The organism is Mesorhizobium sp. M0816, from assembly GCF_040320005.1.
Lineage (GTDB): Bacteria > Pseudomonadota > Alphaproteobacteria > Rhizobiales > Rhizobiaceae > Mesorhizobium.
Genome location: NZ_JAMYOT010000008.1, coordinates 108,978 through 166,016, shown reverse-complemented (window position 1 = coordinate 166,016; position 57,039 = coordinate 108,978). Strand labels below are relative to the sequence as shown.

The 57,039-nt window shown below is 63.3% G+C and carries 53 protein-coding genes and 1 riboswitch (2 of these 54 running past the window's edge); of the genes, 38 read left to right on the top strand and 15 right to left on the bottom strand.

The window, feature by feature from the left end; translation table 11 throughout:
- Positions 1-480: the 3' portion of a protease adaptor protein RcdA gene (rcdA, locus tag NKI17_RS14780; RefSeq protein ID WP_352796523.1), read on the top strand. 48 nt of this gene lie to the left of the window's left edge; 480 of the gene's 528 nt are visible here — the last part of the coding sequence; the start codon falls outside the window, past its left edge; its stop codon occupies positions 478-480.
- A gap of 38 nt (positions 481-518) precedes the next feature.
- Here rcdA and NKI17_RS14775 read toward each other — a convergent pair whose 3' ends face one another.
- A complete protein-coding gene (locus NKI17_RS14775) occupies positions 519-836 on the bottom strand; it encodes a winged helix-turn-helix transcriptional regulator (RefSeq protein WP_245274745.1) in 318 nt (105 codons plus the stop codon).
- A gap of 192 nt (positions 837-1,028) precedes the next feature.
- On the opposite strand from NKI17_RS14775, the gene NKI17_RS14770 reads away from it, so the two are divergent.
- The 17 genes from NKI17_RS14770 (at position 1,029) to ftsH (ending at position 16,081) form a co-directional block, all read left to right on the top strand.
- The gene (locus NKI17_RS14770) at positions 1,029-1,883 is read left to right on the top strand and encodes an SDR family oxidoreductase (RefSeq protein WP_352906229.1); all 855 of its coding nucleotides are present in this window, start codon (positions 1,029-1,031) and stop codon (positions 1,881-1,883) included.
- A gap of 327 nt (positions 1,884-2,210) precedes the next feature.
- Positions 2,211-2,723 (top strand): crossover junction endodeoxyribonuclease RuvC, encoded by a 513-nt coding sequence (gene ruvC, locus NKI17_RS14765; RefSeq protein WP_352796529.1) that lies wholly within the window; start codon positions 2,211-2,213, stop codon positions 2,721-2,723.
- A 56-nt stretch (positions 2,724-2,779) separates the two neighbouring features.
- Positions 2,780-3,049, top strand: a complete 270-nt coding sequence (locus tag NKI17_RS14760; protein ID WP_352589970.1) for an AbrB/MazE/SpoVT family DNA-binding domain-containing protein — start codon at positions 2,780-2,782, stop codon at positions 3,047-3,049.
- The gene (locus NKI17_RS14755; protein WP_352906227.1) at positions 3,027-3,449 is read left to right on the top strand and encodes a type II toxin-antitoxin system VapC family toxin; all 423 of its coding nucleotides are present in this window, start codon (positions 3,027-3,029) and stop codon (positions 3,447-3,449) included. The genes NKI17_RS14760 and NKI17_RS14755 overlap by 23 nt, the downstream gene beginning before the upstream one ends.
- Positions 3,450-3,462: 13 nt before the next feature.
- The gene (gene ruvA / locus NKI17_RS14750; protein WP_023678001.1) at positions 3,463-4,083 is read left to right on the top strand and encodes a Holliday junction branch migration protein RuvA; all 621 of its coding nucleotides are present in this window, start codon (positions 3,463-3,465) and stop codon (positions 4,081-4,083) included.
- A 40-nt stretch (positions 4,084-4,123) separates the two neighbouring features.
- A complete protein-coding gene (locus NKI17_RS14745) occupies positions 4,124-4,408 on the top strand; it encodes an AbrB/MazE/SpoVT family DNA-binding domain-containing protein (RefSeq protein WP_023678000.1) in 285 nt (94 codons plus the stop codon).
- 46 nt (positions 4,409-4,454) lie between these two features.
- Positions 4,455-5,495, top strand: a complete 1,041-nt coding sequence (ruvB, locus tag NKI17_RS14740; protein WP_352906225.1) for a Holliday junction branch migration DNA helicase RuvB — start codon at positions 4,455-4,457, stop codon at positions 5,493-5,495.
- Positions 5,496-5,623: 128 nt separating this feature from the next.
- Entirely contained in the window at positions 5,624-6,094 is a 471-nt protein-coding gene (ybgC, locus tag NKI17_RS14735) for a tol-pal system-associated acyl-CoA thioesterase (RefSeq protein WP_023677998.1), read from the top strand.
- 296 nt (positions 6,095-6,390) lie between these two features.
- Positions 6,391-7,101, top strand: a complete 711-nt coding sequence (gene tolQ, locus NKI17_RS14730; RefSeq protein WP_023677997.1) for a protein TolQ — start codon at positions 6,391-6,393, stop codon at positions 7,099-7,101.
- A 9-nt stretch (positions 7,102-7,110) separates the two neighbouring features.
- On the top strand, positions 7,111-7,569 hold the full coding sequence (tolR, locus tag NKI17_RS14725; protein WP_352454894.1) for a protein TolR: 459 nt from the start codon (positions 7,111-7,113) through the stop codon (positions 7,567-7,569).
- A gap of 7 nt (positions 7,570-7,576) precedes the next feature.
- Positions 7,577-8,734 carry a cell envelope integrity protein TolA gene (gene tolA / locus NKI17_RS14720; RefSeq protein ID WP_352454893.1) on the top strand — a complete coding sequence of 386 codons (1,158 nt, stop codon included), beginning with the start codon at positions 7,577-7,579 and terminating at the stop codon, positions 8,732-8,734.
- A gap of 77 nt (positions 8,735-8,811) precedes the next feature.
- Complete coding sequence (gene tolB, locus NKI17_RS14715; RefSeq protein ID WP_245274748.1) at positions 8,812-10,083, top strand: Tol-Pal system beta propeller repeat protein TolB; 1,272 nt, start codon at positions 8,812-8,814, stop codon at positions 10,081-10,083.
- Between the two features lie 74 nt (positions 10,084-10,157).
- On the top strand, positions 10,158-10,535 hold the full coding sequence (locus NKI17_RS14710; protein ID WP_023677993.1) for a four helix bundle protein: 378 nt from the start codon (positions 10,158-10,160) through the stop codon (positions 10,533-10,535).
- Positions 10,536-10,756: 221 nt separating this feature from the next.
- Positions 10,757-11,263: a peptidoglycan-associated lipoprotein Pal gene (pal, locus tag NKI17_RS14705; RefSeq protein WP_023677992.1), complete on the top strand. Its 507-nt coding sequence runs from the start codon at positions 10,757-10,759 to the stop codon at positions 11,261-11,263.
- Between the two features lie 188 nt (positions 11,264-11,451).
- Positions 11,452-12,561, top strand: coding sequence for a tol-pal system protein YbgF (gene ybgF, locus NKI17_RS14700; RefSeq protein ID WP_352906223.1), 1,110 nt, complete (start codon positions 11,452-11,454; stop codon positions 12,559-12,561).
- A 54-nt stretch (positions 12,562-12,615) separates the two neighbouring features.
- Positions 12,616-14,049 carry a tRNA lysidine(34) synthetase TilS gene (gene tilS / locus NKI17_RS14695; protein WP_352906221.1) on the top strand — a complete coding sequence of 478 codons (1,434 nt, stop codon included), beginning with the start codon at positions 12,616-12,618 and terminating at the stop codon, positions 14,047-14,049.
- Positions 14,050-14,155: 106 nt separating this feature from the next.
- Positions 14,156-16,081, top strand: a complete 1,926-nt coding sequence (ftsH, locus tag NKI17_RS14690; RefSeq protein ID WP_023677989.1) for an ATP-dependent zinc metalloprotease FtsH — start codon at positions 14,156-14,158, stop codon at positions 16,079-16,081.
- A 585-nt stretch (positions 16,082-16,666) separates the two neighbouring features.
- On the opposite strand, the gene NKI17_RS14685 is transcribed toward ftsH, so the two are convergent.
- Complete coding sequence (locus NKI17_RS14685; RefSeq protein WP_502894515.1) at positions 16,667-17,329, bottom strand: hypothetical protein; 663 nt, start codon at positions 17,327-17,329, stop codon at positions 16,667-16,669.
- 874 nt (positions 17,330-18,203) lie between these two features.
- Between NKI17_RS14685 and glmM the strand changes: the two genes are divergently transcribed.
- The 5 genes from glmM (at position 18,204) to serA (ending at position 24,733) form a co-directional block, all read left to right on the top strand.
- Positions 18,204-19,556, top strand: a complete 1,353-nt coding sequence (glmM, locus tag NKI17_RS14680) for a phosphoglucosamine mutase (protein ID WP_031213285.1) — start codon at positions 18,204-18,206, stop codon at positions 19,554-19,556.
- A gap of 225 nt (positions 19,557-19,781) precedes the next feature.
- Entirely contained in the window at positions 19,782-20,609 is an 828-nt protein-coding gene (locus tag NKI17_RS14675; RefSeq protein ID WP_352589941.1) for an outer membrane protein, read from the top strand.
- Positions 20,610-20,841: 232 nt separating this feature from the next.
- A complete protein-coding gene (locus tag NKI17_RS14670) occupies positions 20,842-21,591 on the top strand; it encodes an outer membrane protein (RefSeq protein ID WP_352450819.1) in 750 nt (249 codons plus the stop codon).
- Between the two features lie 182 nt (positions 21,592-21,773).
- On the top strand, positions 21,774-22,949 hold the full coding sequence (locus tag NKI17_RS14665) for a phosphoserine transaminase (protein WP_352589938.1): 1,176 nt from the start codon (positions 21,774-21,776) through the stop codon (positions 22,947-22,949).
- 185 nt (positions 22,950-23,134) lie between these two features.
- On the top strand, positions 23,135-24,733 hold the full coding sequence (serA, locus tag NKI17_RS14660; RefSeq protein ID WP_352589935.1) for a phosphoglycerate dehydrogenase: 1,599 nt from the start codon (positions 23,135-23,137) through the stop codon (positions 24,731-24,733).
- A gap of 59 nt (positions 24,734-24,792) precedes the next feature.
- Here the strand turns inward: serA and NKI17_RS14655 are convergent, their stop codons facing one another.
- Positions 24,793-25,695 (bottom strand): DMT family transporter, encoded by a 903-nt coding sequence (locus NKI17_RS14655; protein ID WP_352589932.1) that lies wholly within the window; start codon positions 25,693-25,695, stop codon positions 24,793-24,795.
- Positions 25,696-26,016: 321 nt separating this feature from the next.
- Between NKI17_RS14655 and NKI17_RS14650 the strand changes: the two genes are divergently transcribed.
- Both NKI17_RS14650 and NKI17_RS14645 read left to right on the top strand, forming a co-directional pair.
- Complete coding sequence (locus tag NKI17_RS14650; protein ID WP_023680654.1) at positions 26,017-27,315, top strand: adenylosuccinate synthase; 1,299 nt, start codon at positions 26,017-26,019, stop codon at positions 27,313-27,315.
- Between the two features lie 72 nt (positions 27,316-27,387).
- Positions 27,388-29,058, top strand: a complete 1,671-nt coding sequence (locus tag NKI17_RS14645; RefSeq protein ID WP_352906218.1) for a hypothetical protein — start codon at positions 27,388-27,390, stop codon at positions 29,056-29,058.
- A gap of 31 nt (positions 29,059-29,089) precedes the next feature.
- On the opposite strand, the gene NKI17_RS14640 is transcribed toward NKI17_RS14645, so the two are convergent.
- From NKI17_RS14640 to NKI17_RS14625, 4 genes are all read right to left on the bottom strand, one after another.
- Positions 29,090-29,389: a CcdB family protein gene (locus tag NKI17_RS14640; protein WP_352783161.1), complete on the bottom strand. Its 300-nt coding sequence runs from the start codon at positions 29,387-29,389 to the stop codon at positions 29,090-29,092.
- The gene (locus NKI17_RS14635; RefSeq protein WP_502894507.1) at positions 29,389-29,550 is read right to left on the bottom strand and encodes a type II toxin-antitoxin system CcdA family antitoxin; all 162 of its coding nucleotides are present in this window, start codon (positions 29,548-29,550) and stop codon (positions 29,389-29,391) included. Before NKI17_RS14635 ends, NKI17_RS14640 begins: the two co-directional genes overlap by 1 nt.
- Before the next feature lie 138 nt (positions 29,551-29,688).
- Positions 29,689-31,509: an ABC-F family ATP-binding cassette domain-containing protein gene (locus tag NKI17_RS14630; RefSeq protein ID WP_352906217.1), complete on the bottom strand. Its 1,821-nt coding sequence runs from the start codon at positions 31,507-31,509 to the stop codon at positions 29,689-29,691.
- A 15-nt stretch (positions 31,510-31,524) separates the two neighbouring features.
- Entirely contained in the window at positions 31,525-32,169 is a 645-nt protein-coding gene (locus NKI17_RS14625; protein WP_352634191.1) for a thiamine diphosphokinase, read from the bottom strand.
- A 127-nt stretch (positions 32,170-32,296) separates the two neighbouring features.
- Positions 32,297-32,411, top strand: a riboswitch (TPP riboswitch).
- A gap of 43 nt (positions 32,412-32,454) precedes the next feature.
- Between NKI17_RS14625 and thiB the strand changes: the two genes are divergently transcribed.
- The 4 genes from thiB to NKI17_RS14605 all read left to right on the top strand — a co-directional run bounded on the left by thiB (position 32,455) and on the right by NKI17_RS14605 (position 37,844).
- Entirely contained in the window at positions 32,455-33,468 is a 1,014-nt protein-coding gene (thiB, locus tag NKI17_RS14620; RefSeq protein ID WP_352454878.1) for a thiamine ABC transporter substrate binding subunit, read from the top strand.
- A gap of 245 nt (positions 33,469-33,713) precedes the next feature.
- Complete coding sequence (thiP, locus tag NKI17_RS14615) at positions 33,714-35,333, top strand: thiamine/thiamine pyrophosphate ABC transporter permease (protein WP_352783168.1); 1,620 nt, start codon at positions 33,714-33,716, stop codon at positions 35,331-35,333.
- Positions 35,330-36,121 (top strand): thiamine ABC transporter ATP-binding protein, encoded by a 792-nt coding sequence (gene thiQ / locus NKI17_RS14610; RefSeq protein ID WP_352574749.1) that lies wholly within the window; start codon positions 35,330-35,332, stop codon positions 36,119-36,121. The genes thiP and thiQ overlap by 4 nt, the downstream gene beginning before the upstream one ends.
- A 253-nt stretch (positions 36,122-36,374) precedes the next feature.
- Positions 36,375-37,844 (top strand): M48 family metalloprotease, encoded by a 1,470-nt coding sequence (locus NKI17_RS14605; RefSeq protein WP_352574751.1) that lies wholly within the window; start codon positions 36,375-36,377, stop codon positions 37,842-37,844.
- Positions 37,845-37,857: 13 nt separating this feature from the next.
- On the opposite strand, the gene NKI17_RS14600 is transcribed toward NKI17_RS14605, so the two are convergent.
- The gene (locus NKI17_RS14600) at positions 37,858-38,715 is read right to left on the bottom strand and encodes an RNA polymerase factor sigma-32 (protein ID WP_352906214.1); all 858 of its coding nucleotides are present in this window, start codon (positions 38,713-38,715) and stop codon (positions 37,858-37,860) included.
- A 325-nt stretch (positions 38,716-39,040) separates the two neighbouring features.
- Here NKI17_RS14600 and NKI17_RS14595 point away from each other — a divergent pair, with 325 nt between their 5' ends.
- The 3 genes from NKI17_RS14595 to NKI17_RS14585 all read left to right on the top strand — a co-directional run bounded on the left by NKI17_RS14595 (position 39,041) and on the right by NKI17_RS14585 (position 41,384).
- Positions 39,041-39,814, top strand: a complete 774-nt coding sequence (locus NKI17_RS14595; RefSeq protein ID WP_352906212.1) for an amino acid ABC transporter substrate-binding protein — start codon at positions 39,041-39,043, stop codon at positions 39,812-39,814.
- 122 nt (positions 39,815-39,936) lie between these two features.
- Positions 39,937-40,617 carry an ABC transporter permease subunit gene (locus NKI17_RS14590; protein ID WP_352796538.1) on the top strand — a complete coding sequence of 227 codons (681 nt, stop codon included), beginning with the start codon at positions 39,937-39,939 and terminating at the stop codon, positions 40,615-40,617.
- Positions 40,614-41,384 (top strand): amino acid ABC transporter ATP-binding protein, encoded by a 771-nt coding sequence (locus NKI17_RS14585; protein ID WP_352452513.1) that lies wholly within the window; start codon positions 40,614-40,616, stop codon positions 41,382-41,384. The genes NKI17_RS14590 and NKI17_RS14585 overlap by 4 nt, the downstream gene beginning before the upstream one ends.
- Before the next feature lie 78 nt (positions 41,385-41,462).
- Here NKI17_RS14585 and NKI17_RS14580 read toward each other — a convergent pair whose 3' ends face one another.
- From NKI17_RS14580 to NKI17_RS14555, 6 genes are all read right to left on the bottom strand, one after another.
- A complete protein-coding gene (locus NKI17_RS14580) occupies positions 41,463-42,044 on the bottom strand; it encodes a CarD family transcriptional regulator (protein ID WP_006327799.1) in 582 nt (193 codons plus the stop codon).
- Positions 42,045-42,412: 368 nt separating this feature from the next.
- On the bottom strand, positions 42,413-42,751 hold the full coding sequence (gene fdxA / locus NKI17_RS14575; protein WP_023680554.1) for a ferredoxin FdxA: 339 nt from the start codon (positions 42,749-42,751) through the stop codon (positions 42,413-42,415).
- A gap of 148 nt (positions 42,752-42,899) precedes the next feature.
- The gene (locus NKI17_RS14570; protein ID WP_023680553.1) at positions 42,900-43,286 is read right to left on the bottom strand and encodes an RNA-binding S4 domain-containing protein; all 387 of its coding nucleotides are present in this window, start codon (positions 43,284-43,286) and stop codon (positions 42,900-42,902) included.
- Positions 43,287-43,298: 12 nt separating this feature from the next.
- Positions 43,299-46,706: a helicase-related protein gene (locus NKI17_RS14565; RefSeq protein WP_352906209.1), complete on the bottom strand. Its 3,408-nt coding sequence runs from the start codon at positions 46,704-46,706 to the stop codon at positions 43,299-43,301.
- A gap of 731 nt (positions 46,707-47,437) precedes the next feature.
- The gene (phbB, locus tag NKI17_RS14560) at positions 47,438-48,163 is read right to left on the bottom strand and encodes an acetoacetyl-CoA reductase (RefSeq protein WP_023678447.1); all 726 of its coding nucleotides are present in this window, start codon (positions 48,161-48,163) and stop codon (positions 47,438-47,440) included.
- 94 nt (positions 48,164-48,257) lie between these two features.
- Positions 48,258-49,445 carry an acetyl-CoA C-acetyltransferase gene (locus NKI17_RS14555; RefSeq protein WP_352696845.1) on the bottom strand — a complete coding sequence of 396 codons (1,188 nt, stop codon included), beginning with the start codon at positions 49,443-49,445 and terminating at the stop codon, positions 48,258-48,260.
- Between the two features lie 278 nt (positions 49,446-49,723).
- Here NKI17_RS14555 and phaR point away from each other — a divergent pair, with 278 nt between their 5' ends.
- Entirely contained in the window at positions 49,724-50,332 is a 609-nt protein-coding gene (phaR, locus tag NKI17_RS14550) for a polyhydroxyalkanoate synthesis repressor PhaR (protein WP_352454871.1), read from the top strand.
- Between the two features lie 66 nt (positions 50,333-50,398).
- Here the strand turns inward: phaR and NKI17_RS14545 are convergent, their stop codons facing one another.
- Positions 50,399-51,547 (bottom strand): citrate/2-methylcitrate synthase, encoded by a 1,149-nt coding sequence (locus NKI17_RS14545; protein WP_352634179.1) that lies wholly within the window; start codon positions 51,545-51,547, stop codon positions 50,399-50,401.
- Positions 51,548-51,639: 92 nt separating this feature from the next.
- Here NKI17_RS14545 and NKI17_RS14540 point away from each other — a divergent pair, with 92 nt between their 5' ends.
- From NKI17_RS14540 to NKI17_RS14520, 5 genes are all read left to right on the top strand, one after another.
- Positions 51,640-52,728, top strand: a complete 1,089-nt coding sequence (locus NKI17_RS14540) for a citrate synthase/methylcitrate synthase (RefSeq protein WP_352634177.1) — start codon at positions 51,640-51,642, stop codon at positions 52,726-52,728.
- A 184-nt stretch (positions 52,729-52,912) separates the two neighbouring features.
- Positions 52,913-53,695, top strand: coding sequence for a 3-hydroxybutyrate dehydrogenase (locus tag NKI17_RS14535; RefSeq protein ID WP_352696842.1), 783 nt, complete (start codon positions 52,913-52,915; stop codon positions 53,693-53,695).
- 26 nt (positions 53,696-53,721) lie between these two features.
- Complete coding sequence (locus NKI17_RS14530) at positions 53,722-54,852, top strand: patatin-like phospholipase family protein (protein WP_352572011.1); 1,131 nt, start codon at positions 53,722-53,724, stop codon at positions 54,850-54,852.
- A 280-nt stretch (positions 54,853-55,132) separates the two neighbouring features.
- Complete coding sequence (locus NKI17_RS14525; protein ID WP_352724341.1) at positions 55,133-56,344, top strand: efflux RND transporter periplasmic adaptor subunit; 1,212 nt, start codon at positions 55,133-55,135, stop codon at positions 56,342-56,344.
- A 2-nt stretch (positions 56,345-56,346) separates the two neighbouring features.
- Positions 56,347-57,039 carry the 5' portion of an efflux RND transporter permease subunit gene (locus tag NKI17_RS14520; RefSeq protein ID WP_023678455.1) on the top strand. It continues 2,484 nt past the right edge of the window, so 693 of the gene's 3,177 nt are visible here — the first part of the coding sequence; the start codon lies at positions 56,347-56,349; the stop codon falls past the right edge of the window.

The window sequence follows — 57,039 nt, the reverse complement described above, 5'->3', positions numbered from 1 at the left end:
CGCCGGGTTTTCTCCCAATCCTTCAAGCCGCTCTATCAGGAAGGCATGGGCCTGGTCGAGCAGGCGGCCGAATATCTCGACGGCAAGGGCCGCGCCGAGGCCAAGAAGCTGTCGAGGCTGGCGGCGACGCTTTATGCGGCCGAATCGATGCGGCTGACTACCAGGCTGATGCAGGTCGCCTCGTGGCTGCTTTTGCAGCGGGCGGCGAATTCCGGCGAGATGACCCGCGATCAGGTGGCCTCAGAAAAATCCAAGGTGCGTCTCGACACCGCCTCCGCGCATGAGGAGGCGCCCGGCTGGGCCGAGCTGCCGAAGGATTTCATAGACCTCGTCAACCGTTCGCTGCGGCTGCAGGCGTTGGTGCGCCGGATGGACGAGGAGATCTATGGCGGCCTTGCCGAGGTGCCGCCGTCGAGCCGTCGCCTCAATCCTGTCTCCGACCAGATCACGCTGCTCAACACGGCTTTCGCCCGCGGCTGAGAGAACGTTTCATAATTCTACTCCGGCGGCCATCTAGACTAACCGCGAAGGGATGGGCTCGCGATCATCAGGCGGGGAGAATCACGCAGCAGCAGGCGCGATCCGACCTCCACGATAGACCTGATCGCTGGGAGCAGCTCCTGCCCCAATGACGTCAGCTCATACTCCACGGTCGGCGGCGATGTCGGCATCACGTGGCGTGCGAGGACGCCACGCTCCTCGAGATCGCGCAACCTGCCGGTCAGCACCTTCGCCGAAATGGCTGGGATATCGCGGCGCAATTCGGAGAACCGGCGCGGGCCGTCGCTCAAGGACCAGAGCACCTCGGGTGTCCAGCACCCGCCAAGCAGCGCCATGCACCTCGACATGGGGCAGCCGGGAAGCGCCTTCACCTTCGTTCGCATCCTGAGGACCATCGCGCATCTTCCATGAGAGTTTCCAGTTGGTTACCGGAAAATGATGGTAACTACAAGATACGTGGTTTCCGACGGTAACGAGAGCCGCTATCTGAGGCTCTCAATCCATCCAACCACGAAATGGACAGAACGATGTACGCAATAACTGGAGCAACAGGACAGCTTGGCCGTCTCGTGATCGACGCACTGCTGAAGACAGTTCCGGCCAGCCGGATCGTTGCGGCGGTTCGTGATCCGGCAAAGGCCAGCGATCTTGTCCAACGCGGCGTAGTCGTGCGGGAGGCGGACTATAATCGTCCCGACACGCTCCCGATGGCGCTGGCCGGCGTCGATAGACTGCTGCTGATTTCCTCGACCGAAGTCAGCGGCCGCTTGCCGCAGCATCGGTCAGTTGTCAAGGCCGCCCAACGGGTGGGGGTTTCGCTGATCGCTTACACAAGCATGCTGCATTCGGACACGTCTCCCGCGAGGCTCGCGGTCGAACATCGGCAGACGGAGGAGGTCATCGCGGCCTCCGGCCTACCCGCCGTCATCCTGCGCAACGGCTGGTATACCGAGAACCATCTGATGGCGCTCCCGGCGGCTCTGGAGCACGGCGCCTTCATCGGCGCCGCAAATGAGGGGCGCTTCTCGTCCGCGGCGCGGCAGGATTATGCCGAGGCCGCGGCCGTGGTGCTGACGAGCGAGGATCAAGCAGGGAGGACTTACGAGCTCGCCGCGGACCAAGCCTTCACGCTCGCCGAGCTTGCGGCGAAGGTCTCGCGGCAATCGGGCAAGGCGATCGCCTACAACGATCTTGCCGGGGCGGCCTATGAGGGTGTGTTGACAGGCGCCGGGCTGCCCGCCGATCTCGCCGCTATCCTGGCCGATGCCGACATTGCAGCCTCACGCGGAGCGTTGTTCGATGACGGCGGCGCCATGAGCCGGCTGATCGGTCGACCGACAACGCCACTGGAGAGCGTCGTTGCGGCAGCATTGCGCGGTTGAAACCGAGATGGCTGTCACATCCGCCAAAGGATCAGAGGACCGTCTGTCGCTCGCGCCAACAGTTATTCAAACGACTAGACTAGCGCAGCCTTCTGCGCTTCCGGCCTTCGCCGGCCGGAGCATTCAGAGCGGTCGTGGCAGTTAAGGCTATGGCCGGCGTAGGCCGGTGCTCGCGTACTTATGTACGCTCCGCTCCGGTTCTCGAAAACCACGCTATCTGTCTCGCCAGAGCGAATTCTCAAACATTCTCTAAACCAGACTCGGTTGCTGTTTCTGGTTTGTTCACATTTCGCTGGCATCGCTGCTCGCCGGGGTTAAAGTTGACGGATGGGGGAAGCGATTCGCATCATCGGCATCGATCCAGGGCTGAGGCGCACCGGCTGGGGCATAGTCGACAGCCTCGGCAATTCGCTGCGCTTCGTCGCTTCCGGCACGGTGCGGTCCGACGACAAGGCCGCGCTGGCGGTGCGTCTTTGCCAGTTGCATGACGGGCTCGCCGAGATCCTGCATGCCGCGATGCCGCACGAGGCGGCGGTCGAGCAAACTTTCGTCAACAAGGACGCGGCGGCGACGCTGAAACTCGGCCAGGCACGCGGCATCGCCATGCTGGTGCCGGCGCGTGCCGGCCTTGTCGTTGCCGAATATGCGCCAAACGCCGTCAAAAAGGCGGTGATCGGCGTCGGCCATGGCGACAAGAAACAGATCCACATGATGGTCAAGGTGCTGATGCCGAAGGCGACTTTCGACACCGACGACGCCGCCGATGCGCTGGCCATCGCCATCTGTCACGCGCATCACCGGCAGAGCATCGCCTACAGGATGGCGGCGCTGGCCGGATAAGTATGTTCTTGACTTGTTCTCCAGTGGGCAATAAGTAATACCAACGAGGTATTACCATGCGCGTTACCACCAAGGGCCAAGTGACCATCCCGAAGGAAATACGGGATCATCTCGGTATCGGCCCGGGCTCGGAGGTGGAGTTCGTCCCCACCGAGGACGGCGCTCGTGTCATAGCCGTCGACGAAAACATGTCGGAGGAGGAAGCCTCGCGCAGATTCAGCCAGATGCTCGATCGTATGGCCGGTACGCTGGATCTGGGAGGCTTGACGGCGGATGAATATGTGGAATGGCTGAGGGGCCCACGTGAAGATCTCGACATTGATTGACACAAATGTCTTGATCGACGTTTGGGGTCCTTCCGGACGGGAGACGAAATGGTCGGCATCCGCGATTACCGCATGCCGGCGCGACGGCGCACTCGTAATCAATGCAATCGTCTGGTCCGAGCTCGCGCCGTTGATTGCGACCGAACAGGCTCTTCGTCAAGCAGCCGACATGCTCAAGATGGATCGCGAATTTCTGCCGTGGGAAGCAGCCTTCCTCGCTGGTGTCACGCACTCGCGCTATCGCCGCGCCGGCGGCATTCGCGAACGAACCTTGCCGGATTTCTTTATTGGAGCCCATGCGGTTGTCGCTGGGCATCGCCTGCTGACGCGCAATGCTGCGCGCTATCGCGGCTATTTCCCGGACCTCGATATCATCTCTCCGGAAACCCACCCGGCATGATCGGCACGCTCAAATGATCGGCAAGCTAAAAGGCACGCTGGATGAGATCGACGAGGATTTCTGCATCGTCGACGTGCATGGCGTCGGCTATGTCGCCTACTGCTCGGCGCGCACGCTGGCGGCATTGCCGCGGCCGGGCGAGGCGGTCGTGCTGTTCATCGAGACCTATGTGCGCGAGGACATGCTGCGGCTCTATGGGTTCCAGTCGGTGCTGGAGCGCGAATGGTTCCGGCTGTTGATGAACAATGTGCAAGGCGTCGGCGCCAAGGTGGCGCTGGCCATCCTGTCGACGCTGGCGCCGGCCGATCTCGCCAATGCGATTGCGTTGCGCGATATCGCCATGGTCAGCCGTGCGCCGGGCGTCGGCAAGAAGGTGGCGGAGCGCATCGTCACCGAATTGAAGAACAAGGCGCCTGCCTATGCGGGCACTGCCTCCGGCACCATCGGCCTGAAGCAGGAGCTCGGCGAGGGCGTCGCCTCGGCGCCGATCACCGACGCCGTCTCGGCGCTGGTCAATCTCGGCTATTCGCGCGACACCGCCGCCAATGCGGTGGCGGCGGCGCTGAAGACGGCAGGCGAGGAGGCGGACGCCTCGAAGCTGATCCGCTTCGGCCTGAAGGAGCTGGCACGGTGAGACGTTGCCCGACAAATAAATTCCGACTAGGAACAAGAGCATGGTCGGATATGCAAGCTTGACCTCCAGGGGGCAGCTTACGATTCCAAAGAAAGTCCGGAACGAGTTGTCGCTCAAGTCAGGCGATACTGTTGCGTGGACGGTCGTGGATGGTCTCCTGATAGGAACGCCGCGCAATCTCGAATTTGCCGACCTCGCTGGATTTCTAGGCGATCCACCTGACGGGCCTGCTGCGCTGGAACAGATCGACGCGGTGGTAAGAGATGCAGTGGGCCGCCATGTTGTTGGCGAGGAGCACGGCGACGAACGAGAGGGTGCCGGGTGACGTTGATCGGTATCGATACAAACTTTTTCTTTCGGGCGGTATGCGTATGAGCCTTTCGCCACGCCTCATTGCTCCCGACAGACGCGGCGAGGACGCCGAGCAGACCTTGCGGCCGCAGACGCTTGGCGACTTCGTCGGCCAGGCGGGGGTGCGGGCCAATCTCAAAGTGTTCATCGAGGCCGCCAAGGGGCGCAGCGAAGCGCTCGACCATGTGCTGTTCGTCGGCCCGCCCGGCCTCGGCAAGACGACGCTGGCGCAAATCATGGCGCGCGAGCTCGGCGTGAATTTCCGCTCGACCTCGGGTCCGGTCATCGCCAAGGCCGGCGATCTCGCGGCGCTGCTCACCAACCTCGAAGACCGTGACGTGCTGTTCATCGATGAGATCCACCGGCTCAACCCGGCGGTCGAGGAAATCCTCTATCCGGCGATGGAGGATTTCCAGCTCGACCTGATCATCGGCGAGGGGCCGGCGGCGCGCTCGGTCAAGATCGACCTGGCCCGCTTCACGCTTGTCGCCGCCACCACCCGGCTCGGCCTTTTGACCAACCCGCTGCGCGACCGGTTCGGCATTCCGGTGCGGCTCAATTTTTACTCGGTCGAGGAACTCGAGCAGATCGTGCGGCGTGGCGCCCGCATCCTTGCCATGCCGCTCGGCGACGACGGTGCCTTGGAGATCGCCCGGCGGGCGCGCGGCACGCCGCGCATCGCCGGCCGGCTGTTGCGCCGGGTGCGCGACTTCGCCAGCGTTGCCGGCGACGGTCATGTCGACCGCAAGGTCGCCGACGAGGCGCTGACGCGGCTGGAGGTCGACGGGCTCGGCCTCGACGCGCTCGACCGCCGTTATCTGTCGATGATCGCCCGGAATTTCGGCGGCGGGCCGGTCGGCATCGAGACCATCGCTGCCGGGCTTTCCGAGCCACGCGATGCCATCGAGGACATCATCGAACCCTTTCTGATCCAGCAAGGCTTCATCATGCGTACCCCGCGCGGCCGCGTGCTGGCGGCCAATGCCTGGCGGCATCTCGGCCTCGACGCGCCAAAGGACCTGGCGCAGCAGCAGATCAGCCTGTTCCAGGAAGAACCCTAAGTTCCGCTGCTTATGGCTTCGGTGCTGGCAGTTCCCCGGCCCAGCCCTCCAGGTCTTGATCATCGCCGGTCTATGCGCAAAACAGGTGTTGCTTGAAACAGGGCCTGTCGGGCCAAAAGGACAGCGCAATGGACGATCACGGTGAATCGGCATTGTCCGCCGGACTTTCCGGCGCGCTGACGGAATTCGGCCATCGATTGATGGCGCGGGTCTATTATGCCGATACCGATTTTTCCGGCGTCGTCTACCACGCACGCTATCTCGAATTCTTCGAGCGCGGCCGTTCCGACTATCTGCGGCTGGCCGGCGTCCACCACACCGAGCTTGCCGACGGCAAGCATGGCGAGAAAATAGTCTGGGTGGTGCGGCGCATGGAGATCGATTTCCGCGGTTCGGCCCGCATGGACGACATCCTGACCATCGACACGCGCACCGACGAGATTTCCGGTGCGCGCATCGTCATGGCGCAGCAATTGAAGCGCGGCAGCGAAGTGCTGGTCGAGGCGCGTGTCGAAGCGGCGATCGTCGGCGAGAACGGGCGGCCGCGGCGCTTTCCCAAGGACTGGATCGCAGCCTTCATGCCCAGAACGCGCAAATAAAGGTTCAGAGGCGGACGATCCCGGAGCTCCCGGTCCAGGCCAGAATCGCCAGGCGGCCTATCAGGGCGCGGCAATGCGCCGCGCTGTACGTCCTAACCCATCCTTAACCATAACGGTCCATGAAGGGATTGGTTAAGATTGGGAGAATCCAAGCGCCTTCCTTTCACCAATATTTGCCCCGAAAAGGCCGCCAACGGTGCATTTGGGGTTATTCCGCAAGCCTAACGCGAACGGACCACAAGGGATGCCCATGGGCCAGCCGCCAGCCACGCCCGGAAAATCTTTAAGGACGTAACATGGAAAACATCGCTCTCGCCGAACCGGGCGCGCATTTATCGATTTGGGCCTTGTTCATGCAGGCCGGTTGGGTGGTCAAGCTGGTCATGATCGGGCTGCTTGGTGCCTCGATCTGGACCTGGGCGATCATCGTCGACAAGCTCGTCGCCTATGCCCGCATGCGGCTGGCGCTCAATCGCTTCGAACAGGTGTTCTGGTCGGGACAGTCGCTGGAAGAACTTTACCGCACGCTCGCCGACCGCAAGACGACCGGCATGAGCGCGATCTTCGTCGCTGCCATGCGCGAATGGAAGAAAAGCTTCGAGAAGGGCGCGAAATCGCCGCTCGGCCTGCAGACCCGCATCGACAAAGCGATGGATCTGGCGCTGACCCGCGAGATGGAAAAGCTTGAAGGGCGGCTCGGCTTTCTCGCCACCACCGGCTCGGCGGCGCCCTTCATCGGCCTGTTTGGCACGGTTATCGGCATCATGACCTCGTTCCAGGCGATCGCCGCCTCGAAGAATACCAGCCTGTCGGTGGTCGCGCCCGGCATCGCCGAAGCGCTGCTGGCGACGGCCATCGGCCTGCTCGCCGCCATCCCGGCCGTCATCGCCTACAACAAGCTGTCGTCGGACGCGAGCAAGATCGCGGTGCGCATGGAAGGGTTCGCGGATGAGTTCTCCGCCATACTCTCGCGCCAAATCGATGAAAAAGTCGCGCAGAAGGCCTGAGGAACGATCATGGGAATGTCCGTAAGCGCAGGTGGCGGAGGACGCGGCGGGCGCGGCCACAGGCGGCGCGGCCGCCATCACGCCTTGATATCGGAGATCAACGTCACGCCGATGGTCGACGTGATGCTGGTGCTGCTGATCATCTTCATGGTCGCGGCGCCGCTTCTGACGGTCGGCGTGCCGATCGACCTGCCGGATACCCAGGCCAAAGCGATGAACGCCGATACGCAGCCTATAAGCGTGTCCATCAACTCGGCCGGTCAGATCTACCTCCAGGAAACCGAGATCCCGATCGAGGAGCTGGTGGCAAAGCTGCAGGCGATCTCGAAGACCGGCTATGAAGAGCGCATTTTCATCAGGGGTGACAAGTCCACCGACTATGGCACTGCCATGAAGGTGATGGCCCGCATCTCGGCTGCTGGCTACAAGAATATCGGCCTGGTTTCACTGCAGGAACAGGATCAGTAGACGCAAGATGAGGACCGGCCTCACCACATCGGTGATCTTGCATACGGTGGCGATCGCCTTCGGGCTGTTCACGTTGTCCTCGCCGCCCGCGATGCCTGCGTCCGATGCGGAATCGGTGTCGGTCGAGATCGTGCCGATGGAAGCGACGGCACAGGTCCTGCAAGGCGACAAGAAGGCTGTAATGCACGACAAGCCGGCGCCGGTACCGACGCAGCGTCCCGACATCGTTCCCGATGCCCAGAAAGTCGGCGATAACAGCGTCGACACCGACAAGCCGCCGACACCTGAGGCCAAGCCCCAGCCAGTCGACATGACGGCGGCTCCGCCACCCGCGCCGACGCCGGTCGAAAAGCCCAAGCCCGAGGACGTGCCGAAGCCGAAGGAAGAGCCGAAGCCTATTCCCGCTACGGAGGTGGCGCCGGTGCCGCAGCCGAAGGAAGAGGTCAAGCCCGAACCTGTCAAGCAGACCGAGCCCAAGCCGACGCCGGCCAAGGAGCCGACGCCCACGCCGCCGCAGGACAAGACTGCCGCGATCGATCCGCAGCCCGAGGTCAAGCCGGATGCCGTCGCCGAGGCGATTGCCAAGCAACCGCCAACCGAGGAGGCGCAGCTTCCGGACTCGGCGCCAGCACCCGAGGCTCGGCCAAAGCCGCAGCCGGCCCAGGCCGAGAGCGCCAAGGCACCGGAGCGCAAGGACGCCGACAAGCCGGTCAAGGAAGCCTCATCCAAGCCGAAATCGGACGACAAGCAATTCAACGCCGACGAGATTTCGGCTTTGCTCGACAAGCGGAAGCCGTCCGGCGGCGGCGCCAAGCGCTCGACCCAGCAGGCATCGCTCGGCGGCGAGAAGGATCAGGGCCAGAAGCTTTCGAAATCGGAGCAGGGGGCATTGGAGGCCCAGCTTGGTGGTTGCTGGACGCTTCCGGCAGGGCTCGAGGGTTCGGAGAATTTCGTCGTCGTGGTCCGGTTTAATCTGGACGCCTCCGGCAAGCTGGATGGCCGGCCGAGCGTTGAAAAGTCGAGCGGAAACCGCCCGTTTGACGAAAGCGCAGTGCGCGCGGTTCAGAAATGCGATGTGGCCGGCCTGCAGGTTCCGGCGGGCAAGCAAGACATCTGGTCCGACGTTCGGGTCACTTTTGACCCCAGGGAGATGCTCGGTCTTTAGGCCCGGCGCTACAGAATCAGCGAAAGAAGCGAGAAGACATGAAATCCATCCTCAAGCCGCTCCTGACGATCGCAGCGATGGCGCTGGGTATGACTGTTGCTGTCACCCTGCCGGCGCGGGCGCTCGTTGAGCTCAACGTCAACAAGGGCAATGTCGAGCCGTTGCCGATCGCCATCACGGACTTCCAGGGCGGCGATGCGCTCGGCGCCGAGATTTCCGGCATCGTCAGTGCCGACCTGAAACGCTCCGGCCTGTTCGCGCCGATCGACAAAAGCGCTTTCATTGAAAAGATCTCGAACCCGGATGCCACGCCGCGCTTCGAAGACTGGAAGGTGATCAATGCGCAGGCGCTGGTCACCGGCAGTGTCGGCAAGGAGGCTGACGGCCGCATTCGCGCCCAGTACCGGTTGTGGGACACGTTTGCCGGCCAGCAGATGTCGGGCGAGCAGTTCTTCGCCAACGACGCCAATACCAGGCGCGTCGCCCATATCATCGCCGATGCGATCTACGAGCGGCTGACCGGCGAGAAGGGCTATTTCGACACGCGCGTCGTCTTCATCGACGAGTCCGGTGCCAAGAATGCGCGCAAGAAGCGGCTTGCCATCATGGACCAGGACGGCGCCAACGTCCGCTATCTCTCGAACGGCAAATCGATCGTGCTGACGCCGCGCTTCTCGCCGAACCGGCAGGAAATCACCTACATGTCCTATGAAAGCGGCCAACCACGGGTGTATCTTTTGCAGATCGAGACGGGGCAGCGCGAGCTGGTCGGCAATTTCCCCGGCATGACGTTTGCGCCGCGCTTTTCGCCGGACGGCCAGAAGGTAATCATGAGCCTGCTGCGCGATGACGGCAATTCCAACATCTTCGCCATGGATCTGAGAAGCCGCTCGACAACCAGGCTCACCAACTCGACCGCCATCGACACCTCACCGTCCTACTCGCCTGACGGCAGCAAGGTGGTGTTCACCTCGGATCGCGGCGGCCGCGCGCAGATCTATGTGATGGGCGCCGACGGCTCGGGCCAGACCCGCATCTCGTTCGGCGACGGCGTCTATTCGACGCCGGTGTGGTCGCCGCGCGGCGATCTCATCGCCTTCACCAAGCAGACCGGCGGCGAATTCCAGATCGGCGTCATGCGCACCGACGGTTCGGGTGAGCGCATCCTGTCCACCGGCTTTCAGCAGGAAGGGCCGACCTGGGCGCCCAACGGCCGGGTGCTGATGTTCTTCCGCGATTCCAATGGCGGACCAAAACTTGTTTCGGTCGATCTCACCGGCCGCAACGAACAGTCGATCCCGACGGCGAACTTCGCCTCGGATCCGGCCTGGTCGCCGCTGCTGGAGTGATGGAAGAAGAACTGAGGAATTGAAGAACTGACGAACTGACGAGTTGAAGAACTGAAGAGTTGAAGAACTGAAGAATGGAGAAGGCAGGGGTCTACATCGAGCACGCGAGGGATTTAGAAGTCTATAAGCGTGCCTATGCGGTTTCCCTTGGGGTGCACAGAGCCACGCTTGCTTTTCCGAAAATGGAGCAATACGCGCTCGCCGATCAACTACGTCGTTCCAGCAAGGCGATCTGCGCCAATTTGGCCGAAGGCTTTGCCAAACAGACTCACTCCAAGCCCGAATTCGCACGCTTCATTTCGATGGCCATAGGATCATGCAGTGAGGTGGAGACCTGGATTTCGTATGCGTTCGACCTCGAGTACATCACACAGGCGCAACGCGACGATTGGTTGCAATCCTATGCCCGCATCTACGGAATGCTGGTCAATCTCAGAGAGAAGCTGAGGTGATCTCTTTCCTCAATTCCTCAGTTCTTCAGTTCCTCAATTCCCTCTTTTTCATGTTTTGGCCGCATTTCCGCCTACGGTCCGCGCTCATTGTCGCCCCTCGGCAGAACGGTTGCGGACGGCAGCCGAAACCAAATTTTAACCGTGTTTCTTGAGCGCCGGTTAACCCAAACGTGGTTACTGGACGATCAATGAAATCACTCGAATTGCGAAGGAGAGGCGGCATGGGCCGTATCGCAGCACTTACCACAAACCCGGTCATGATCGCGCTGGTCGCTATGCTCGCGATCACCGGTTGCGCCTCGAAGAAGACGCCGAACAGCGCCGCCGATCTCGGCCTCAACGGCGCCGGCGCGGCAACGCCCGGGTCGGCCCAGGACTTTACCGTCAACATCGGCGACCGCATCTTCTTCGATACCGATTCGTCCTCGATCCGCGCCGATGCGCAGACGACGCTGTCGCGCCAGGCGCAGTGGCTGAACCAGTACAAGCAGTATGCCATCGTCATCGAAGGCCATGCCGACGAGCGCGGCACGCGCGAATACAATCTGGCGCTCGGCGCCCGCCGTGCTGCCGCCACACGCGACTTCCTGGTCGCCAAGGGTGTTTCGGCGCAGCGCCTGAAGACCATTTCCTACGGCAAGGAGCGTCCGGTCGCGGTTTGCGACGACATCTCCTGCTGGTCGCAGAACCGCCGCGCCGTAACCACGCTGGGCGGCGCCGGTTCTTGATCGGCATAAATGCAACACTTGGTGCGAAAGGCGGCCAAAAGGCCGCCTTTTTCATATCTGCTCGCTCCAAACAAAATTTGGCCGAAGTCTCACGTCCTGTTAAGAGCCGAGAGCGTCTGGCTAGTCCCCGGTTGACTGGTCTACTTCGAATGAGAGGCGCGCAACAATGGTTTCACGGCGAGAGGCACATGCATTTCAGATCGGTCTTGAGCGGCACGCTTGCGCTGCTGCTCGTATCAAGTATCGCGGCACTTGCTGACGGGGCAAACGGCACCAGGCAGTCATCGGAAAGCGGTTTTTCCTTCCACCTGCCGACGATCAAACTGCCCGGCATTTTCGGCGAAAAGAAAAAGCCGGATCAGGTTCAATTCGCGCAACAGGATGGCACCGGCACTCCGGCGCTGGAGGAACAGCTCCGGCAGATGAACGGCAAGATCGAGGAACTCAATTTCCAGGTCCTGCAGATGCAGGAGCAGATCCGCAAGCAGCAGGAAGACAACGAATTCCGCTTCCAGCAGTTGGAAGGCGGTCCGCAAGGCGCGCAGCAGCCGGCCGAGCAGAAGAAGTCCGAGGCGGCGCCTAGCAGCGACAGCCCCAACGGCGACAGTAACGTGGCGGAGGCGCCGGGGACGCCGGCTCCGGCCGATGCGGGCAAGGCGGCAGACGGCGACAAGAGCATCGAGGACGTCATCGTCGAATCGCCCAACGGCGATCCCGGCAAGCTGATCCCCGGCGCGCCGCCCAAGACGTTCGGCACCATCACCGTCGACAAAAACGGCAATGTCGTCGAAGCCGACGGCAATGCGCAAGCGAATGCGCCGCAGCAGAATACGGCCCCAGCCAACGGCGCCAGCGCAGCCGGCAACAAGGCCGGTAAATCCGATGATACGGTGGTCGCGGCACTCCCGTCGACCAACGATCCGGAAGAGCTTTACCGCAATTCTTACCAGTTCATCCTGTCGGGCGACTACAGCACCGCCGAACAGGGGTTCCGCGACCATATCGCCCGTTTTCCCAAGGACGCCAAAGCGGCGGACGCGCATTACTGGCTTGGTGAATCGCTGCTCGGCCAGCAGAAATACCGCGATGCGGCCGAGACTTTCCTCGCTGCCAGCAAGGACTATCCCAAGGCCAAGAAAGCGCCAGACATGCTGCTGAAGCTTGGCGTTTCACTTGTCGGGCTGAAGCAGCGCGACGTGGCCTGTGCCACCTTCAGCGAGATCGGCAAGCGCTACCCCGATATTTCCAGCGCGCTCAAGGAGCGGGTCAAGCAGGAAAGGGCGCTCGCGGCGTGCTAGTTTTTCTGTTGCATGTCGTAGCCCCAAAACCGGGTCCACTTTTGGACGACATGCATGACGCTCGACACCGAGCCTGACCTTTCGGATTTTTCGCAGATCGACTTTTCCAACGGCGCTGTTGCGGCCGTGTCCGGCGGCAGCGACTCGACCGCCCTCCTCCTCCTCCTCAAAGCCCATCTCGACCGTACCGCGCCGGCAACGAAATTGCTGGCGGTGACGATCGATCACCAATTGCGGCCGCAAGCGGCAGCGGAAGCGCAAGCCGTGGCCAGGCTGTGCGCGGCGCGCGGCATTGCCCATCGCGTCCTCTCCTGGTCGGGGCACAAACCATCGACCGGCCTGCCTGCCGCCGCGCGCGAAGCCCGATACCGGCTGCTCGCCGAGGCCGCCGAAGCGGCAGGCATCGGCCTGATCCTGACCGGCCACACCGCCGACGACCAGGCCGAGACCGTGCTGATGCGGCAAGCACGTGACGACGGGCCAGGTGAGGAGAGGCCGCGCGACGAAGGGCGGGGCCTTGCCGGCATGGCGCCGGCAACCCTCTACGATTGGCGGCACTGGATCGTGCGGCCGCTGCTCGGCGTGCGGCGTGCTGAGCTGCGCGAATTGCTGCAACGCGAACAGGTCGCCTGGATCGAAGATCCGACCAATGCCGACACTGCTTTCGAGCGGCCGCGCGTCCGCGCAGCACTTGTTGAAGGCGACGATGCGCCTCGCATGGCTGAAGCTATGGCGCTGGCCAGAAAGGCGGCGGCCGAGCGTGAGCAGCTGGGCAATCGCGCGGCCATGCTGATCCGCAGCTTGGCCTCCAGGCCGGCCGCCGGCCTCGTCCGCCTCGATCGGGATTTTGCGACGGCCGCCGACAGCCGGACGGCCATTTATGCGCTGCGCATCCTGCTGGCGGCGACCGGCGGCACCGCCTTCCTTCCCGACCAGGCCCGCAGCGAAGCCCTTTTCGGCCGGTTCCGCACCGGGCCGCTTTGTGCCACATTGTCGCGGACCGTGATCGATGCCCGGCGTACCGGCATCTTTCTGCACCGCGAATTGCGGGATCTGCCGCCCGCTGTTGCGGTTTCCGACAATGCCCTGTGGGACGGCCGCAGACGGATCACATTGGGCGACAGTTCAGGTGCATTGTTGATCGCGCCGCCGTTGGTGGCACCGCTCGGGGCGGCTCTTGCCGCAAAGCGGGCAATTGAAGGGCATGGCACGCCGGCAAGCCTTGTACGTGCCGCCCTGGCCGCCGAGCCGGCGCTCTGGCGGGACGGCGAATGCCTTGGTTTGCTCGGGGAAGGCCCGGGTTTGCCCGGGGAAGGCCCGATGCCGGCGGCTGTCGCCGCATATCCGGCAGTCGCGCCCTTCGCCCGTTTCCTGCCGTCCTTCGATCTGGCGCCGGCCGATGCCGTCGCCGCGTTGCTTGGCGCGGCGCCCGTTCCAGCCGTGCCATTCGGCGGCCACAGTGCCGGCCTACCACGGGCGAAAGCTTAACCGAGACCTGCTGTTATGCTTGGCAAGGGGGAACGCTCTCCCTATGTTAGGGCCAAGTTTCCTCTCACGACGCGTGTCCGCCCAGCGGGCGCCAACGGGACAATTGATGAATCCGAATTATCGCAACCTCGCGCTCTGGGCGATCATAGCGGTCCTGCTCATCGCGCTCTTCAATCTTTTCCAGACGCCGCAGACGCGTGGAGCCTCGAGCGATGTTCCCTATTCGCAGTTCCTGCAGGAAGTCGCGGCGGGACGGATCAAGTCGGTGACCATCGCCGGCGCCCGTATCTCCGGCAATTACACGGACAGTTCCAACGGCTTCCAGACCTATTCGCCTGGGGACCCGTCGCTGGTTTCGCGCCTGCAGGACAAGAACGTCACCATCAATGCGCGTCCTGAATCCGACGGCTCCAATTCGCTGTTCGGCACCCTGATCTCCTGGCTGCCGATGATCCTCATCCTCGGCGTCTGGATATTCTTCATGCGCCAGATGCAGTCCGGTTCCGGCCGCGCCATGGGCTTCGGCAAGTCGAAGGCCAAGCTTTTGACCGAAGCACATGGCCGCGTCACCTTCCAGGACGTCGCCGGCGTCGACGAAGCCAAGGAAGATCTGGAAGAGATCGTCGAGTTCCTGCGCGACCCGCAGAAATTCCAGCGGCTCGGCGGCAAGATCCCGCGCGGCGTGCTGCTCGTCGGTCCTCCCGGAACCGGCAAGACGCTGCTCGCCCGCTCGGTCGCGGGTGAAGCCAACGTGCCGTTCTTCACCATTTCGGGCTCGGACTTCGTCGAGATGTTCGTCGGCGTAGGCGCAAGCCGCGTCCGCGACATGTTCGACCAAGCCAAGAAGAATGCGCCTTGCATCATCTTCATCGACGAAATCGACGCGGTCGGCCGCCATCGCGGCGCCGGCCTCGGCGGCGGCAATGATGAACGCGAGCAGACGCTGAACCAGCTGCTGGTCGAGATGGATGGCTTCGAATCCAACGAAAGCATCATCCTGATCGCCGCCACCAACCGGCCAGACGTGCTCGATCCGGCGCTGCTGAGGCCGGGCCGCTTCGACCGCCAGGTGGTGGTGCCGAACCCCGACATCGTCGGCCGCGAGAAGATCCTGAAAGTGCATGTGCGCAACGTGCCGCTGGCGCCCAATGTCGACCTCAAGGTGATCGCGCGCGGCACGCCGGGCTTTTCCGGCGCCGACCTGATGAACCTGGTCAACGAATCCGCCCTGATGGCGGCGCGGCGCAACAAGCGCCTCGTCACCATGGCCGAATTCGAGGACGCCAAGGACAAGATCATGATGGGCGCCGAGCGCCGCTCGTCGGCGATGACACAGGCCGAGAAGGAGCTGACCGCCTATCACGAGGCCGGTCATGCCATCCTGGCACTCAACGTGCCGTCGGCCGATCCGCTGCACAAGGCGACCATCATCCCGCGCGGCCGGGCACTCGGCATGGTCATGCAGCTGCCGGAAGGCGACCGCTATTCGATGAGCTACAAATACATGATCTCGCGCCTCGCCATCATGATGGGCGGCCGTGTCGCCGAGGAGTTCAAGTTCGGCAAGGAGAACATCACCTCCGGCGCCTCCTCCGATATCGAGCAGGCGACCAAGCTGGCGCGTGCCATGGTGACGCGCTGGGGCTTCTCCGACAAGCTCGGCCATGTCGCCTATGGCGACAACCAGGAGGAGGTGTTCCTCGGCCATTCGGTGGCGCGCACGCAGAACATCTCGGAAGAGACGGCGCAGATCATCGACGCCGAAGTGCGCCGGCTGATCGACGAGGCCTATTCGACGGCAAGGTCCATCCTGACCAAGAAAAAGAAGGAATGGATCGCGCTGGCGCAGGGCCTGCTCGAATACGAGACGCTGTCCGGCGAGGAGATCAAGCAGCTGATCGCCGGCAATAAGCCCGCGCGCGACCTTGGCGACGACACGCCGCCGAGCCGCGGCTCGGCCGTGCCGAAGTCCGGCCGCCGCAAGAAGGGCCCCGAGCCCGAAGGCGGCATGGAACCCCAGCCATCAAGCTAGGCTCCGGCCCAGGAGAGATCGACTTCGAAACGCCGCGGCTCTAACCGCGGCGTTTTCTCTTGGGGAATGCGACCCTTCCTGCATCGCTGGAAATTGGCGAAAGTGACGCTGACGGCCAATCTCCCGCCTCGTGGGGGAGATGTCCGGCAGGACAGAGAGGGGCGCGAAGGAATGAGGCCTTCTATCGTCCTCGTTGACGACTTCGGGAAGATCGACAAGGCGCGCCGGAGAATGAAGTTCGCATTTTTTGCCGACGGCGCCACATTTTGTTCTTGCTTTGTGCCGGCAGGTGTGCTACTAATTTAAATATGGTGCCAATTGGCGCCGCCGACCCGCCCACGGAGGCGGGTTTTTTTATTTCAGGCTCCTTCGACCCGACGTGGCGCGTGCTGCCGACCATCGATGTCGGCGGGACAGTGCCCAGGACAGTGCCCCTCTGTCCTGCCGGACATCTCCCCCACGAGGGGCAGATTGGCAGCGGCGCCGCTTGCGCGCGGATGGCGCTCCTCGCACGTGTTCGGCAGCAACAAAAAAGCCCGCGAACCTTGCGGCTCGCGGGCTCATGTCGTCGGATGGTGGCGCCGGTCAGCTCTTCAGCTTGGCGTTGCAGAGGCTGTAGAAGCCGCCGCCTTTCTGGATCCACCTGAGGCCGCCCAGCGTGTTGGCGTCCTTGTTGGCGTAGTAGAGGTCGAGGCAGGTGTGCATGCGGCCCTTGGCCGGGGTCTCGGTTGCATACTTCTTGGAGATCGCAGTCGGGAATTTCACGCCCTGGGGGGCGGTGATGGTCGGCGGTTGCGGATCGCCGGTGTACTTGGCGTCGGGAGCCGGCAGGGTGTCGTCGTCGGCTGCGCCGGCGCCGCATTGGCTCTTGCGGAAGTCGTTCCACTTCATGCCATTCAGCGTGTTGCCGGCCTTGGCAGCCTGATATTTGGCGCTGCAATCCGCCATGCTGAGGCCTTTGCCGGTATCGGTCGCGGCGGCTGTCGTCGCCTTGGCAGGTGCCGCGGCAGGCTGTGCGGCTGCAGTTGCGCCGGCGGCGCATTCACTCTTGCGGAAGTCGTTCCATTTCATGCCGTTGAGCGTGCCGGCAGCCTTGGCGGCCTGGTATTTGGTGCTGCATTCCTTGGCCGTCAGCCCAGGCGCCGCGTCATCGCTGCTGGCCGCCGGTGCTTTGGTCGTGGCGGCGGGTTGTGCGGCTGCCGTCGCGCCGGCGGCGCACTGGGTCTTGCGGAAGTCGTTCCACTTCATGCCGTTGAGCGTGCCGGCAGCCTTGGCGGCCTGGTATTTGGTGCTGCACTCCTTCGCCGTCAGGCCCGGCGCCGCATCGTCGGCGGCGGCTGCCTTGGTCGTGTCGGCGGCCTTGGCAGTGGCTTTGGCTGGCGCGGGTTCGGTTGTAGCGGCGGTGGCATCGGTGCCGCATTGGGCCTTGCGGAACTGGTTCCAGTTCTGCCCGCCAAGCGTTCCCGCATCCTTGGCCGCGTTATACTTGGTGCTGCACTCGGCCATGGTCAGCGCATTGGCAGGCGCCGCCAGGAATAAGGTCGCGACGGCAAGACCCGTCAAAGTGGCAAGTCGGTGGATGAGCATGCTTGTTCTCCCTACGGCGGTTCATGATATGTCCCAGTGCAGCAATAGCGCTCAACGGCTGGTTGCGCCAGATGCTAAGTAGCGTAGAGACAAATTTAGAAGTGCATTCTTTTCTTTAAGGTGATGAATTCGTTGCCGGGACTGTCTCCCGGCCAAGTTCGTCCGGGTGCATTGCACGGAGAGCGCGCATATGGCTGGTTCCCAGCGAGGACACTGCGTCGCATGACAGCCAGTCAAATCGGCGCGTGCGGCGGACCTGAGCCTACCGCTGTCTGGAGCAGCACGATGCGGATTCGGGTTCAAGGCCACACTGCCACAGACCAAAGGATACAGATGAGGTTTGAGTTGACGTTTCTGATGCTGCTGCCGCAACAAGGGCTCGGAACTTGAAAATCAACACACTAGCGTGACGCAAAACACACAAAACAATAATTTTCTAAGGATTGGTCGTCCATAATCATACAATGTGATGACGGGGCTTGGGCCATTTTATGGCATGAGATGCTCGGAAAGAACCATCGGGAAGCTGGCGAACATGGCAGGACATTATTTCGGTACGGACGGCATTCGTGGGCGCGCCAACAAGTTTCCAATGACGGCGGAGGTCGCCATGCGGGTCGGCATGGCCGCCGGCCTCTCCTTCCAGCGCGGCAGCCACCGCCACCGCGTCGTGCTCGGCAAGGATACCAGGCTTTCCGGCTACATGATCGAGAACGCGATGGTATCCGGCCTGTGCGCCGCCGGCATGGATGTCTTCCTGCTCGGCCCGATTCCGACGCCGGCTGTTGCCATGCTGGTGCGCTCGCTGCGCGCCGATATCGGCGTGATGATCTCTGCCTCGCACAACCCCTATTACGACAACGGCATCAAGCTGTTCGGCCCCGATGGCTATAAGCTGTCCGATGAGATCGAGGAGCGTATCGAGGGGATGCTCGACAAGGATATCGAACTGGCGCTCGCCGATTCCGATGGGCTCGGCCGCGCCAAACGCGTCGACGGCGTGCATGACCGCTATATCGAATTCGCCAAGCGCACGCTGCCGCGCTCGATGTCGCTGTCGGGCCTGCGCATCGTCGTCGATTGCGCCAATGGCGCCGCCTACAAGGTGGCGCCCGACGCGCTGTGGGAACTCGGCGCCGAGGTCGTTGCCATCAATGTCGAGCCCAACGGCTTCAACATCAACAAGGAATGCGGCTCGACTCATCCGGCCGGCCTGCAAAAGAAGGTGCACGAGGTGCGCGCCGATATCGGCATTGCGCTCGACGGCGATGCCGACCGCGTCGTCATCGTCGATGAAAACGGCGCGATCGTCGATGGCGACCAGATCATGGCACTGATCGCCGAGTCCTGGCACCAGAGCGGACGGCTGGCCGGCGGCGGCGTCGTCTCGACGGTGATGTCCAATCTCGGCCTCGAACGCTTCCTCGGCGACATGAACCTGCAGTTGCATCGCACCAAGGTCGGTGACCGCTATGTCGTCGAGCACATGCGTGCCCATGGGCTCAATGTCGGCGGCGAACAGTCGGGCCACATCGTGCTGTCCGATTTCTCGACTACCGGCGACGGGCTCGTCTCGGCGCTCCAGGTGCTCGCCTGCATCAAGCGGCATAACCGGCCGGTCAGCGAACTGTCGAAGAAATTCGAGCCGGTGCCGCAGCTTTTGAAGAATGTGCATATTTCCGGCGGCAAGCCGCTGGAGGAGGCGCCGGTCAAGGCGGCGATCGAAGATGCGCGCAATCGCCTCGGCAAGGCCGGGCGCCTGGTCATCCGGCCATCCGGCACGGAGCCGCTCATCCGCGTCATGGCGGAGGGCGACGACCCGCAGCTTGTCGAGTCCGTGGTCAACGACATCGTCGAGGTCATTTCGGAAACGCGCAGCGCCGCCTGATCTCCCTCCAACATGGGTCAAAAGCCCGCCTTGCCGGCGGGCTTTTTATTGGGTCGCGGCCAGCTCCGCCTGCAGCAACGGCCGCCAGATTGCTCGACTTTTAGAGATTCGTGGTTAATCAATACGGTTAAACGCCTTTTAACCTTTCCGATTCATTATCCACAACTGAGGTCAATCACATTTCGGGCGCGTTCGCCGTTCGAGGGTTTCTCAGGGGTGATAAGCATGTTCAACACAGCAAGAATGGCTCTCCTGGCCGCGGTGTTTGCCGGCGCCGGGCCGGCATTCGCCGCCGATTTCGTCGAGCCGCCCGTCGTCGAGGAGGCGCCGCCACCGATCGCCTACGAGCAGCCGGCCGACTTTGGCGGCTGGTATATCCGTGGCGACATCGACTATCACTGGTCGAAGTTTCGCGGCGCCGACTATATCACCTACGGACCGCCTCCCGGAACCGGCACTTTTGACAGCGGCAAGCTGAAGAGTGCTTTCTCGGCCGGTGCCGGCGTTGGCTATCAAATCGACCGGCACTTCCGCACCGACTTGACCGCGGACTGGATGAGCAAATCCACCTTCCGCGGCTCGACCAGCGGCATCTGCCTTGATGGAGATCCTTGTACTTCGGTCGACACCTCGTCCTATACCGCGCTGCTGCTGCTCGCCAACGCCTATGTCGATATCGGCACATGGCACGGTATCACGCCCTATGTCGGCGCCGGCATCGGCGGCGCCTGGGTTAAGTGGGATACACTCCACAACAGCGATGAAGACGGTGAATTCTTCCACCGCGGCGGCAAGGGCTGGCGTTTTGCCTATGCTGCCATGGTTGGCGCATCCTACTGTTTGACCGATCGCGTCAAACTCGACGTCGGCTACCGCTACAGCCATATAAACGGTGGGAAGATGTTCGACTTCGGCAGCGGCGTCGGCCCCGGCTATGACAATGGCATCAATGTTCATGAGGTGCGCGGCGGCCTGCGCTACCAGTTCGGCAGATCGGACTGCGTTGAACCGGAACCTTATGTTCCGGAACCCGAGCCCGTCTACACCAAGTAGTCGCTTCGAAATCGAGGAATTCGTTGACCGCCCGGCTGATGCCGGGCGGTTTCGTTTGGCTGCCTAAACATGCTGCGGCGCTCTGTAACACCGTCCGGCTCGAGGAGCGAAGGCGGATCAAATCAATTGCTAACGCCTTGTTATCCTTAACCCGCACTTAACCACTATGGTTAACAATGCTGTCTGAAACGGCGCGCGATCGCGAATGCGCCAAGTTCGGGAGCCGAGGACCATGACATTCAAATCGCCTGTAGCACTGGCGCTTGCAGCAGTCGTCCTGGTGCCGCTGACGCCGGCGCTTGGCGCCGATTACGAACCGCCGGTCTATGTCGACCAGGCGCCCGACTATGTACCGGTCGAGGTTGGCTCGGGATGGTATCTGCGTGGCGATGTCTCCTATCTGGTGCAGAAGAGCTTCAAGGATGAGCATTTCGCCTTTACACCCGCGAGCTTCGACGAAAAGGAAGATCCCATCTTCGCCAGCATCGGCTTCGGCTACCATTTCAACGACTATCTGCGCGCCGATCTCAATGTGGGCTATCTTCCCGGCAACAAGATCGACGTCGGCTATAACGACGGAACGACCGTGGCATCGGCGACCCTGAAGAACTATGCCTTCTCAGGCATACTCAATGGCTATGTCGATCTTGGGACCTATGTCGGAATCACACCTTATCTCGGCGCTGGTGTCGGTATCCTGCAGAGCAAGCGTCGCCTGTCGGCGAGCTACTTCACCGACAACGCCGACCCCACCGACGATTTCGTCCTGCGTGACAACAAGACCCAATACTCCTTCGCCTACACGCTGAATGCCGGCCTTGCCTACCAAGTGTCCAAGAACGTCTCAGTCGATCTGGGCTATCAGTATTTTTCCGCGCCAGACGCCGAATATGTGACTGCCGAGAGCCTGACTTCCTTTCCGATCCGCAAAGGAATCAACAATCATCAAGTCAAAGTCGGACTACGCTACGATCTCTGGTAGGCTCGATCGAAGCCGAGGCGTTGACAATGGCGGGTCGTAGGCCCGCCGTTTACGTTTCGTCGCCGGCAATATCCCGGCAGCGACAAAAACTTTCCCCTTGACGCCGAAAGCCTGAACGCATATCGCCGTCCGTGGGCCACCCCTCCCCAACGAGGGGCCACTATCTGGAAGGATAGACCACGATGACGACGCATACGAAGCCCGGATTCCGTCCGGCAAATCCCAATTTTTCCTCAGGTCCCTGTGCAAAACGCCCCGGCTGGTCGGTCGAGGCGCTCAAAAATGCCGCGCTCGGGCGCTCGCACCGTGCCAAGATCGGCAAGACCAAGCTCGAACAAGCGATCGAGCTGACGCGGGAAATCCTCCAGGTTCCGGCGGATTACCGCATCGGCATCGTGCCGGCCTCGGATACCGGCGCGGTCGAAATGGCGCTGTGGTCGCTGCTCGGCGAGCGCGGCGTCGACATGGTGGCCTGGGAGAGCTTCGGCTCCGGCTGGGTCACCGATGTGGTCAAGCAGCTGAGGCTCGCCGATGTGCGCAGGTTAGAGGCTGACTACGGCGCACTGCCCGACCTGACCAAAATCGACTTCGACCGCGACGTGGTCTTCACCTGGAACGGCACGACGTCGGGCGTGCGCGTGCCGAACGGCGACTTCATCCCGGCCACACGCAAGGGCCTGACCATCTGCGACGCCACTTCGGCGGCCTTTGCGCAAAAGCTCGATTTTCAGAAACTCGACGTCGTCACCTTCTCCTGGCAGAAGGTCTTGGGCGGTGAGGGCGCGCACGGAATGCTGATCCTCAGCCCGCGCGCCGTGGAACGCCTGGAAAGCTACAAACCGGCCTGGCCGCTGCCGAAGATCTTCCGTCTCACCTCGGGGGGCAAGCTGATCGAAGGCATCTTCAAGGGCGAGACGATCAACACGCCGTCGATGCTGTGCGTCGAGGACTATCTCGACGCGCTGCGTTGGGCGAAGTCGATCGGCGGCCTCGACGCGCTGGTCACCAGAGCGGATGCCAATGCCGCTGTTCTCGATCGCTTTGTCGGAAAATCTTCCTGGCTCGGCCATCTTGCCGTAGACCCGGCGACGCGTTCGAACACGTCGGTCTGCCTTTCCTTCACCGATCCGGATGTCGCTGCACTCGACGCCGACGGACAGGCTGCATTCGCCAAGGCAATTGTCTCGGTGCTCGACAAGGAAGGCGTCGCCTACGACATCGGCGCCTACCGCGATGCACCGCCCGGCCTGCGCATCTGGTGCGGGGCGACAGTCGAGACCTCCGATCTCGAAGCGCTGCTGCCCTGGCTCGACTGGGCCTTTGCCGCGCAAAAGGCGTCGCTCAAAGCGGCGGCCTGATCCCTCCCCCTTCGAGGGGAGGGTGGCCCGAAGGGCCGGGTGGGGTCGCCTCCACCCGCTCAACGATCCGCCATCCAGAAAGAAAAAGATTTTCGGCCGCGCCCGGCCGCAACGACCCCACCCCGGCGCTTCGCGCCGACCCTCCCCTCAAGGGGGAGGGACGCCAATCGCAAAGGACCAAGCCAATGCCCCGCGTTCTCGTCTCAGACAAACTTTCCACCACCGCCGTGCAGATCTTCAGGGATCGCGGCATCGAGGTCGACTATTTGCCGGATCTCGGCAAGGACAAGGAAAAACTGCTCGAAGTGATCGGCCAGTATGATGGGCTGGCCATCCGCTCGGCGACAAAGGTCACGGAGAAGCTGATCAACGCCGCGACCAGGCTGAAGGTCGTGGGCCGCGCCGGCATCGGCGTCGACAATGTCGACATCCCGGCGGCGAGCCGCAAGGGCATCATCGTGATGAACACGCCCTTCGGCAATTCGATCACCACCGCCGAGCATGCCGTCGCCATGATCTTCGCGCTGGCCCGCCAGATACCGGAGGCCAACGCCTCGACCCACGCCGGCAAATGGGAAAAGAACCGCTTCATGGGTGTCGAGATCACCGGCAAGACGCTGGGCATCATCGGCTGCGGCAATATCGGTTCGATCGTCGCTACGCGCGGCGTCGGCCTGAAGATGCATGTCATCGCCTTCGATCCATTCCTGTCGGACAGCCGCGCCGAGGAGCTCGGCGTCGAAAAGGTCGAGCTCGACGAGCTGTTCGTCCGCGCCGACTTCATCACGCTGCACACGCCGCTCACCGACAAGACGCGTAACATCATCGACGCCGCGGCGATCGCCAAGATGAAGACCGGCGTGCGTATCATCAACTGCGCCCGTGGCGGGCTGATCGTCGAGGCCGACCTGATCGCGGCGCTGAAGAGCGGCAAGGTGGCCGGCGCCGGCATCGACGTGTTCGAGGTCGAACCGGCGGACAACAACGCACTGTTCGGCATGGAGAATGTCGTGGCGACGCCGCATCTCGGCGCGTCGACCACCGAAGCGCAGGAGAATGTCGCCCTGCATGTCGCCGAGCAGATGTCCGACTATTTGATCAAGGGCGCCGTTTCCAACGCCATCAACATGCCGTCGATCACTGCCGAAGAGGCGCCGCGGCTGAAACCTTTCGTCAAGCTTGCCGAAGTGCTCGGCGCCTTTGTCGGACAGGTCACCGAGGATCCGATCAAGGAGGTCGAGATACTGTTCGACGGCTCGACCGCGACGATGAACACGCGCGCGCTGATCAGTGCCACCCTTGCCGGGCTGATCCGGCCGCAGGTCTCCGACGTCAACATGGTGTCGGCGCCGATCATGGTGAAGGAGCGCGGCATCATCGTCGCCGAGGTCAAGCGTGACAAGTCGGGCGTGTTCGACGGCTATATCAAGCTGACGGTCAAGACCGAGCACAGGACGCGCTCGATCGCCGGCACCTGTTTCTCGGACGGCAAGCCGCGCTTCATCCAGATCAAGGGCATCAATCTCGACGCCGAGGTCGGCCAGCACATGCTCTACACGACCAATGCCGACGCGCCCGGTATCATCGGCCTGCTCGGCACGGTGTGCGGCGAGAACGGCGTCAACATCGCCAACTTCCAGCTCGGCCGCAACCGGCCGGGCGGCGATGCCATCGCATTGCTCTATCTCGATGCGCCGTTCCCGGAAAACGTGTTGGCGCAGGTGCGCTCGCACAAGTCGATCGACTCCGCCAAGCGGCTGCATTTCGATGTGGGGATAGCCTGAAATTCGGTCGCCCCGTGTGCAGCAGCACGCGGGGCGGCGGAACGTCGCGGCAAGCGACTTCATTCAGCAGCGGATGCCGCCATCTTCCGTCCGCTGTATTCGGCGAGGCTGATGCCACCGAGCACCAGCGCGAGAGCCAGCGCCTGATAGAGCTGGAATGTCTCACCGACAATCAGCACCGATAGCAGCGTACCGAAGATCGGCACCAGATTGATGAACAGGCCGGCCCGGTTGGCGCCGATCAGCTCGTTGCCCCTGATATAGAAGATCTGCGAGATGACCGAAGCACCGATGGCGGTATAGAACGCGACCGCCCAGCCGCGGGCATCGGGGACGATGACCTTGCCGGCGGCAATCTCCCAAAGGAAGAAAGGCAGCGATGTGACGAGTGCGGCAACCGACAGCGCCAGCATCAGGCTCTGCCAGCGGATGACCGGCTTCAGCCGCAACCCCACCGAATAGAAGGAGTAGCAAAGCACGGCGACCAGCATGATCGCGTCGCCGAAGTTGAGATCCAGCTTGAGAAGCTGGCGCAGGTCGCCATGGCTCGCCGTCACCGCGACGCCAATGATGGTCAGCACGACGCCAGCTATCTGCACCCGGTTCACCCGCAGGCGAAACAGCACGAAATTGGCGATGATGATCACGATCGGTATCGCCGCCTGCTCGATCGAGACGTTGATCGCCGTCGTGTAGTTGAGCGCCGTGTAGAAGATCGCATTGAAAAAGGCGAAGCCGCAACCGCCGAGCCCGCCAAGCAGCAACCAGTGCCTGCGCACCACCGGCCAGTCTTGGCGTAGCGTTCCCCAGCCGATCGGCAGCAGGATCAGAACCGCCAGCAGCCAACGCAGGAAGACCAGCGTCATCGGCGAGATATGACCGACCGCCAGCTTTCCCGCCACGGAGTTGCCGCCCCACAGCAAGGTGGTGAACAGCAGGAACAGATAGGCGGCTCGATGCATCGTGAACTCCCGGCCAGGCAGAGGGAATTTGACGGTCGGTGTGGGCCTATTGCGACCGCCAGCCCAAGTAAATGATGTCAAAGGCGAAAATTGTTGTGCCTCGGAGCGTTTTGGGCGGCAAAGAGTGGTCGCGCTCGCCGGGTCTTGACGCTATAGAGCGACGTGCGTGCAATTGGACGCTACAAAGTACGCGTCGGAAGGCTTTAATCTCGCGTCGTGCTTTTCCGAAAATCGATTCCGATTTTGGGGGCCGATGCGATAGAGGCCTATCGTTTCGAATTGTTTCAAGCTGCTCGTGCGGCGTCTCAAGGGAAAAGAAATATGGCCAATGTGGTGGTCGTCGGCTCGCAATGGGGCGATGAGGGCAAAGGCAAGATCGTAGACTGGCTGTCGGAGCGCGCCGATGTTGTCGTGCGCTTCCAGGGCGGCCACAATGCCGGCCACACGCTGGTCGTCGACGGCAAGGTCTACAAGCTGTCGCTGCTGCCGTCCGGCGTGGTGCGGCAAGGCAAGCTTTCCATCATCGGCAATGGCGTCGTCTTCGATCCGCACGCTTTCGTTGCGGAGGTTGCGAAATTGAAGGCGCAGGGCGTCGAGGTGACGCCAGACCGCCTGAAAATAGCCGAAAACACCGCGCTTATCCTGTCCTTGCACCGGGAACTGGACGGATTTCGCGAGGACGCCGCTTCCAATTCCGGAACGAAGATCGGCACGACCCGTCGCGGCATCGGTCCCGCCTATGAAGACAAGGTGGGCCGGCGCGCGGTCAGGGTGATGGATTTGGCGGATTTGGAAACGCTGCCCTTGAAGGTCGACAGGCTGCTGACGCACCACAATGCGCTGCGGCGCGGGCTCGGCCATGCCGAGGTCACGCATGAGGCGATCATGAGCGAGCTGATCTCGGTGGCCGACGAGATCCTGCCCTATATGGACCGCGTCTGGAAAATCCTCGACGACAAGCGCCGCGCCGGCGAGCGCATCCTGTTCGAGGGCGCGCAAGGCACGTTGCTCGACATCGACCACGGCACCTATCCGTTCGTCACCTCGTCCAATACGGTTGCCGGTCAGGCCGCCGCCGGGTCGGGTGTCGGGCCGGGCGCCATCGGCTATGTGCTCGGCATCACCAAGGCCTATACGACGCGCGTCGGCGAAGGCCCGTTTCCAACCGAACAGAAGAACGAGATCGGCGAGTTCCTGGGCACGCGCGGCCATGAATTCGGCGTCGTCACCGGCCGCAAGCGGCGCTGCGGCTGGTTCGATGCCGTGCTGGTCCGCCAGGCCGTCGCCGTCAACGGCATCAAGGGCATTGCGCTGACCAAGCTCGATGTGCTCGATGGGCTGGACGAGATCAAGGTCTGTACCGGCTACCGACTCGACGGCGAGGCGATCGATTACCTGCCGGCCAGCCAGGGTGCGCAGGCCCGCGTCGAACCGGTCTATGAGACGCTGGAGGGGTGGAAAGGCACCACTGCCGGCGCGCGCAGCTGGAACGACCTGCCGGCCCAGGCGGTGAAGTACGTCCGCTACATCGAAGAGCTGATCGGCGCGCCGGTCGCACTCCTTTCCACCAGCCCTGAACGGGACGACACGATACTTGTGACCGATCCGTTTCAAGACTAGTTTCTCAGCCTTCCGGGCATTGCGGCTGATTTGCGGGGGCCGGCCCAGAAACAAATGCAGGTCGACTGACGTATGGTAGATTTTGTTCCTATTCTGAAAAAGGCGCTCGATAAACTCGGTGAGCCGTCGGCGGAAGTGCGCGCCAGGGTCTATGACAGGGCCCGTTCGTCAATCGCGAAACAACTCGCAGAGAAGGCCACGATGACGCCTTCCGATGTCGACCGGCAGATGCGTGCACTGGAAGACGCCATCGCCAAAGTCGAGCGGGACTATGCCAAGCCTGCGCCGCCTCCCGACCCGCTGGCGGAACTGGAGGACATCTTCTCCTCCATCGACCGCAACAAGAACCAGTCCAGCCATATCCGACAGCCAGCAAAGACGGAGCCGGCATGGCAGCCGGCCAAGACCGAGCCGGCAAAGACCGGGCCGGCCTGGCAGCCCACGCCCGCCAAGGCGGCGCCGAACTGGCAAAAGCCGCAGCCCGTCGCTCTTTCTCAGGAGCGCGCTGGTCCGCCGCCGTCCGATATGGATCTTCCGACGGCTGACGGCCAAGACGGCGTTTTTCGGGGCGACGACTTTTCCAACGGCGGCGGGCCCGCGGAGGACAGGTTCCAGCGGCTCCATCCTGCCGAGCGCAGGCGTAGCTATGGCGGTGTGATCGCCGCCGCCATTGCCTTGCTCGTCATTGCCGGTGGTGGCTATGGCATCTGGCTGAACAAGGATGCGTTCGGCAGCATGCTCGGCCTCGACTCGACCAAAGCCGTCGCCACCGAACCGCTGGTAAAACCAGCCCCGCCCAAGCCGGAGGCCGATGCGGCCGTACCGGCCGCCGCGCCTCCGACGGAGGCCGGCGAGGGCGCGAAGTTCACGCAGCGCCTGACGCCCGAGGGCCACGAAGTCGATCCCGGCCCCGCGGCCGGGCAGGCGGGCATCGGCGAAGGCGAATCCGTCGCCGCACTGACCACGCCGCCATCGGCCGCACAAGCGCCGACCACCCCGGCACCCGCCGCGCCGGCACCGGCCGCACCCGCCGACACGCAAGCCACGGCCAATGCTCCAGCAGTCGATGGGTCCGCTGCACCAACTCCCGCAACGCCGCCCGCCAACGGGGCGGCAGCGCCTGCAGCGGCCGCCCCGCCGCCCGCACCGGCAGCGGCACCAACGGCAGTTCCGCCGCAAGCCACGTTGGCCGTCGGCCAGAAGGCGATCTTCTACGAGGAGCGCACCAGCACCGCTCAAGGCTCGGCCGAGCCCGGCAACATCGTCTGGTCGCTGGTGCAGGAATCGCCCGGCGGCGACCTGCCGCCCGAGCCGGCGATCCGCGCCGAGGCGACCATTCCAGGCAAGGATATCCAGTTGCGCATGACGATCCGTCGCAACACCGACCAGACGCTGCCGGCCAGCCATATTATCGAGATGATCTTCCTGACGCCTGACGGCTTCGAGGGCGGCGGCGTCGACAACATCCTGCGTGTCGCCATGAAGGGCTCCGAGCAGGATGCCGGAAGCCCGCTGATCGGCATCCCGGCCAAGATCGCCGACGGTTTCTTCCTGGTTGCGCTCAACGATACCAAGGCGGATGAAGACGCCAATCTGACCTTGCTCAGAGGTCAGGACTGGATTGATGTGCCGGTCGTCTACAAGACCGGGCGGCGGGCGCTGCTCACCATGGAAAAGGGCATTCCAGGCGAGAAGGTGTTCGACGAGGCGCTAAAGGCCTGGCAGACAAAGACGGCGGGGTGAGGCCGGCTCACCAGCCCAACGCCTCTCTGGCTCAGAAGCCTTGGAACAGCATGTCGAGCGCGCTCACGATGTCGTCGTGATGGCGAGAAAGATTTCCTTCGGCAACGGGCAATTCAGAGGTCATCAAGGCTGACATGAATTGAGTGACCATGACATGGTCCTTACCGTTGATGGTGAAGATAGGGTTTAGCCGGCGGCCCGGCACTGGGGCCTTATTGGCTGGCATCAGCGGGACGACGACTTTCGTGTCGAGCCGTCCCAGAAAGTCGGATTGGACATCGAGAAGGTAACCGTCGCCTTCGGCACTCTGGTAGAAATCATAACGTGCCATCAAAACAGCCGGTGCTTGGCCAGAGGCAAGCCGTTGCGCCTGACATAGTCATTCGAACTGTCGATCGCTTCCTTGTTTTCCTCCTGCCACCGGCGGTTTTTTTCGGCCGAAATCGCCTTGGCGATGCCCTCTTCCGCAGCGCGGGATATATTGATGCCCAACGCCTTGGCATCCTCGATCAAGCGGGAGTCGATCGATGTATTAACCGACTTTCTTTGGGTTTTTGGATTCGATTGAAGCATACAGCCGCTCCCATTTATGCGCATAATGTAGGCGCATATGAGCGTGCATGCAACCTCTCAAGCCTCCATCTCTTCCCTTAGCATCTCGAGTTCCAGCCATTCCTCCTCGAGCGCTGCCAGTGTGACGCGCTCCTTGTCGAGCGCGGCAATCGTCTTCTGGAACGAGGCCGGGTCGCGCTCGTAATAGGCCGGATCGGCGATGTTGTTCTCCAGCCGCGAGATCGAGGCCGACACCGCCTCGATCTTCTTGGGTAAGGTTTCCAGCGCGAATTTCTGCTTGAACGACAGTTTCTTGGCCGGGCCCTTCGGTGCGGCCGCTTCGCTCCTGCTTGCCGCCGTCGCGTCGCCGGCTTCTGCTTTTGGCCGCGCCCTGCGGTCGTCCAGCCTGGTGCCGCCGCGCTGCGCCAGCATGTCGGAATAGCCGCCGGCATATTCGATCCAGCGGCCGTCACCATCCGGCGCGATGATGCTGGTCACGGTGCGGTCGAGGAAATCGCGATCGTGGCTGACCAGGATCACCGTGCCGGCAAAGCCGGCGACCAATTCCTGCAGCAGCTCCAGCGTCTCCATATCGAGGTCGTTGGTCGGCTCGTCGAGCACAAGCAGGTTTGCCGGCCGCGCCAAAACGCGGGCGAGGATCAGCCGCGCCCGCTCGCCGCCCGAAAGCTCGCGCACCGGCGTGCGCGCCTGTTCCGGCTTGAACAGGAAGTCTTTCATGTAAGAGACGACGTGGCGCTGCTCGCCATTGATGACGAGGTTCTCGCCGCGCCCGTCGGTGAGATACTGCGCCAATGTCTCCTGCGGGTCGACGGCTTCGCGCTTCTGGTCGAGCGTGGCGATCTCCAGATTTGTGCCGAGCCGCACCGTGCCCGCGTCCGGCTTCAATTCGCCGGTCAGCATCTTCAACAGCGTCGTCTTGCCGGCGCCGTTCGGCCCGACCAGACCGACGCGATCGCCGCGCTGGATGCGGGTCGAGAATCCCTTGACCACGGTCAGATCGCCAAAGCTCTTCTCAATGTTCTTGGCTTCGATCACCAGTTTGCCGGATTCGGCGGCGTCGCTAGCTGTCATCGTCGCCGCACCCTCGGCGCCGCGGTGGCCGCGAAAGCGCTGGCGCATGGTCTGCAACTCACCGAGCCGGCGCATGTTGCGCTTGCGCCTTGCCGTCACGCCATAGCGCAGCCAGTGCTCCTCGCGCACGATCTGGCGACCGAGCTTGTGCTGCTCGCGCTCTTCCTCCTCCAGCACCGTGTCGCGCCATTCCTCGAAATAGCCAAAGCCCTTGTCGAGACGGCGGGTCTGGCCGCGGTCGAGCCAGATTGTGGCGCGTGACACGCGCTCGAGAAAACGGCGGTCATGCGAGATGACGACCAGTGCCGAGGAGGTGCGGGCAAGCTCCTCCTCCAGCCATTCGATGACCGAAAGGTCAAGATGATTGGTCGGCTCATCGAGGAGGAGAATGTCGGGCTCCGGCGCCATGACGCGGGCGAGGGCGGCGCGCCGCGCCTCGCCGCCGGAGAGGTCGTTCGGCCGTTCCTCGCCGGTCAGGCCGAGATGCTCCATCAGATAGGTGGCGCGGTAGGGATCGTCGGCCGGCCCGAGCCCCGCCTCGACATAGGCGCGGACAGTCGCAAAGCCGTCCATGTCGGGCATTTGCGGCAAGTAGCGCACGGTCGCCGAAGGCTGGCGGAAGACTTCGCCGTCCTGCGGTTCGATCAGCCCGGCGGCTATCTTGAGGAGCGTCGACTTGCCAGAGCCGTTGCGGCCGACCAGGGCGATCTTGTCGCCAACTGAGGCCGTCAGGGCGGCACCGTCGAGCAGCGGCGTGCCGCCAAAGGTCAGCTTTATCCCGTCGAGATTGAGAAGCGGCGGCGCCATGTCAGCTTTCTGGGCTCAGCTTTCCGGAAAAGGGTAGGGATGCGCGAGCAGCAGCGCGCGGCCGCTGGCCAGCGCGATTTCCAGCCGGCCCCTGACCTCGTTGGAAATGGTCAGCGACGAGCCGAACGCAACCTCGACATGGTCGAGCGGCCATTTGGCGCCGGTGACTGTCAGGCCGGCGAGATCCGAAAAGCCGAGCACCGAAAACAGCGTGCCGTCGACATAGTCGAAGCCAGTCTTTCCAGGCAGCAAAGGAATGCCTTCCTGTGCGCCGCTGGTCAAAAGCACTTCCGTTCCGCCTTCCGCCAGCCGGACGCTCAGCGCCAGATGCAGGAAGATGTGGTCGGTGCGTTTGCCGCCGAAGGCGCCTGCGAGCACAAGGCTGGTCGCACCGCGTTCGAGCGCGGCGGCGATAGCGAGTTCACCGTCGGTCTTGTCCTTTTCAGCGGGAAATACCTGCCGTGGCACGGCGGCCAGATCTTCCGGCAAATCGGCAGGCACCGAATCGAAATCGCCGACCCAGAGTTCCGGCCTCAGGCCCAGCATGCGGGCATGACCGATGCCGGCATCGGCGGCGATGACGCGCGAGCCTTCGACCTGGCGGTCGAGCAGCGGCGTGCGGATGAGATCGCCGCCAAGCAGGATGGTGAATGTGCTCATATCTCGTGGCCCTTACCAGCCCTGCCCCGGAAACGGAAGATGAAACGGCAGACGAAACGGAAGGCTGGGCTTTGGATGCCCGGCAAACTTCCGCTTGCGCAGCACTTCGGCCGGGCCTATGTGTCGCAACGCTCTAACGGGGTGCCGGACGCGATTTTCGCGGACCGGCTGAGAGGCAAGACTGCCAACCCGCTGAACCTGATCCGGTTTGTACCGGCGGAGGGATTAGACGTTTCGGACAGCCCGACGCCTCAATTCCTTTCAACGCGAACGAAGGAGGCGCCGATGCGCAGTTTTTTCCACTCTCTTGTCTCAATTGTCCTGCTTGCGGCATCCGCGCTCGCCCTGCCAGGGCAGGCATCGGCACAGGATAGACTGACGGTCTATACCTATGAAAGCTTCACCGCCGATTGGGGTCCGGGACCGGCGGTGAAGAAGGCCTTCGAGGCCGAATGCAGTTGCGTCGTCGAATTCGTATCGGTCGCCGACGGCGTGGCGCTGCTCAACCGTGTGAAGCTGGAAGGCGCCGCGACCAAGGCCGACATCGTACTTGGCCTCGATACCAACTTAACCGCCGACGCCAAGGCAACCGGCCTGTTTTCGCTGCACGGCACCGTGTCGGGCGTCAGTGTGCCGGGCGGCTGGAGCGACGATATTTTCGTGCCGTTCGACTATGGCTATTTCGCCGTCGTCTACGATACCGAAAAACTGAAGAGCCCGCCGAAGAGCCTCAGGGAATTGGTCGAGGGCGATGCCGGAGAGAAGATCGTCATCCAGGATCCGCGCACCTCGACGCCGGGCCTTGGCCTGCTGCTGTGGGTCAAGTCGGTCTATGGCGACAAGGCGCCGGAAGCCTGGGCCAAACTCAAGGCGAAGGTGCTGACGGTAACGCCGGGCTGGAGCGAGGCCTACGGCCTGTTCACCAAGGGCGAGGCGCCGATGGTGCTGTCCTACACCACCTCGCCGGCCTACCACATGGTCGCCGAAAACACCGAGCGCTACCAGGCGGCGTCCTTCGAGGAGGGCGAATATCTGCAGATCGAGGTTGCGGGGATCACCACCAAGGGTGCGAAGAACCCGCTGGCAGAAAAGTTCATTGCCTTCATGACCGGACCGAAATTTCAGGATGTCATTCCCGAAACCAACTGGATGTTCCCGGCCGGCAAAACCGACAAGCCGCTCAACCCGGCGTTCGACAAGCTGGTCAAGCCGACCAAGACCTTGCTGTTCAGCCCGGAAGACGTCGCGGCCAACCGCAAGGCCTGGGTCGATGAGTGGCTTGCGGCGATGAGCAAGTAGGGCTCAAGCCTCGTCGGATGTTTACGCCAAGCCACCCCCCTCTGGCCTGCCGGCCATCTCCCCCTCAAGGGGGGAGATCGGCAGCTTTGTCGCCTCTCCTCGTCCTGCCACTTGTGAGATTGGCGAAGGCGGCTGAGTGCGCAATCTCCCCCCTTGAGGGGGAGATGGCCGGCAGGCCAGAGAGGGGTGGGCTCGGCCATTGTCAGGTATTTCCTTCGATCAACGCCTGTCTCGGGTAGCGCGACATGCGTACGCGTCATCCGGCCGATCCCCGCGTCACCGCCGGCATCGTCGCGCTCGCTGCCATCGCGCTGCTTATCGGCGGAGCATTCGCCGGGCTCCTCGTCGAAGCTACGCGCGACCTGTCCGGCGCCGCTTCCGCCTTCGATTCCTATCTCCTGCGTGTTGCCCGCTTCACGCTCTGGCAGGCTCTGTTGTCGACCCTGCTCTCCGTCGCACCGGCGCTGTTCGTCGCGCGCGCCCTGTCGCGGCATCCGCGTTTTTTCGGGCGAGGCTTCATCCTCCAGCTTTTCGCCGTGCCGCTGGCGCTGCCGGCCATTGTTGCCGCACTCGGTGTCTTGGCACTCTATGGCCGCGCCGGGTATTTCGCCGGCACGCTCGGCGCGATTGGCGGGCAGAGCTGGCCCGGCATCTATGGCCTGTCGGGCATTCTCGTCGCCCACGTCTTCTTCAACCTGCCGCTGGCGACGCGGCTGTTCCTGGAAGCGCTGCAGACCGTGCCGGCCGACCAATGGCGGCTGGCGAGCCAGCTTGGCATGGGGGCTGCGCCGGCCTTCCGGCTGATCGAATGGCCGCCGCTGCGTGCGGCCTTGCCGGGCGTTGCCGGGCTCGTTTTCATGCTGTGCATCACCTCCTTCACCATCGTGCTTACGCTCGGCGGCGGACCCAGAGCGACGACGCTGGAGGTTGCCATCTACCAGGCGCTGCGTTTCGACTTCGACCCGGCGCGGGCTGTGACGCTGACCCTGCTGCAGATTGCCCTGACCTTCGTCGTCGTGCTGGCCTTGACGCGGCTCGGCGCCAATATGGTCGGGGATGCCAATCTGCCGGTGGCGCCGCGCCGGTATTTTTCAGCCGGTGCGGCCGAGACCGTGCTGAACGCATTGGCGATCGGGCTCGCACTGCTGTTTGTCGCCGGGCCGATGGCGGCCACGTTGGCAGCCGGGCTTGGCGCCGATCTCGGCCGCCTGGCCGGCGAGAGCGCGGTGCGGCAAGCGACGGCGACCAGTGCCGTGCTCTCCCTCCTATCGGCGCTGCTCTCTGTGGCGTTGTCGCTGTCGCTGGTCGTGGCGCGCCGGGCGCTGGCGCTCACCCGGCGGCAGGGCCGGCGGACACTGCTCGAACATCTGGCCGACACCGGTGCGGGGTTCGTCCTGGTGGTGCCGCCCATCGTCATCGGCGCCGGCTGGTTCCTGCTCTTGCGCACCGTCGGCGATGTCTTTGCGATCGCCCCTGTCATGGTCGTTACGGTCAATGCGGTGATGGCGATGCCGTTCGCCATCCGCGCCATTCGCCCTGCCTATGACGCGGCGAGCGAACGCCACGAACGGCTCTGCGCACAGCTTGGTATCTTGGGCTGGAACCGGTTGCGGCTGGTCGACTGGCCGTCGCTGCGGCGGCCGCTCGCCACCGGCTTCGCGTTCGCCATGGCGCTGTCGCTCGGCGATCTCGGCGTCATTGCGCTATTCGGCAGCGATTCCGTGCAGACCTTGCCCTATCTGCTGCTGGCGCGCATGGGCAGTTACCGCACCGAGGATGCGGCCGGCCTGGCGCTGCTGCTCGGCCTTGTCTGCCTGGCGCTGGTGTTGGCCGCAGACTGGCTGGGAAGGAGGGAGAAATCATGATGCCGATCAGCCCGGAACGGTCCATTTCCGTCGAAAAAGGCGCGGCCGTGCGGCTCGATAATGTCTCGTTCAGCTATGGTGAAACGCCGCTTATATTCGATGTTGATTTCCCGGCGTCGGAAATCACCGCCATCATGGGGCCGAGCGGTTCGGGAAAGTCGACGCTGCTCAATCTGGTGGCCGGCTTCGAGACGCCGCGGTCGGGCCGCGTGCTGATCGGCGGCGCCGACGTCAGCACTGCGCCGCCATCAGCGCGGCCGGTATCGATGGTGTTCCAGGAAAACAACCTGTTTGCCCATCTGTCCCTCGAGCAGAATGTCGGGCTCGGCCGCTCGCCTTCGCTCAGGCTGAGCGACGCTGACCGCGCCGCAATCGCCGCAGCGCTGAAGCGCGTCGGCCTTGCCGGCAAGGAAAGCCGGCTGCCGCGCGAACTCTCCGGCGGCGAGCGGCAGCGCGTCGCGCTCGCCCGTGTCCTGGTGCGCGACCGGCCGGTGTTGTTGCTCGACGAGCCGTTCGCTTCGCTCGGACCGGCACTGCGCGACGACATGCTCGACCTGGTGGCCGACGTCCATTCGGAGCAGTGCATGACGGTGCTATTCGTCACGCACCAGCCGGACGATGCGCGCCGTATCGGCCAAAACATGGTTTTCCTGGATGGTGGCACGGTTGCCGCGACGGGCACCGCGGCCGATTTTTTCGTCGGGGCTGGACCGGAGGCATTCCGACGCTATATCGGCTCGGGTCCGTTTGCGGTTGGATCACGAGATGTTGCCCGGAAGCGGACATAATTTATGGTCAAACCGGCGGAAGGCGAAGCGGCGCTTGCTTGCCATGGTCGAGGTAGTGTGGCTAGGTCCGCCAGGAGCTGGTCCGGCCTAGACCGTGATTTGCCCTTGCTGCCTCGCATCTGTCGGACGCACGAAGGACGCCGTAGCACTTGATTTGCGCGTGATGCTTTCCGGAAATCGCGCCCGATTTTCGCGGTCACGTGCCAGGACTTGAAAGGAAGCCGATCTGCCGACCGGCATCGACAATCGGAGGGTGAAACCGCTGGCGCGCTTTCTGGCGCTGGCCGGTCTCGCCGTGGCGCTGGCAAGCTGCCAGATGTTCACGCCTCCCGACGTGCAGGAATCAGGCTTTCAGCCCTCAGACAAGCCGATCACGGTCGACAATGTCGCCGCCAACGGCAAGCTCGCTCAACTGGCGAAGGCGCAGCACCCGCGCATCCTCGCCACCTATGGCGGCGAATATTCCGACCCCAAGCTCGAGCGCATGGTGGCCAAGATCGTCGGCAGACTGACCGTGGTGTCGGCCAACCCAACCCAGACCTACCGCATCACCATCCTCAACTCGCCCAACGTCAATGCCTTCGCGCTGCCGGGCGGTTATCTCTACATCACCCGCGGCCTGCTTGCGCTGGCCAACGATTCGGCCGAGCTTGCCGCCGTCATTGCGCATGAGATGGGCCACGTTACGGCCAACCACGGCCTGCAGCGCCAGCAACTGGAAGCCGAGGAGGGGTTGGCGACCAAGGTCGTTTCGGATGTGCTCGGCGACAACCCGACGGCCAAGGCGGCACTGATCCGCGGCAAGCTGAGGCTGGCCCAGTTCTCGCGCAATCAGGAGCTGGAGGCCGACGCAATCGGCATCAAGTCGATCGGCGAAGCCGGTTTCGATCCCTACGCCGCCGGCCGCTTCCTGCAGTCGATGTCGGCCTATACCGATTTCCGCTCGATCAGCGGCGCTACCGACGCCAGCCTCGACTTCCTGGCGACGCACCCCAACACGCCGCAGCGTATCGATCTCGCGCAGCGCCACGCCCGCCAGTTCGGCGCGCCCGGTGTCGGGTCGCGCGACCGCGATTCATTTCTTGCCGGCGTAGACGGGCTGCTTTACGGCGACACGCCGGAGGAAGGCTATGTGCGCGGCGAAACCTTCCTGCATCCTGGCCTCGGCGTGTCGTTCTCGGTGCCCAACGGCTTCATCATCGACAATTCGGCGGCGGCGGTGACGGCGACCGGCCCGGGCGACATGGCGATCCGCTTCGACGGCGTTTCGATCGACAAGAACCGCTCGCTGACCGACTACATCCGCAGCGGTTGGGTTGCCGGCCTCGACGACAGCAGCGTGCGCCAGGAGACGATCAACGGCAACGAAGCGGCAACCGCGCATGCCGGCGCCGATGGCTGGCAATTCGATATTGCGGTGATCCGCGCCGGCGGCCAGGTCTACCGCTTGCTGACCGCGGCACCTTCGGCCAGCACCTCGCTGAGCACGGTGGCGCGCTCGGTCAGCGGCTCGTTCCGCATCCTGAGTGCTGCCGAGAAGGCGGCGTTGAAGCCGCTGCGTATCCGCATCGTCACGGTGCAGCCCGGCCAGACAATGGGCTCCCTGGCCGCACAGATGGTCGGCGTCGACCGCAAGCTGGATTTGTTCAGGGTGCTCAACGCGCTGTCGCCGGGTGCCGCGGTTTCGGCCGGCGACAAGGTCAAGATCGTCACCGACAAATAGCAGCCGACGCGATTCAGGCTGCGAGAAATTCCGGGTTCTGCTTCACCAGCGCCGCCTTGAGCTTTTCCATGGCGCGCGCCTCGATCTGGCGGACACGTTCCTTGGAGATGCCGAGCGTCTCGCCGAGCGCTTCGAGCGTCGCGCCCTCGTCGCTCAGCCGGCGCTCCTCGATAATCCTGAGTTCTCGCGCATTGAGCGCGCCGAGCGCCGTCTTCAGCCAGAACGAACGGCGTTCGACGTCGATCGTATCGCCGACGACCTCATCGGGCAGCGGGTCATCCGAAACCAGGAACTCCATCCGCTCGGTTGCGCCCGCATCGTCGGCTAGCGGCGTGTTGAGCGAGCTGTCCGGCGCCGAAAGGCGGGAATCCATCATCGCCACATCGGCCTCCGATACCCCGAGAGCCGCCGACACTTCGCGGTAGAGCGTGGCATTCGACATCTGCTCGGCGCCGTTTGCCAGGCGGGCGCGCAGACGCCGCAGGTTGAAGAACAGCGCCTTTTGCGCCGAGCTAGTGCCGCCGCGCACGATCGACCAGTTGCGCAGGATATAGTCCTGCATCGAGGCGCGAATCCACCAAGTCGCGTAGGTCGAGAACCGCACCTCGCGCTCGGGCTCGAAACGGGCCGCTGCCTCCAGCAGCCCGACATGGCCTTCCTGGATCAGGTCGCCCAGCGGAAGGCCGTAGTGGCGAAACCGCGACGCCATGGAAATGACCAACCGCATATGCGCGACGGTGATGCGGTGCAGCGCGTGCTGGTCATTGTTTTCCTTCCAGCGCAGCGCCAGGAGATGCTCTTCGTCACGTTCCAGATAAGGGGCTTTCATCGCCGCGCGAACCATGGTCCGTCCTGCACTGTCTTCCATCATGCCGCGCTCCTGCTCCAGGCGTTGCGGTGCGATCGAATCGTGAGTTGGCGCCGATGGTTGAAATGGCGGCGCCGCGCCCTACAACAGCGAAGAACGTGCCATGCGGGGGAATGTTCCCCCGGACTGTCATGTCGAGTGCGCTGTTCCAGGCGATTCGCCACCGGCCTTGACTCAGCCGGATGGCGCCCGGAGATGCTGGTTGAGAATTGGATTTCAAGGACGCGAGATTTTTGAAATTTAGTTTCTTATTCTGGCATCGCGCATCTGTCATTTTCCGGCACTCGCAATGACGCCGGACATCGGCCAAGGACGGGATCACAGAAAAATGAAATGGCTCAAATCGCTCATGATCGCCGGAACGCTGCAGGTTCTGGCCGTCGCCGCCAGTCATGCCGGCGCCAATCTCGACCAGATCAAGCAGGCCGGCGTCTTCAAGGTCGGCACGGAAGGAACCTATGCGCCCTTCACCTATCATGATGCTTCCGGCGCGCTGGTCGGCTTCGACGTCGAGATCGCGCGGGCCATCGCCGAGCGCCTCGGCGTCAAGGCCCAGTTCCTCGAAGGCAAATGGGACGGGCTGATCGCCGGTCTCGATGCCAACCGCTACGATGCCGTCATCAACGAGGTCGGCATCACCGAGGCGCGCAAGGCCAAATATGATTTCTCCGATCCTTACATCGCCTCCAAGGCGGTGCTGATCGTGCGCGGCGACAACACCGACATCAAGGGTTTCGCCGATCTCAAGGGCAAGAAGGCGGCGCAGTCGCTGACCTCGAATTTCGGCAAGCTGGCTGAAACCAACGGCGCCGAGCTCGTCGGCACCGACGGCTTCGACCAGTCGATCCAGCTGCTTCTTACCGGCCGCGCCGACGCCACCATCAACGACAGCCTGTCCTTCCTCGACTTCAAGAAGCACAAGCCCGACGCCAATGTGAAGATTGCCGCGCAGGAAGAAAACGCCGACTATTCCGGCGTCATCGTACGCAAGGGCGATCCGGAACTGGTGGCCGCCATCAATAAGGCGCTGGCCGACATCAAGGCCGACGGCACCTACCAGAAAATCGCCGACACCTATTTCGGCCAGGACGTTTCGAAGTAAAACGGCTTTCTCGTGTGGGCCGAACGCCGGCCCGCGTCGTTCATATCGCGGCGAGCTGTCTTTTGACGGCCCGCCGCTTTCGCGTGATATGAGCGACGGCAATCTGGCAAGGAGGAGCCTTCGTGCCGCACTGGCTGCAATTGATGCTGGAATCCCTGCCTACGCTGCTGTGGGCTGCACTGATCTTCACCGTGCCGTTGACGCTGCTGTCGTTTGCATTCGGTCTTGTCCTAGGCCTGGTTGTGGCGCTTGTCCGGCTGTTCGGTCCCAAACCGCTGGTCGCCGTGGTCCGCTTCTACGTCTGGATATTCCGCGGCACGCCGCTTCTCGTGCAACTGTTCCTTATCTTCTACGGCCTGCCATCGGTCGGCATCCTGCTCGACGCCTTTCCGGCAGCACTGATCGGCTTCACCTTGAACATCGGTGCTTATTCGTCGGAAATCATCCGCGCCGTCATCGGTTCGGTGCCCAAGGGCCAGTGGGAAGCGGCCTATTCGATCGGCATGACCTGGGCCCAGGCAATGCGGCGCACCATTCTTCCACAGGCGGGGCGCGTCGCCGTGCCGCCGCTGTCCAACACCTTCATCTCGCTGGTCAAGGACACTTCGCTCGCCGCCGCCATCACCGTGCCGGAGATGTTCCAGGCAGCGCAGCGCGTCGTCGCCACCACCTATGAGCCGCTGATCCTCTATGTCGAGGCAGCGGCCCTCTATCTGGTCATGAGCTCCGTGCTGTCGGCCTTGCAGGCGCGGCTGGAAACGCGGCTCAACCGTTATGGCGGCTTCCTGGAGGCGCGCGCATGATCGGCCTCACCAACATCGAAAAGCGTTTCGGCGACAATTTGGTGCTGAAGGGCGTCACCGTCACCATCGAGGAAGGCAGCGTCACGGCGCTTGTCGGGCCGTCGGGCGGAGGGAAGAGCACGCTTTTGCGCTGCATCAACCTGCTCGAGCTGCCGACTTCAGGCACGGTACGGATCGGCGACGATGCACTCGAATTCCACCCCGGCGGCAGGGTCTCGACCAGGGATATCCAGCGACTGCGGCTGCAGACCGGCATGGTGTTCCAGAATTTCCAGTTGTTTCCGCATCGCACCGCGATCGAGAACATCATGGAGGGGCTGGTGACGGTGCTGAAATGGCCCAAGGAAAGGGCGCGCGAACGGGCGCTGGCCCTGCTCGAAAAGGTCGGCATGGCGCACAAGGCCGACGCCTGGCCGGCGACGCTGTCAGGTGGCCAGCAGCAGCGCGTGGCGATTGCCCGGGCGCTGGCGCCTTCGCCGAAGGTCCTGCTCTGCGACGAGCCGACCTCGGCACTCGATCCGGAACTGGCGCAGGAGGTGGTCGACGTGCTCGGCAAGCTCGCCAGCGAGGGCACGACCATGGTGATGGCGACGCATGACCTGCGGCTCGCCTCCAAGATCGCGCGGGAAGTGGTGTTCCTCGATGCCGGCAACATCGTCGAACAAGGCCCGGCCGCGGTGCTGTTCAGCAACCCGGAACGCCAGCGGACCAAGCGGTTCATTGCCACGCTGAAGCACGAGGCGGAAAGGGAGGGCGGCGAAGGTTAGATATGCCCGTCGCCGGTCAGCTAAGACAAAAAAACCCGGCGCAAGGCCGGGTTTTTCTGAATTCGAAAGCAAAAAAGCTCAGGCGGCTTCTTCCTGCTCGGCTTCCTCGTTGTCGGCCTTGGCGCCGCGCTTCGGGCCCTTGTTGAGGTTCACCTCGATGAGGCGCACCGCTTCGGTCTCCGACATGCGGTTGACGGCCGCGATCTCGCGGGCCATGCGGTCAAGCGCCGCCTCGTAGAGCTGGCGCTCGGAATAGGACTGCTCCGGCTGGTTATCGGCGCGGTAAAGGTCGCGCACCACTTCCGAGATCGAGATCAGATCGCCGGAGTTGATCTTGGCATCATATTCCTGGGCGCGGCGTGACCACATGGTGCGCTTGACGCGGGCGCGGCCCTGCACGACCTTCAGCGCGCGCTCGACATAATCCTCTTCCGACAGCTTGCGCATGCCGATCGAGGTCGCCTTGGCGACCGGCACCTTGAGGCGCATCTTGTCCTTCTGGAAGTCGATGACGAACAGCTCCAGCTTGTGGCCCGCGACTTCCTGCTCATCGATCGAGACGATCTGGCCGACACCATGCGCCGGATAGACGATGTACTCGCCGGTCTTGAAACCGTGGCGCGCTGCGGTGGACTTCTTCTGCGGGGTGATCGTTGCCATTACGCCCTGAACTCCTTGTTGTGGTACCGGCATCGTGCCGGCCCGAACTCGTGCGACCGGGGTGACCGGTCCTTAGCCACACAACGATGAACTCACCGGAAAGGCCAGGACCGGCAAATCGCAACATTGCGACCGCCTGCCCCAGATCGCTCTGGTCCGGATTGAGAAATTCACCTTTCAGTGATTTGGGGCGTTTGCGCCATAAATCGACGTTGTGTCACCGGCATGTTTGGTTGATATAACACAAAAAGTCGGAAGAATCAAGGTTTTGCTGCACGCGCGAAGGCCACGCGCCGTCGCCGCCTGTCAAGGCAGTTAATGTATCACGTCTGTTACGCGGCGTCAGGCCGCCGCAGCCGGCAGGCTCGTCAGTCGCCTTCGCCGGGCTCGGCGGAGAAATATTTCTCGAACTTGCCAGTTTCGCCATCGAAATTTTTAGCGTCGGCCGGCGGCTCCTTCTTGGCGGTGATGTTGGGCCATTTGTCGGCATATTCGGTGTTGATCTGCAGCCATTTGTCGAGGCCCGACTCGGTGTCGGGCTTGATCGCGTCGGCCGGGCATTCCGGTTCACAGACGCCGCAATCGATGCACTCGTCCGGGTGGATGACGAGCATGTTCTCACCTTCGTAGAAGCAGTCGACCGGACAGACCTCGATGCAGTCCATGTATTTGCATTTTATGCAATTGTCGGTCACGACATAGGTCATTGGTCGGCTCCGGGACGTCCCATTTTATTGGGCTTTTTTGGTGAGGTAACGCCTTTGTCCGCTGGTGGCAAGGGCGGCCCCTGCCAGCGGTGCCGCGGTTTCCGGAATGGAATTCCGGAAGGCCGGCAAAGCGGGCGTTCGACCTTGCTCAATCGTCGCCGAGCAGGTGGTCGGTCTGGCGGCGTTCCTTCTTCGTCGGGCGACCGCTGCCGGCCTCGCGCAACGGCGGCACCGCATCCGGAAGCGCCTCGCCCTTGGGCGCGGGGGGCGGCGACATGTCCTCGTAGAGTAGGCGGGCCTCTTCGGCCGGGCCACGCCGTACGCCGGTGCCAAGGACTTTCCAGACGAAGATCCGCCGCTCCAGCGTGATGGTCAAAACGTCGCCCGGCCGGACCGTATCGGAGGCCTGCGCTGCTTTGTCGCGATTGATGCGGACGCGTCCGGCGACGACCAGCTTGGCTGCCAGCGTGCGCGATTTTACCGCGCGCGAGAAGAACAGCCACTTGTCGATGCGCTGGCGGGCATCAGTGACCATTGGACGAGCAGCCTACTTCTTCAGCTGGTCGCGCAACGCGGCGAGCTTGGCGAAGGGCGAGTCCGGATCGAAGCGGACCGGGCGTTCCTCACGCGGCTTTGGCTGGAAGGCGGGCTTTGCGCCTTGGGCGCCGCCTTTGCCGTCCTGTCGGCCAGCCTTCCAGTCGGGCCGGTTTTCGCGCCGGTCCGGGCGTTCACCTTGCGGCTTGCCGGCGCGCTGTTCTGCCGCCTCGCCTTGCGGCCTGGGCTTGAACTTGCTGCGATCGAAGCGCGGCTTGCCGGCGCCGTCGCGCTGGTCGTGGCGCCCCTGACGGGCGGGCCGGTCGCCCGGCGTCGGTTGCCCGCCGGCATCTGCCGGCGCATCGCTGCGGCTGTCCGGCCCAGCTTGACCATTGCGCGCGCGATTGTCCCGATGATTGTCCCGGGGGCGGTTGTCATGCTGGCGATGACGCGGGCGCTGGTCGAAACGACCCTGCCGCCATAACAGGACAGGTTTTGGCTCCTCCGCTTCTGGAGCAGCTTCGCCGGAGACGGCTTCCGCCGTCGCTGCAGGTTCGGCCGGCGATGCTTCCGTAGTGTCGGAAACCGGCGGTTCTGCCGATGCCGCAGCCTCAGTTTCCGCCCCAAGTTCCGCCCTTGGCTCGGCCGCTGGTTCCGCAGGCGCTTCAGCAGTCGCCTCCGCGGCGGGCCGGGTCTCTTGCGTGACTTCTGCCGCAGCTTCAGGGGCTGGAGCTTCCGCGACAGGCTCTGCCGTCGCTTCGGTCACAGCTTCGGCCGCCGCCTCCGCAACAGGAGCCGCATCCGACACAGGTTCCGAAGCCTCCGCCGGCGGCTCTGCCGCGGCAGATGCTTCCGCCATCCTCGCCTGCTCGACTCGCGCAGCCTCTTCCGCCGCCTGCTTTGCAGCGGCAGCTTCACGCGCGGCATTGTCCTGTGCTTCGAGCCGCGCCTTGACCTCGGCCGCCGGTTTGGCATCGGCGCGATAGCCGAGTCCCTTCAGGATTTCTTCCATGTCGTCGGCGGTGGCGCCGAGAATCGACATCATCGGCGGCGTCACCATGAAGGACTGACCGTCATAGGCGCCGTCGGGGCGAGGGCCGAGGCCCGGCTTCCAGTTGGTCGCCGGCCGGATCAGGTCGGCCAGCCGTTCGAGAATATCGACGCGTACAGCACGCCGGCCAAGATTGCGGTAGCCGGCAAGCTTGTAGAAGGTCTTGTCGAAGGTCGGATCGATGACCACCGAGGTGCGGCCGGAGGCCAGTGCGTGAACGACATCGCCGAAGCCGGGCTTGTTCTTGCCGTCGTTTCTCAGCGCCCACAGCAGCGTTATCAGCCCCGCCGGCGCCGGTTTGATCAGCGCCGGCACGAAGACATGGTAGGCGCCGAAGCGCACTCCGAGACGGCGAAGCGCCGCGCGGCCTTCCTGGTCGAGGGATTTCATCTCGTCGGCGATGTCGCGACGGTTGATGAGGCCGAAATGCTCGACGAGCTGGAAAGCAATGCCGCGGCCGATGCCGGTGATCTGCTCCGCATTCTTGAGGTCGACCAGCGGCTTCAGCAGGGATTCGATCTGGAAGTTGACGAAGCGCTCGGCGCGCGCCGCAACCTTGTCGCGTGCCGGGCCGGTGAGTTGCTCGTCGGCGAGCAGAACGAGACGCGGCTTCAAAGCGTCTTCGCCGGCAACCAGCGTGCCGATCGGCGCGCCGATCCAGCGCAGCGTGCCATCCGAACCCAGCGCAATGTCGCCATTGGCAGAGGCGCCGAACCGCTCGGCCCGCGCTTCGAACTCGGCGGCAAGCGCCTTCTGCGCCGCCGCCCGCACCGCCTTGGCATCCTCGCCGCCGGCGCTCTGGTCGGCGGTGAAGCGGAAACCCTGCAGCTCGCCGACGTGATGGCCTTCGACGAGGACGGTTCCGGTTGGGCTGATTTCGGCTTCAGGCATCGTGTTTTCTCTAAGGCGCCGCATGAGGACGGAAGTCCTGCGGTCTACAAAACGTTTCGTCAACCGCTCATGCAGCGCATCCGACAATCTGTCTTCGATTTCGCGCGTCTTTTCCTGCCAGTGTGCCCGATCGGCCAGCCAGCCGGGCCGGTTGGAGACGAAGGTCCATGTGCGGATCTGGGCAATCCTGTGCGACAGCGTGTCGATGTCGCCTTCAGTGGTGTCGGCACGGCGCACCTGCTCGGCCATGTAGTTCTCGTCGACATGGCCGTGCCTGGCAAGGTCCATGTAGATGGAGGCGATCAAGTCGGCGTGCTGGGCCGGCGCGATCTTCCTGTAGTCGGGCAGCGCGCAGGCTTCCCACAGCAGCGCCACGCGTCTGGCATCGGTGGTGAGTGCCCGGACGTCCTCGTCGCGCGACAGATGCTCGAGCGCCTGCGCGTCTACTGCCGGCAGTGCGCGCGTCAGGCCTTCTACCGGGGCGTTGGTCTCAATCGAGCGCTTCAGCGCATCGAGGCTGGCGAAATCGAAATGCGCGGTACGCCACTGCAGCACTTTCACCGGATCGAAATCATGCGCCTCGATCTTGTTGACCAGTTCATCATCCAGCGGATCGACCTGGCCGGTGACGCCGAAGGTGCCGTCGCGCAGATGCCGGCCGGCGCGGCCGGCAATCTGGCCGAGCTCGGCCGCCGTCAGGTTGCGGTACTGGTAACCGTCGAATTTGCGATTCTGGGCGAAGGCAACGTGGTCGAGGTCGAGGTTGAGGCCCATGCCGATGGCGTCGGTGGCGACGAGGTAGTCGACGTCGCCCGACTGGAACAGCGCCACCTGGGCGTTGCGGGTGCGCGGGCTGAGTGCGCCGAGCACGACGGCGGCACCGCCCTGCTGGCGGCGGATCAGCTCGGCGATGGCATAGACCTCGTCGGCCGAGAAGGCGACGATCGCGGTGCGCCGCGGCAGGCGGGTCAGCTTCTTCGAGCCGACATAGGCAAGATGCGACAGGCGTGGTCGCGTCACTACCGACACGCCCCGCAGCAGGCGCTGCAGAATGCCGTGCATGGTGGCGGCGCCGAGCAGCAGCGTCTCCTGGCGGCCGCGCAGATGCAGGATGCGATCGGTGAAGATGTGTCCGCGTTCGAGATCGCCGGCGAGCTGGACCTCGTCGATGGCAACGAAGGCGGCGTCGGTCTCGCGCGGCATCGCTTCCACGGTGCAGACCGAGTATTTCGCGCCCGCCGGCTGGATCTTTTCCTCGCCGGTGATGAGCGCCACCTTATGGGCGCCGACCTTCTCGCAGACGCGCGTATAGACCTCGCGGGCAAGCAGCCTGAGCGGCAGGCCGATGACGCCGCTTTCGTGCGCCACCATGCGCTCGATCGCGAGATGGGTCTTGCCGGTATTGGTCGGGCCGAGCACGGCCGTCACGTCTCGACCCGACAGGATCAGCGGTTCAGTGTGTTTCGGATAGATGTTCATCGGCCTGGAAATAAGGCTCTCTGCCTCGCATTGTCGGGAGCGCGCCCATATTGGCCGCGTATGACAGGCGACACATAGGGATTTCGGGCGCGAAGCGAAAGCGGAATATGCCGAGGGCAGGCCGATTGGTTGGTTCGAAGCCAGAAAATCTGTTCCCGATTAACAGTTGGAACGAGTCTGGAACGAATCAGCGACGAATCACTGACTCGCGCTGATTCAGGGTTTGTTCACGGCTACATCTGGGTTTTCTGTCGGCGAGTCTCACCACATGCTGAATCACGGAAACTGGCCCGATTTATGCAAGTGGCATCCAAGCGAGCACTGCGGTTAACCTTTGCCGGTGAATGGTCGTGGCTGGCCAATCTGCTTCGCACAACATTATGAAATTATTGATGTTTCCTAACGCGCTTCAATCATTTCGAGGGTGTTTTCAGCTCTCGCCGTTAACGTTCCGCTCAAAGCCGGAACGAATCGGCGACGAATCAGAGATAGCCGAAGTTTCTTGGTTTGTTCACCGCTGCATGTTGTGTTGTGAACAGCTTTTCCACCGAGAATCCACAGGCTGCCGGGCGGTTTTTGCATAGGCTGCGCAGCGGCCGTTAACCTTTGCGTGCCGGATTGGGGCAGCGTGCCGCATCGAGATCTTGCAACGGGAAGACCGCTATAGAAACGGGCCGTTTTGCAGGCCCGTTCGTCCAAGCGCGTATCTGTCTCAACGTAAAGATAAACGATCAGGCGATGTACTGGCCGCCATTGGCTGATATGGTCGAGCCGGTGATGAAACCGGCATCGTCGGAAGCGAGGAAGACGACGCAGCGCGCGATTTCCTCCGGCTCGCCGAGACGGCCGACCGGGATGTGCGGGATGACGCGCTCGTTGAGGACCTTCTCGTCCATTGCCTTGACCATCTCGGTGGCGATGTAGCCAGGGCAAATGACGTTGACGGTGATGCCGGCGCGCGCGCCTTCCTGGGCCAGTGCCTTGGTGAAGCCGATATCGCCGGCCTTCGAGGCCGAATAATTGACCTGGCCGACCTGGCCTTTCTGGCCGTTGATCGAGGAGATGGTGATGATGCGACCGAACTTGCGGTCGCGCATGCCGCCCCACAACGGATGCGTCATGTTGAAGACGCCGGAAAGGTTGGTGTCGAGGACCTCTTTCCATTGCTCGCGCGTCATCTTGTGGAACATCGCGTCACGAGTGATGCCGGCATTGTTGACCAGCACCGAGACGGGACCGAGATCGGCTTCGATCTGTTTGATGCCGGCGGCGCAGGCCTCGTAGTCGGCGACGGACCATTTATAGACCGGGATGCCGGTCGCGGCCTTGAACTTTGCCGCCGCTTCTTCATTGCCGGCGTAGTTTGCGGCGACCGAATAGCCGGCGCTTTTCAAGGCGACCGATATCGCCGCGCCGATGCCGCGCGACCCGCCTGTGACGATTGCAACCTTTGTCATGCGTTTCCCTCCCAGAGTGAATGGTGAATGGGGAATGGGGAATGATTATTGCGTAAGCCCTCCGATCTTCCATTCACCATTCACAATTTGCCATTCATCCCATTGCTTCCACGCACATGGCAACACCCATGCCGCCGCCGATGCACAGCGTGGCAAGGCCTTTCCTGGCACTTCTGCGGCGCATCTCGTAGACCAGCGTGTTGAAGATGCGGGCGCCCGAGGCGCCGACCGGATGGCCGATGGCGATGGCGCCGCCATTGACGTTGACGATGGCCGGATCCCAGCCCATGTCCTTGTTGACGGCGCAGGCCTGCGCGGCAAAGGCCTCGTTGGCTTCGACCAGATCGAGGTCGCCAACCGACCAGCCGGCCTTGGCCAGCGCCTTGCGCGAGGAGGGGATCGGTCCCGTCCCCATGATCTGCGGGTCGACACCGGCGGTCGCCCAGGAAACGATACGCACCAGCGGTGTGATGCCGCGCCTTGCGGCTTCCGCTTCGGTCATCAGCACCACGGCGGCGGCGCCGTCGTTGATGCCGGAAGCATTGGCAGCAGTCACCGTGCCTTCCTTGTCGAAGGCGGGCTTGAGCTTGGTCATGGCATCGATTGTCGCGCCGTGGCGGATGTATTCATCCTGGTCGACTACGGTGTCGCCCTTCCTGCCCTTGACTGTAAAGGCAACGATCTCGTCCTTGAATTTCCCGGCTTTCTGCGCGGCCTCGGCCTTGTTCTGGGAAGCCAGTGCGAACTGGTCCTGGTCGTCGCGGGTGATCTGGAACTGGCGGGCGACGTTCTCAGCGGTGTTGCCCATATGATAGCCATAGAAGGCATCGGTCAGGCCGTCCTTGATCATGGTGTCGATCAGCTTGAAATCGCCCATCTTGACGCCACCGCGCAGATGTTGCGCATGCGGAGCCATTGACATCGATTCCTGGCCGCCGGCAACGATGATTTTTGCATCGCCCTGGGCGATCTGCTGCATGCCGAGCGCGATGGCGCGCAAGCCGGAGCCGCAGAGCTGGTTCAGGCCCCAGGAGGTCGCCTCCTGCGGCACGCCGGCGGCCATAGCCGCCTGCCGCGCCGGGTTCTGTCCTTGAGCCGCGGTCAGGATCTGGCCGAGGATGACCTCGTCCACCTCCTTGCCGTCGACGCCGGCACGGACCAGCGCTTCCCTGACGGCGACGGCACCCAATTCATGGGCTGGGGTGTTGGCGAAAGCGCCGTTGAAGGAGCCGACGGGCGTGCGTGCTGCACTGGCGACAACGATGGCGTTGGAAGCGGACATGTTCTTCTCCAGGCTTTCGGGGAACGATTTCGGGTGCCGTCGGGGACTTTTCTTGCCCTTTCCACAACCCGAGTCAAACCCGAAATGGGCATGGCGTCCCACTGCCGCAAGCATGCCGCCCGTCGCTGCAACGGCGGCCCATCCGTGCTGCGCAGCATAAAATGTTCCCGCACTGCACAAACTGCTTGGATTCATGACGCTTTTGCGCATATCCTTTAAAAAGGCGCAATCGTTACCGGCGGCTTACTTAAGCTGCCCGGTGTCCGGGGAGGATGCAGATGGCCGCAAAAGACGAACCTATTGTTATCAAGAAATATGCCAATCGCCGTCTCTACAATACGGGCACCAGCACCTATGTGACGCTCGAGGATCTCGCTGAAATGGTCAAAAGAGGCGAGGACTTTACTGTCCAGGACGCCAAGACCGGTGACGACATCACGCATCCGGTACTGACCCAGATCATCTTCGAGCTGGAGAACAAGGACGGGCAGAACATGCTGCCGATCCCGTTCCTGCGTCAGCTCATCGCCTATTATGGCGACCAGATGCAGATGATCGTGCCGAGCTTTCTCGAGCAGTCGATGCTGGCCTTCTCGAAGGAGCAGGAGCGCTTTCGCGAGCAGATGAAAGATGCCCTCGGCAAGTCGCCGATGGACATGATGAAGATCGCTACGCCGATCAAGGTGCTGGAGGAGCAGACGCGGCGCAACATGGAAATGTTCCAGAACGCCATGCGGCTGTTCACGCCGTTCCCGTCCGCGGGCTCGGCGCCGGCAGCAGCGCCGGCCGAACCGGCCAGGAAGGAAACGCCGGAAAAACCCGACGACCTTCAGGAGCTGAAGGAGCAGATCGCCGCGATGCAGCGCAAGCTCGACACCATGTCGTGATTGCCGGGGCGAGGCGCCGCGTCGAACCTTCGCTCAGGCGCCGCTGAGACTTCGCAAACAGCGCGGCTAGAGCTGCTCCGGCAGCGGCCCCTGGTAGCGGGCGCGTGGCCGGATCAGGCCGTTGCTTGTCACCTGCTCCACGGCATGCGCGGCCCAGCCGACGCTGCGGCCGAGCGCGAACAGGCGGAACGGCGCATCGGACGGCAAACGGAGACCGCGCGTCAGCGCGGCCAAAGCGAAATCGACGTTCGGGCGCATGCCCGTTGCCGCAAAGGCCGCATCGCAAAGCCGTAACAGCCCATCATCGACATCTATCGCGGCCAGCAACGGTTCCGCACGCGGATCGCCGTCGGGATAAAGCGGATGGCCAAATCCGGGCAGCGGCCTGTCGTGACCGAGCCAGCGTCCGACAGCCGCATCCGGCCCCAATCTCTGCGCATCTTCCGCCAGCATCATGACCGCCTCCGCGGCGCCGCCATGACGCGGACCGGAGAGCGTGGCGAGGCCGGCAAGCAGGCAGGCCGAAACAGGTGCACCGGTGGACGCGGCGACCCGCGCGGCGAAGGTCGATGCGTTCAATTCGTGATCGGCCAACAGTACCAGTGAGCGACGGATCAAGTCTGCGCCGGCCGCATCGAGCGACCATCCCCGCGCCAGCCTTTCGTGCACGGCACCAGTTCCGGGATTCGCGCCGAGCGCCTGGGCCAAAGCGGCGATGGCGCCGGCCGCATCGTGGTTGAGCGAAGCCGATCTTCGGCCGAGCGAAGGCCGGCCGTTGGCCGCCAACGCGGCCAATTCCGCGAAGGCAGCCGGCCGGCCAGTTGCGCCGTTGTCATGGCGGCTCGCCGAGACGAACGACACTGGTGCGCCAGATGCCCAAAGCAGGTTTGCCGTCTGCTCCAGCGTGGCAGCCTCGCAGAGAGCAACCGCATCCTGGCCGCGATAGACAAGGCGGCCATGCAAAACGGTCGAGATCGTGGTGGCGATCGCCGGCTCACCCCAGGCAATTGCACTTTCGGCGATTGCCTGGGGATTTCGGCCACGAGCCCGGCGGCTCGCCAGCGCCGCGATATCGTCGGCGCGATACTGGCTGCGGCGTGGATCCGCCCGGTCCGGCCGCACGCCGATGCGTCCGCGGCTGACATAGGCATAGAGGGTCTGGGCTCGCACCTTGAGACGCTCCAGGGCTTCGTCCCGCGTCAGCCACTCCGTCATGTCAGCCTTGTCATGTTGATTCCGTTGATCAAGATTGATGGTCGAGTCACCAACCCTTATCTTCCACCCGGAAAGGGTCAAGGAGAAAACCAATGGCGAATGGGCTCGATGATGTGGTGGCGGCGGAAACGGTGCTCTCCGATGTTGACGGTCTTGGTGGCCGCCTGACCATCCGGGGCCATTCGTTGCCCGAACTGGCAGGCCGCTGGAAATACGCCGAGGTGGTTCATCTGCTGTTCGACGGCTTTTTCGACGATCTTCCCGACGGCAGCGAGCTGGCGAACGCGATCGGTCGGGCGCGCAGCGAAGTGTTCGAGCAGATCAAACCCTTGCTGCCGTTTCTCGCATCCGTCGATATCTACAGCGCGATGCGCGCCGGTATTGCCCTGCTGCCGGATGGCGGCAAATTGTCGGACGCGCTGCGGCTGGTTGCGGCACCTGCCGTGCTGACGCCGGCCTTGCTGCGCTTGCAGCGCGGCGAAAGCCCGATTGCGCCCGATAGCAAGGCCGATCATGCAGCCGACATGCTGCGGATGCTGACCGGCATTGTGGCCTCGCCTAAATTGGCGAAGGCGCTCGATGCCTATCTCGTGACGGTTTGCGACCACGGCCTCAACGCATCGACCTTCGCCGCGCGCGTGGTCGCTTCGACGCAGGCCGGGCTTACTTCGGCGGTGCTGGCCGGGCTCGGAGCGCTCAAGGGGCCGCTGCATGGCGGCGCGCCAGGTCCGGTGATCGAGATGCTGGATGCGATCGAGGCGCATGGCGACGCCGCCGGCTGGCTGCGTGGCGAGATCGCGCGTGGCCGCCGCATCATGGGCTTCGGGCATCGCATCTACCGTGTGCGCGATCCGCGTGCCGACGTGCTGAAAGCGGTGGTGCGGCAGCTCGGCGCCAAGGGCGAAGCCGGCCACCGGCTGGCGTTTGCCGAAAGCGTGGAGCAAGCGGCGCTCGAAGTGCTTCTCATCGCCAAGCCGTCGCGCTCGCTCCAGACCAATGTCGAGTTCTTCACAGCGCTCCTGCTGGAAGCGGCGGGCTTTCCGAAAGAGGCGTTCACCAATGTCTTTGCTGCCGGGCGCGTCGCCGGCTGGATTGCCCATGCGCGCGAGCAGCAAACGAGCGGACGGCTGATCCGGCCGCAGTCGCGCTATATCGGGACGGTGCCGGACCTCGTCGCCTGACGAGCTTTCAGCGCATGCTTTGCGAAACGAGGCAACGACCTCTCTTAGGGGACGAGAGAGGTCTACATGACAAAAATTTCATGTCATTGCTCCACACATCCGCTGTTCTTGGGTGACAGAGAGCCTATATGCTGCAGTGCAGCATGGTTCCACGGGAGCCCGCCTCGAAAGGAATAAAGCCGCCTTGACCGCCAGAAAAACCGCCATCATCACCGGTTCCACCTCGGGCATCGGCCTGGCCATTGCTCACGCGCTCGCGGCCGAAGGCTGCAACGTCGTCGTCAATTCCTTTTCCGACACCGCCGACGATCACGCCATCGCCGACGCAATCGCGAAGCACCACCAGGTGAAGACCGTCTACGTCAAGGCCGATATGTCGAAGCCGGCCGAGTGCCGGACTTTGGTGGCGAAGGCAGCCGAGGCATTCGGCTCGGTCGACATCCTGGTCAACAACGCCGGCATCCAGCATGTCGCGCCGGTCGAAAGCTTCCCGATCGAGAAATGGGATACGATCATCGCCATCAACCTGTCATCGGCCTTCCACACCATCGCAGCCGCCATCCCGTTGATGAAACAGGCCGGTGGCGGCCGGATCGTCAACGTCGCCTCGGCCCACGGCCTTGTCGCCTCGCCGTTCAAATCGGCCTATGTCTCGGCCAAGCATGGCATTCTGGGCCTGACCAAGACGGTCGCCCTGGAGCTGGCGCGCGACAAGATCACCTGCAATGCCATTTGTCCCGGCTATGTGTTGACGCCGCTGGTCGAGGCGCAGATCCCCGACCAGATGAAGGCCAACAAGATGGACCGCGAGACGGTGGTCCGTGAGGTCATGCTCGAAAAGCAGCCTACCAAGGAGTTCGTCACCGTCGAGCAGGTTGCGGCGGCCGCGGTGTTCCTATGCTCGGATGCGGCGGCGCAGATCAACGGCGCGCACATCTCTGTCGATGGCGGCTGGACCGCTCAGTGAGGCTTCCAGCGGTCAAGGGCCACGCCATGCCGAAAAATGGCAAGGCGGAAGAGCCAAAGAAGATCAATGTCGCGCTGCAAGGCGGCGGTTCGCACGGGGCGTTTTCCTGGGGCGTGCTCGATCGGCTGCTCGAGGACGGGCGCCTCGACATAACGGCGGTTTCGGGCACCAGCGCCGGCGCCATGAATGCCGTGGCGCTGGCCGACGGCTTTGTCCGCGGCGGTGTCGAGGGCGCGCGGCGGAAGCTCGACGATTTCTGGCGTGCGGTGGCGGCAAAGGGCCGCTTCAGCCCGGTACAGCGCATGCCTTGGGACGTCGCCTGGGGCAATTGGTCGATCGAGAACACGCCCGGCTATTTCCTGTTCGATACGATGTCTCGGGTATTTTCGCCCTATGTCGCCAATCCGCTCGCCATCAATCCGCTGCGCGACGTGGTCGAACGTGAGATCGATTTCGACAATGTGCGCGCCTGCAAGTCGATGGAACTGTTCATTTCCGCTACCAATGTCGAGACCGGCCAGTTGCGGGTCTTCTCGGACGGCGAGATCGACCTCGACACGGTGATGGCGTCGGCCTGCTTGCCGCAATTGTTCCGTGCCGTCGAGATCAAGGGCGTGCCCTATTGGGATGGCGGTTATGGCGGCAACCCGGCACTGTTCCCGTTCTTCAAGACGGCGGCCACCGAGGACGTGCTTTTGGTGCAGATCAATCCGGTGGTCCGCGAGGGAACGCCGAAGAGCGCCAATGAGATCCAGAACCGCATCGACGAGATCACCTTCAATGCCGGGCTGTTGCGCGAATTCCGCTCGATCGCCTTCGTCAAGGAACTGATCGCCGCCGGCCGATTGCCGCACGGCGAATATCGCGACATCCGCATGCACCGCATCGATGCCGACGAAGCGTTCAAGGATCTGTCGGCATCATCCAAGGTCAATGCCGAATGGGCGTTCCTTGCCTATCTGCGCGACCTCGGCCGCACCGCAGCCAGTGATTGGCTGGAAGAAAATTATGACGCCGTCGGCAAGCGGCCGACGATCGATCTGTCCGGCGAACTCGACGACGGCTTGAAGCCGGTGCGCGGGCCGGCGCCGGGCCGGCGGGTCAAGGAATTTCTTGCGGCGCGCAAGCAGCCCGAGGCCGCCCGCCGTCCGGCCTAGCTGCTTCGCAAGCAGATGGCATTCGCAATCCGTCAATCATCCTGACACTTGCTGCCATACCGCTGTTTTGGCGATCAACAGCCGATGCTGCAGCCGCATCTTTGCGGACAAAGCAACAACCCATCAACTTTTCTGACTATATTGCGATGCAACTTTGAGGTAGAAGCGCGCTTCGCCGATCACGGCAATTTGAATACGGCCTCGCGCGCACCCATATCGGCGACGCGCCCCAAGTAGAAGATGCGGCCTGGCCGAACCCCGCGCACTGGAAAAAATGACGATGCCGAAATTCAGGTTTCACAAGCTTGCAGCCATTGTTGTGCTCATCGGGTTCGCCGGCTGGATGGCGACAGGCGAATTCTCGTCCGTCGGCAGCGCGTCCGCCGACAACAAGCCCAAGGCAGGAGAGGTCGAGCAGCCCAAGGCAGCCGACGCAGGCAAGCCCCAAACTGGCAAACAGGGGGCTGCCAAGCCGGGGACTGCCGAGGCGGAACAGCCCAAGGCGCCGTTACGCACGGTCGCGGTCATAACCCCGCCGCGGCGCACCTATGCACGCGCTATCCGCATTTCCGGACTGACCGAAGCCGATAAGCGCGCCGTCCTGGCGACACGCGTCGCCGGCGTCATCGACAAGCTGCCGGTCAAGCAGGGTCAGCACGTCAAGACCGGCGACCTCATCCTGATGCTTGCCGCCGAGGAAAAGATCTCGGCGGTCGACAACGCCAAGCAGCTTGTCGTGCAACGTGAGGCCGAGCTGGCTGCGGCCCTGCGGCTGATGAAAACCGGCAATCTGCCCAAGCTGCAGCTCGATACGGCCCGTTCCAACCTGACGCTGGCCAAGTCGCAACTGGACGCAGCGCAAGCCGAGCTCGACCGCAACGAGGTGAAGGCGCCCTTCGACGGCGTCATCGACCGGGTGCCGGTGGAGCTTGGCAGTTCCGTCATGCAGGGCGGCGAGGTGGCGACCATTCTCAAGCTCGATCCGGTGATCGCACGCGGCGAAGTCAGCGAACGCGATCTCGGCTATCTGAAGATCGGTGACGAAGCCAATGTGCGCCTGGTCAGTGGCCAGACCGTCAAGGGTACGGTGCGCTACATCAGCCGGGATGCATCTTCGGCAACCCGTACCTTTCGGGTTGAAGTCGCTATCCCCAATGCCGATGGGTCCGTACCGGCCGGCATGACGGCAGAAATTGCGCTCAGCGCCCAGCCGACCGACGCCGTGATGCTGCCGCGATCGGTGGTGACGCTCGGCGACAAGGGCGACCTCGGCATCCGCGCCGTCGACAAGGACGACAAGGTCGTGTTCTTCCCGATCGATCTAGTCGACGACACGCCAACCGGCCTGGTGCTCGGCGGCATTGCGGCCGACGCCCGCATTATCGTCGCCGGCCAGGAGCTGGTGAAGGAAGGCGAGGTGGTCAAGCCGGTCGCAGCCGACCAGGCGACCATTCAAAAGCTGTTGGGCGAAGCGACGGCCGGGACGCAGTAATCATGGACATCGTCAAACTTGCTATCAGCAATGCCCGGCTGACCATTGCGGTCCTGGTCTTTCTCATCCTTGCCGGTGCGGTCGCCTACCAGTCGACGCCGAAGGAAGCGGAACCGGATGTTCCGATTCCGATGATGTATGTCAGCCTGATCTACCAGGGCATCTCGCCGGAAGACTCCGAGCGCCTCCTGCTGCGGCCGATGGAAGCCAAGCTGAAGAGCCTGAAAGGCCTCAAGGAGATGCGCTCGGCCGCCTTCCAGGGCGGCGGTTATGTGCTGGTCGAATTCCAGCCACAGACGGATCTCGCCACCGCGCTGCAGGACACGCGCAGCAAGGTGCAGGACGGCAAGGCCGACCTGCCGCAAGCGGCTGAGGAGCCCGTGGTCTCCGAGGTCAACATCTCCGAGTTCCCCGTCCTGGTCGTGACGCTGTCGGGCGAGGTGCCCGAGCGCGTGCTGACGGCGGCGGCGCGCGAGCTGCGCGACCGCATCGAGGAAGTGCCTGGCGTGCTCGAGGGCTCGCTGCAGGGTGCGCGCGACGACCTCGTCGAAGTTGTCATCGATCCGATGAAGCTGTCTTCCTACGGGCTGCAGCTCGACCAGTTGATCGGTGCGGTCGGCGCTTCCAACAGTCTTGTCGCCGCCGGCAACATCGAAGGATCCGAGGGCAAATACGCGGTCAAGGTGCCCTCGCTT

Coding starts and splice junctions, on each gene's coding strand:
- NKI17_RS14775 (WP_245274745.1), bottom strand. CDS start 836: ATGGCGCTGCTTGGCGGGTGCTGGACACCCGAGGTGCTCTGGTCCTTG.
- NKI17_RS14770 (WP_352906229.1), top strand. CDS start 1,029: ATGTACGCAATAACTGGAGCAACAGGACAGCTTGGCCGTCTCGTGATC.
- ruvC (WP_352796529.1), top strand. CDS start 2,211: ATGGGGGAAGCGATTCGCATCATCGGCATCGATCCAGGGCTGAGGCGC.
- NKI17_RS14760 (WP_352589970.1), top strand. CDS start 2,780: ATGCGCGTTACCACCAAGGGCCAAGTGACCATCCCGAAGGAAATACGG.
- ruvA (WP_023678001.1), top strand. CDS start 3,463: ATGATCGGCAAGCTAAAAGGCACGCTGGATGAGATCGACGAGGATTTC.
- NKI17_RS14745 (WP_023678000.1), top strand. CDS start 4,124: ATGGTCGGATATGCAAGCTTGACCTCCAGGGGGCAGCTTACGATTCCA.
- ruvB (WP_352906225.1), top strand. CDS start 4,455: ATGAGCCTTTCGCCACGCCTCATTGCTCCCGACAGACGCGGCGAGGAC.
- ybgC (WP_023677998.1), top strand. CDS start 5,624: ATGGACGATCACGGTGAATCGGCATTGTCCGCCGGACTTTCCGGCGCG.
- tolQ (WP_023677997.1), top strand. CDS start 6,391: ATGGAAAACATCGCTCTCGCCGAACCGGGCGCGCATTTATCGATTTGG.
- tolR (WP_352454894.1), top strand. CDS start 7,111: ATGGGAATGTCCGTAAGCGCAGGTGGCGGAGGACGCGGCGGGCGCGGC.
- tolA (WP_352454893.1), top strand. CDS start 7,577: ATGAGGACCGGCCTCACCACATCGGTGATCTTGCATACGGTGGCGATC.
- tolB (WP_245274748.1), top strand. CDS start 8,812: ATGGCGCTGGGTATGACTGTTGCTGTCACCCTGCCGGCGCGGGCGCTC.
- NKI17_RS14710 (WP_023677993.1), top strand. CDS start 10,158: ATGGAGAAGGCAGGGGTCTACATCGAGCACGCGAGGGATTTAGAAGTC.
- pal (WP_023677992.1), top strand. CDS start 10,757: ATGGGCCGTATCGCAGCACTTACCACAAACCCGGTCATGATCGCGCTG.
- ybgF (WP_352906223.1), top strand. CDS start 11,452: ATGCATTTCAGATCGGTCTTGAGCGGCACGCTTGCGCTGCTGCTCGTA.
- tilS (WP_352906221.1), top strand. CDS start 12,616: ATGACGCTCGACACCGAGCCTGACCTTTCGGATTTTTCGCAGATCGAC.
- ftsH (WP_023677989.1), top strand. CDS start 14,156: ATGAATCCGAATTATCGCAACCTCGCGCTCTGGGCGATCATAGCGGTC.
- NKI17_RS14685 (WP_502894515.1), bottom strand. CDS start 17,329: ATGAAGTGGAACGACTTCCGCAAGACCCAGTGCGCCGCCGGCGCGACG.
- glmM (WP_031213285.1), top strand. CDS start 18,204: ATGGCAGGACATTATTTCGGTACGGACGGCATTCGTGGGCGCGCCAAC.
- NKI17_RS14675 (WP_352589941.1), top strand. CDS start 19,782: ATGTTCAACACAGCAAGAATGGCTCTCCTGGCCGCGGTGTTTGCCGGC.
- NKI17_RS14670 (WP_352450819.1), top strand. CDS start 20,842: ATGACATTCAAATCGCCTGTAGCACTGGCGCTTGCAGCAGTCGTCCTG.
- NKI17_RS14665 (WP_352589938.1), top strand. CDS start 21,774: ATGACGACGCATACGAAGCCCGGATTCCGTCCGGCAAATCCCAATTTT.
- serA (WP_352589935.1), top strand. CDS start 23,135: ATGCCCCGCGTTCTCGTCTCAGACAAACTTTCCACCACCGCCGTGCAG.
- NKI17_RS14655 (WP_352589932.1), bottom strand. CDS start 25,695: ATGCATCGAGCCGCCTATCTGTTCCTGCTGTTCACCACCTTGCTGTGG.
- NKI17_RS14650 (WP_023680654.1), top strand. CDS start 26,017: ATGGCCAATGTGGTGGTCGTCGGCTCGCAATGGGGCGATGAGGGCAAA.
- NKI17_RS14645 (WP_352906218.1), top strand. CDS start 27,388: ATGGTAGATTTTGTTCCTATTCTGAAAAAGGCGCTCGATAAACTCGGT.
- NKI17_RS14640 (WP_352783161.1), bottom strand. CDS start 29,389: ATGGCACGTTATGATTTCTACCAGAGTGCCGAAGGCGACGGTTACCTT.
- NKI17_RS14630 (WP_352906217.1), bottom strand. CDS start 31,509: ATGGCGCCGCCGCTTCTCAATCTCGACGGGATAAAGCTGACCTTTGGC.
- NKI17_RS14625 (WP_352634191.1), bottom strand. CDS start 32,169: ATGAGCACATTCACCATCCTGCTTGGCGGCGATCTCATCCGCACGCCG.
- thiB (WP_352454878.1), top strand. CDS start 32,455: ATGCGCAGTTTTTTCCACTCTCTTGTCTCAATTGTCCTGCTTGCGGCA.
- thiP (WP_352783168.1), top strand. CDS start 33,714: ATGCGTACGCGTCATCCGGCCGATCCCCGCGTCACCGCCGGCATCGTC.
- thiQ (WP_352574749.1), top strand. CDS start 35,330: ATGATGCCGATCAGCCCGGAACGGTCCATTTCCGTCGAAAAAGGCGCG.
- NKI17_RS14600 (WP_352906214.1), bottom strand. CDS start 38,715: ATGATGGAAGACAGTGCAGGACGGACCATGGTTCGCGCGGCGATGAAA.
- NKI17_RS14595 (WP_352906212.1), top strand. CDS start 39,041: ATGAAATGGCTCAAATCGCTCATGATCGCCGGAACGCTGCAGGTTCTG.
- NKI17_RS14585 (WP_352452513.1), top strand. CDS start 40,614: ATGATCGGCCTCACCAACATCGAAAAGCGTTTCGGCGACAATTTGGTG.
- NKI17_RS14580 (WP_006327799.1), bottom strand. CDS start 42,044: ATGGCAACGATCACCCCGCAGAAGAAGTCCACCGCAGCGCGCCACGGT.
- fdxA (WP_023680554.1), bottom strand. CDS start 42,751: ATGACCTATGTCGTGACCGACAATTGCATAAAATGCAAATACATGGAC.
- NKI17_RS14570 (WP_023680553.1), bottom strand. CDS start 43,286: ATGGTCACTGATGCCCGCCAGCGCATCGACAAGTGGCTGTTCTTCTCG.
- NKI17_RS14565 (WP_352906209.1), bottom strand. CDS start 46,706: ATGAACATCTATCCGAAACACACTGAACCGCTGATCCTGTCGGGTCGA.
- phbB (WP_023678447.1), bottom strand. CDS start 48,163: ATGACAAAGGTTGCAATCGTCACAGGCGGGTCGCGCGGCATCGGCGCG.
- NKI17_RS14555 (WP_352696845.1), bottom strand. CDS start 49,445: ATGTCCGCTTCCAACGCCATCGTTGTCGCCAGTGCAGCACGCACGCCC.
- phaR (WP_352454871.1), top strand. CDS start 49,724: ATGGCCGCAAAAGACGAACCTATTGTTATCAAGAAATATGCCAATCGC.
- NKI17_RS14545 (WP_352634179.1), bottom strand. CDS start 51,547: ATGACGGAGTGGCTGACGCGGGACGAAGCCCTGGAGCGTCTCAAGGTG.
- NKI17_RS14540 (WP_352634177.1), top strand. CDS start 51,640: ATGGCGAATGGGCTCGATGATGTGGTGGCGGCGGAAACGGTGCTCTCC.
- NKI17_RS14530 (WP_352572011.1), top strand. CDS start 53,722: ATGCCGAAAAATGGCAAGGCGGAAGAGCCAAAGAAGATCAATGTCGCG.
- NKI17_RS14525 (WP_352724341.1), top strand. CDS start 55,133: ATGCCGAAATTCAGGTTTCACAAGCTTGCAGCCATTGTTGTGCTCATC.